Origin of the sequence: Acinetobacter uliginosus (genome assembly GCF_044130295.1) — a bacterium.
Classification (GTDB): domain Bacteria; phylum Pseudomonadota; class Gammaproteobacteria; order Pseudomonadales; family Moraxellaceae; genus Acinetobacter.
In genome coordinates this window covers 1-56122 of record NZ_JBIQOC010000007.1, presented here as the reverse complement: position 1 = coordinate 56122, position 56122 = coordinate 1, and the positions used below count along the sequence as shown (strand labels likewise).

The window sequence follows — 56122 nt, the reverse complement described above, 5'->3', positions numbered from 1 at the left end:
AGTGCTAAAGTATTTTCTTTTGCCCAACTCAATGGTCTAGATCAGACACAAACCCTAAGCCTGTTTGCTGAATACTATGCAGCGGTATTAGCGACTCCTGAAGCCACAGATCACCAGAACATTCGCCAGTTTATGCAAAATGGCTGGGATGGCATTCAGTTTGACGGTCAGGCATTAACAGCGAAATAAGTTACTTATATACGTCTTAGAATATGAAAAAGCCCGCTTTATTAAAGCGGGCTTTTTTTTACTCTATTGATCACCTGAAATTTTATTACAACAAGCTTCAGATACGCGAGTGTGGCAAGGATGCCACACGTTACCCATCACGACAGGACGTTGTGTATGGGTAACAAAGGCTTTTGCCTACTTTTGGCCTGTCAAAAGTAGGATTAAAGCCTGCAAAAAGTACTTTTAACTTTTAAAAGAAAAACGAGGCAGTGCCAACAGCAAGCTTCAAACAAATACCAAATCATTAAATCAAGAAACCCGAACCCGACAACGCCACTCATCAACCGGATTTTGTTCCCATGCACGGCTATGTTTCACGTGAATCCATGCTTCACCCGGTTGCAGCGCAGTAAATATAAACTGTTTTTGTCCACCTACACCCAGCATCGGTTGCTTGCTTTTCACTTGATCTTGCCGATAAATTTCTTCCACTTTTAAGATATTCTGCGGCTGTGCCACTTGCCAGACATATCCTGTAGTCGGATTCTCGGGCAGGGTAAGTTTCAGGATCTGCCCCACGTTCATTTCCAACAGTGCAGGACATTGCTGTTTCAAGGAATAGACATGGGTTTTGCCATCTACCGTTGGACTCATACTGCTACACCCCACCATACCGAACCCCAGTATTACAGCAAAACTGAGTGCTAAAGATTTCATAAATTTAATCTTTTCATCATCTTGTTATAAAAAAACGGTTAGCCTTTCACCCGTTCAATCCATTCAATTGAACTGACACGGAATAACTCACAGGCACCATCTCCAGTATCTGTCGGGGTCAAGGATGACGTCCAGACCAGATTTCTGTCTTTAATTTCAACCAGCTCGCCTTTTAGCCGCACCAAATCACCGCGTTTCACATGTTTAATCTGTTTGGCAATTTGAGGGTTGGCAGGAATGATGTGCATATTCGACACCATCTGCATGGCTTGCTCGGCAGGTACAGGCAGTCGATCTATCTTCCAGTTTAAAAAGCGGTCATATTGATTGACCGATATATGACGTGCAATTTCAGGCTCGGCAAACAGCCCCCAGCTCACGGCATAATCAATCGGTGAAAACTTGGCCTGTTCATCACTGGTATAAATTTTCGAACCTAGAATGCGAAAATCGCCTTTAAACGATTGCAGTTTTTTGATTGACTGGTCTTTTGCCAGCGGAGCCAAGCCCTTCGCAATATTATAATCGACAGAAGCACTGGCACTCATTTGCAACATGCTGGCAGCAAGTAAAGTACTGAATAATATTGGCCTGACCATTTTTATGCCCCTAACGTATTTCTTGATTTCTAACTTAATTTTAAATGAGTAAACTTAAAGAAATATATGGACTTGGTAACAATAGAGATATATTCAGTCACTTTTTTGTCTTATTTTCTGAGCTGAAGATTGGTTAAACTAAAATGATATAAAGAAAGAAAAATTAAGTGACAATGATTTATAAATTTTACCAGCAACACATTTTTCCGCATTTGCTCAATCAAGTGATGCAAACACCCAGTCTCATGGATCAGCGTCGCGAACTGCTACTCCCCATTGCAGGCGAAGTGCTGGAAATTGGCTTTGGTAGCGGGGTCAATCTGCCTTTTTATCAAAATGTCGATACGCTCTACGCCCTTGAACCGAATGTCGATATTTATCAACTGGCGACTAAACGCGTACATGAAAGTGCCATTCACGTGCAGCATGTTCAAGCCAGTGCAGAAAAGCTGCCTTTTGCCGATCATAGTATCGATAATATTGTCAGTATCTGGACACTCTGCAGTATTGAACATCTAGGTCAGGCTTTGGCAGAATTACATCGCGTACTCAAGCCTGGCGGAACCTTGCATCTGGTCAAACATGTACTATCTGACCGCCCGACACTGCAACATCTGCAAAACCTGCTGACACCCGTTCAAAAACGCCTTGCCGATGGCTGTCATCTCAACCGCAATATTGAACAGGCCTTGCTGGATGCAGATTTCAGCTTTAAAGAAAAATATTATCTGGATGCAGCCGGTATTCCTAAAATTGCACAGCGCATGCTGTTTGCCCGTGTTCAAAAACAGTAAGTCCTGAATTTAACGGCGTTTTATAAGCATCGCCGTTTTAATCATCAAAATCGATACGGACTGTTTCAAAACGTACCCGCCCTTCCCGAACGGCCTGGGCAATCGCCTGTTGACCTTTAGTCAGGCGTGCACTGCCGCTTTTAATATCAATCAGCACCACCTCAATATCATCGGGACTTCCTTCGCCATCACGCAGGTCGGTATAACCATCAAACACTACATAATCGACTGGATCGCCCAAAAATTTGGCATCACTGGGTAAATACTGAAACTGGGGCATAATCGGTGCCAGCTGCTCTGCCATCTTGCCTTTTAATACTGCACGGCTGGTATTGACACTGCGTTTTTGCGCATGGGCCAAAGCTTGTTGATGCTCCAGCTCCAGTTCCGCAATGTACTGTTCATACTCTGCTTTAATGCGTCCATTCCGGGTATTGCTTAAAATCATGGTGGTGAGCACCACACCTATACACGCCCCAATCAGCATTGCCATCCAAATGGACATTATTATTCCTTAATTTCAAAAATTACCGCTACTTATACCTTAAGACTTTTGTCCCGAGTCATATTCACTGCATCAAACAATGATATGCTAGGACTGAGCAGAATAAAATCATCAGGGTTATGAAAACTATCTTAATTGCCAATCAAAAAGGTGGATGCGGTAAAACCGTTACTGCAATTAATCTGGCTGCCGCTTTGGCACAAAAGGGGTATAAAGTCGCACTTGCCGATGCCGATAATCAAAAATCAGCTTTGCAATGGTTGAAACAACGACCGCAAGAGACGGCTCCTATTCAAAGTCTGGACTGGCGTCAGGAAAAATCAATTGGCGATGTGCCTAAAAATATCGAATATCTGATTATTGATGCACCAGGAGCCTTATCTGGCGAGCATGCCGAACAATTGATCAGTGAAGCACATGCCATTATCACCCCATTGCAGCCGTCTTTCTTTGATATTGATAGTACGCGCCGTTTCCTGAAACATTTACAGGATATTAAACGCATCCGCAAAGGGAAGGTACAGATTTTACTGTTGGCTAACCGCATGAAAGCAAACACTGCCAGTTCCAAAGATATACAGGATTTTTTCCAGAAAATTGAACAACAGCCGGTGGCCTGGATTTCCGAGCGTGCTGCCTATGCCCAACTTGCCATGCAGGGACTGAGTATTTTTGATAAAACACAAAAAAACTATCGGGCTATGCAAGATCAATGGCAACCGCTGTTAAATGCGATTGTTGATGATCCCAGCGCCTGGTTTTAATCGCATTAAATAGACACAGCGCAAACTTTTGCCTAGAAATGTGCAATAAATATTCATCACAACTTACCCTGCTCTCGTTCTCGGGAGCTTTTTTTTCGGTTAAGATGAACTCCGAACTTAGGAAGTAGTCAGTGAATTCAGTGCAACGTTACGCGCCCACATTACAAAAGGTTTTATTATTTGGACTGTTTTTTGTCCTGATGTATTTGAGTTTTCATGTGCTCAAGTATTTCATTGTACCTGTGGTCTGGGCGGCAATTATTGCCTATGTCACCTGGCCGCTGTATCAGTCGGTATTACGCATGTGTGGACAGCGCCCTACGCTAAGTGCCACAGTGATGATTCTTTCTGTGGTTCTGGTTCTGGGTTTACCGATTATTTTTGCCATTTTCATGTTACAGCATGAAGGGCGAAATCTGTATTACGAATTACAGAAACAGGTATTTTCCGGTCACCTGAATGTTCCTGACTTTATCCGGCAGTTACCTTTTATTGGCAAAGAAATTTCTCGAACATTAAGAGAGATTAATCAGGACCCGAACAGCATTATCCAGTCCGTCTCGATCTGGATTCAGGGTCATTTAAATTACGGGAAAGCGGTACTGAACGAAGTCAGCAAAAATCTGATCAAGCTTTGCTTTGCCGTGATGTCGTTATTTTTCTTTTACCGTGATGGTCACACCATTTTACATCAGGTGAGCAAAGCCCTGGAAATGGTGATTGGTCCGCGTATCCATCATTATATTGCCACCATTTCCGATACTACCCGTGCAGTGGTCTATGGCGTTGGATTGACTGCCATTGCCCAGTCGATACTGGCGGGCATCAGCTATTTTGTGGCCGATGTACCTAACCCGATGGTACTAACCATTATTACCTTTCTGCTAGCACTGATTCCTTTTGGACCTCCGGTTGCCTATACCTCTGTTTCACTGTGGTTATTTTCTCAGGGACATACCATAGAGGCGATTGGGGTTATGGTATGGGGCGTGTGTATTGTCAGTACCGCAGATAACGTGATCCGTCCTCTGGTGATTTCCGGTGCCACTCAAATTCCCTTCCTGCTGATCATGTTTGGTGTGCTGGGTGGTCTGGCCAGCTTTGGTATGGTGGGATTATTTGTCGGCCCGGTCATTCTGGCGGTATTACTGGCAATCTGGAGGGAATGGCTGCATGAAACCAATGAAACCGAAGGTTTAATGATGCCTAAAGCCACGCTCGCTCATGATATTGATGATGAAACGCATCACCCTGATTAAGCTGGTAGGCAGAAGTTAAGAAACTTATACATTGCACTACTTAAATCACCTGGTCTTGCATCCACGACTTTGTTTCAATGACGCCAATTATAAAAAAGTCAGGATGCTTCAAGTCATGAAAACACTATTTAAACAAGGCGCAATAACAACATTGGGTACCATATTTTTAGCCGCTTGTACCAGTACCATGCCCATACAGGAACATAAAGCGCAACGTGTCACGGTCAATGCCGTCACTGCTCAAGGTGTAGGCAATAAAATCGGGACTGTAGAATTACGCGATAGCCCGGCAGGTCTGGTCATTAATACCGATTTAAGTGATCTGCCACCCGGCCCTCACGGGTTCCATATTCATGAAAAAGGCTTCTGTGGCCCGGCAGAAAAAGATGGCAAAATGGGCGCAGCCCTTGCAGCAGGCGGTCATTTCAATCCAAACCAGGCGCCACATCACGGTACGCCACTCACTGGCCATCTAGGCGATTTACCCATCATTACAGTGGAGGCTTCAGGAAAATCCCAGGAAAAACTGCTGGCCCCACGTTTAAAACTGGCTGATGTTCAAGGCTTGGCAATTATGGTCCATGCCGGTGGCGATAACTATGCAGATGAACCTAAACCTTTGGGCGGTGGTGGAGACCGGATTGCCTGTGGTGTGATTCAATAAGTTGTCCATAAAACCATAAAATAAAAAAGCAGGCAGAGTGTCTGCTTTTTTATTATGACCTTCAAATAACAAAGAGTATGGAGCAACGCTCAGGTCGATAAATTTACAGCACTACGGAAAAAGTAGGCTATATCTACAACAATTGAACTTTAGAAAAAACCTGAATTGCCTGAAAGACCGATTTCAACACCTGATTATAAGTGTTTGATAATTTTTTAAAATATACCGAGCTTTTATTCACCCTTACGGCAATATTCGGTACACTCAGGGTTCATTCTCATAGATTTAAACATGACCATGAATATTCAAACTTTACGTGTTGTCGGTCTTTTAGAAGGTATTTCCTTTCTGTTACTTCTTTTCATCGCCATGCCAATGAAATATATGTTCGATAATCCAATCTTGGTGAAATATGTCGGTATGGGGCACGGCGTACTGTTTATCCTGTTTTTAATTGTTTTATTTATCGTGTGCGAAAAACAGAAATGGTCGATTCAGATGTTTATTCTGGGTTTAATCGCATCCATTTTACCGTTTGGCACTTTTGTTTTCGATCGTAAGTTGAAGGCTGTTGAGCAGCCGATTGCTGAACCCAAGTTATAATTTCTGATTAAAAGGCTATTTTCTTTTTCAGGAAATAATAAGGATACACCCTCATTTCCTACTGGAAGAAAATACTGATTTGAAATCAGTATATTCCCCTCCTTTCAGGAGATGAGCAGCGCTGCTGCGCAAGGGAGAGGTCTGAATATCAAAATACCCCCTGCTCCACCCGTTCTTTTAAAATTTCTTTGAGCATTGCACGAGGGAAACTAAACCACAGTGCAATTAAAATAAAACACGCCACGCTATAGGCCAAATAATGGTAGTGTTCATACATCACCCGAACCAGTTCAATAATAATAAAGAAGCTAAACATCAACAGCATCGACACTGCTGCTGCGACTGTACCTTTAGATACTTCCGATGACATCAATGCAAAGCGGTACAGCACCGAAAAACTGATGCCTTCACCAAAGCTGATGAAAGTCATGCCCGCAATTAAGCACCAGATCAGATAATTCTGCCAAATCACACCGGCAAGTAAAACCAGGGTTCCGAGCAGCATAATCGGCAAGCCCATCAGTACCGATTTCCCCAAAGCCAGTTTGTCGATAATTTTAATCAGCACGATATTCCCGACAATCAATCCACCCAAAACCGGGAACTGTGCCAAGCCGTATTGCATGCTGCTAAAATCCAGTTCTTCCACCAGCATGACCGGTGATAGTGCAATCCACAGCATCAAAGGCATACTGACCATCGGCAAGGCCAAGGTCATGGCCAGGAAACGTCTGTTTTTATAAACCTGTTTAAAGTCATCCAGAATGTAGCTGAATGGCTGTTTTGGAATGCTCAGCTTTGTATCCGGCATTTTGGCTTTCAGTCCAAACCAGCTTAAAAAGGCTAATGACGCGATGCCGATAAAGCCCCAATGCCATGACACGTGATCAATCAGGAATGCACCAACTACAGGACCCAGTAATGGCGCAAGCAATGAAATATTGGCCATTAGTGCCATGACCTTAATGGCATCGCGTTCTGCAAAAGTTTCCTGAATGGCGGCATAACCAACAGCGGAAATAACCGTGAGACCAATCCCCTGACTCATGCGCAGTGCCAAAAAGCTTTCAATAGTGTGGGTGAGTAAAATTAATAAGCAGCACAGTACAAAGAACAGTACCCCTGCCAGCAGCACTTTCTTGCGTCCCAAACGGTCGGACAATGGGCCGAGTAACCATGCCACACATGCCCCACCGAGCAGATAAAACGACATGGAAGATGGTGCCCATGAACTGCTGACGCCAAAGTCTTTGGTAATAGCGAGCATGGCAGGCTGGACCAGGTCGTTGCCGATATAGACGGAAAATTCAAACAGCACCAATGCCAATGGAAACATCAGCGTGGCACGGTTTAAAGTGACGGTTTGAACTTTTTGCATTGTTTTTCTACATATGTTTTAGGCTTGTAGAGCTACGCACTATTTTTAGGGAGAGAGGCGTCAGCCCAATACCAAGCATTGAATGTTTAAATTAAAGTTTGGGAAATACACTTAGTTATAAGTGACTTAAAACACCGTATTCACAAGGTGTTTAAATAAAAAAAATTCGTAAGAATAATTGATCTCAAACAAGTACACCTACTTGGTTGAGTAGGTGTAGTTTAGCAGATAGAAAGTTGGGTACAAAATTAGGCTTCGGCTAATTTGGGTAGCTCAACAGGTTCTATATTATTTAATTTAGCTATATCAGGATTTGGTTCAAATTTAAGCCAACTTTTTTTCATCCATTTTTCGACTTTTTCTTTACCTAAAATATGTATTAAGTTGGCTAATAAATCAAATTTAGCTTGTTCGTTAAAAAAATAAATAATAACCCGTACTAAGCAATCGTATGGTTCATTAAAGGAAAATACTTCTTTAATATAAATCTCATCAGAAATATCTAATGAATGACCCCATATATAAAAATTAAGATTTAAACTATTTTCATCTAAAACATTTTTAATTTTCTGATTAATAAATTTAACTGATCCTTGTCCATTTGATGCTCTACTAAGCCAAAACTTTTCAGTTAAATTCACTTCTTTTCTAAGATCATCCATCTGTACAAGATATTCTTCAAGGAATTGAAAGTCTGTATCAAAAAATAATTTTTGATGATATTTCGTAAACCCCCAAAAATTGTATTTTTTTAATAACTCTTCTTTTATTTCAGAAACCCCTAATATAATTTTAGGCTTGATTGTTTTTGCTTCTCCATGTAAATAGTAACAATCCACATTGATATCATAATTTTTTTTAAATGTAGAGGTATAATTAAAAGAGTATACTTTATCAATTTGTTCTTTAAACAAATTTTCAATATTTATTTTCGGATCAATTATCTGCATACTGATTAAATTTATATAATAATTAAACAATAAACTAAATTTATTCAAACTTTCAATTAGATTTTTAGTTGCTTTAGTAAATTGAAACTCATTATATCCTTTATATTTTTTTAATAAATTCTCTAAAAATTCAACATTACAACTAGTCCACTCGTTAAAATAAAATAAATTTTCAATATGTTCATTTTTTTCTTCATCATAATAACTATAATTAACTTTTAACAACTTAAGTAATTCTAATACACGAATATTTTTTTGACTTAAATTAAATCCATTTTTATTTTTCTTTAAAAATGCTAAAAAGTCCCAACCTAAAAAATTATTTGTTTTTTTATAAATATCAATCGCATCAAAAAATTGACCTGCAATTTCCAATGCATCTTTAATTTTAGTTTCAAAATCAATCCAAGTTTTAACTTCTCTTACATGTTCAGAAAAATACTGATACCAAACATTTTCTTTTAGTTTTGCTTTTAGTTCTTTAATTTGCTCTAAAGAAATTTTAATTTTATCTGGGTCATACATTGCTTTAGTATAACCAAAAAAATAAGCCCCAGTCTCATACAGCGAGCCAAATAAATCATCAAATCCCATATCTCCTTTGGCTTCATCCCAGTTCTCAATAGCATCCATCGCTACCATAAAATGATCATATTTGGTTGGCAAATAATGCGACAAATCAAAACCATTTCCGACAATCAAAATATTCATTGTTCTTATTCCCCAACCGCAAAAAAGCGCATCAATCGATACGCTTTTTATGCGGCATAATGGCCGAAATAGCAATCCTGAATTAAAAACTCATCAAGGACATTTTGCTGTCTGAAATGCTTTGCTATTTTTACTGCGTTGGCATTGATACTCGGTCTGTGTCCCCGTTTTTTTCCAATTGCCATTTATATTTTTAAAGCTATAAGTAGTACGGATTGAACGGACAGAATCATCCATTAATCCGGTTTCAGTCACTTTCACCTGTGCTGCTGTAGGTGACTCGGCGCGGTTAAAATATTGTCGCACATCGACTGTAGTCAGATTTTTATGCAGTTCCGGACGCTCTTTTAATACCTGAGCCATTGGGGTATCAGACGAACCAAGACTGACTTTAGATGCTAGTTTTTTAGTCGTGGCACAACCCGTCGTCATTAAGCCCAAACAAATGATACAGGTAGAGAGTAAACGTAACATCGGGAAATATCCCCCATAAAAAAAAGACATTGCATCTATGATGCCATGCCTTTTTTTCATACTCGATAACAGTTATGTAGTCATCGGCGCATAGAACTTACAGGTTAAATATTAAAGATCGAATAATTTACCCGGGTTCATAATACCGTTTGGATCGAATACCTGTTTCAAGGCTTTCATATAGCCAATTTCTTCTTCAGAACGGGTGTAATTGAGGTAAGGTTTTTTGGTCATACCAACACCATGTTCCGCAGAAATCGAACCGTCATATTTTTTCACGGTTTCGAATACGTATTTATTCACCACCTGACATTTGGCAAAGAATTCATCTTTAGACAGGTTCTCTGGTTTCAAGATGTTCAAGTGCAAGTTACCGTCACCAATATGACCGAACCAGCAAATTTCAAAGTCAGGGTAATTATCCGCAACAATGGCATCAATTTCTTTAATAAATGCCGGAACATGCGTAATTAATACGGAAATGTCATTTTTGTATGGTGTAAACGGTGCAATCGATTCAGAAATATCTTCACGCAAACGCCATAAGCTGTGTACCTGTTCCAGGCTTTGGCTCATTACGCCATCCAGCACCCAACCCTGTTCCATGCAATACTCAAAAATTTCCATCGCCTTGTCCATAATTGGCTCAAATGGCGCTTCAAATTCAAGCAATACATAGAATGGACATTCCGTTTCAAACGGACGTTGTACATGACCATGATCCAGTACTTTTTGCATCGCAAGTTCACCAAAGAACTCAAATGCAGTTAAGTCAATTTTCGCCTGGAATGCGTGAAGTACAGGCATCACTGCTTCAAAGTCAGGTACACCCAGTACCATCACTTGCAGGTCTTGCGGTTGACGTTCCAGCTTGATTTCAGCTTCAGTCACCAGACCTAAAGTGCCTTCACCACCAATGAACAAATGTTGTAATGCATAACCGGTCGCGTTCTTGATCATGCCTTTGTTCAGACGCAGGATATCACCCTTACCGGTCACAACGGTCAGACCCAGCACCCAGTTACGGGTCATGCCGTATTTGATCACTTTAATGCCACCGGCATTGGTGCCGATGTTACCGCCAATTTGTGACGAACCTGAAGACGCAAAATCCACCGGATAATACATGCCCTGTTCTTCAGCATAGTTTTGTAACTGTTCAGTCACCACACCCGCTTGTACACGCACCATACGGTCTGCCGGGAAGAATTCCAGAATCTGGTTCATCTTGTCCATGCTGACTACAATTTCACCATTGGCTGCTACTGCGCCGGCAGATAAACCGGTACGGCCGCCAGATGGTGTGATGGCAATATTGTGTTCATTGGCAAATTTAACAATCGCCTGCACCTGTTCCGTACTTGATGGAAAAACAATGACTGATGGATTTGGATCGAAATGCTTGGTGTAGTCTTTGCCCCAGGCATCGAGACTAGCAGCATCAGTTTTAATGCGGTTTTCACCCACAATGGCTGTCAATTGGGTTAATAACTCAGGTGTTAAAGCGACTGGAGCATTCATCGTTTGCAGACCTAGCAAGAAATATACAAGTGGTGGATGGTCTATAGAGCATTCTTTGCAAAGAGATTTACAAAAAAATAATGTCTTAGACTGGGTGTGAGCATAAAATCAACAGTATAACTGTGATCGATTTCACTACTCGACATTATAAGACATTTTTTACTAAAACCCGGTGAAAATAAGCATTTTGACAATCTAGGCTTAAAAATTACAGTTTTAGTTAGACCAAAATCTGTAGTTCCTGACATATGTATGGCAAAAATACCTATAGTCTCGGTCATAAAGGAAATGTATATAGACCCTTCTCGTATGTTATCATATCGCGACTAAATTTGGCCTTTGTAGCGGAGCCGTAATGAGCCAACATCTTTCACTGCCTAAAGATAAAATTCGTTTCTTGTTGTTAGAAGGCGTTCATCAAAACGCAATCGACACTTTAAATGCTGCTGGATACACCAACATCGACTATCGTAAAACTGCGCTTGAGGGTGAAGCGTTGAAAGAAGCGATCAAAGATGCCCACTTCATTGGTATTCGTTCACGTACTCAACTGACTGAAGAAGTATTCGAAGCAGCCAACAAGCTGATCGCTGTTGGCTGTTTTTGTATCGGTACCAACCAGGTGAACCTGGATGCAGCAATGCGTCGCGGTATTCCAGTATTTAACGCACCATATTCAAATACCCGTTCAGTAGCTGAACTGGTACTTGCTGAAGCCATTTTATTGCTTCGTGGCGTACCTGCTAAATCTGCTTCTACTCACCGTGGTGGCTGGAACAAGTCTGCAGTAGGTTCGTATGAAACTCGTGGTAAAACTTTAGGTATTGTCGGTTACGGCTCAATTGGTTCTCAACTTTCAGTGCTTGCTGAAAGCATGGGTATGAATGTCATTTATTATGATGCAGTAACCAAACTTCCTATGGGTAACGCACGCCAGGTCGGTACGATGGGCGAGTTGCTTGCAAATGCTGACGTGGTATCTCTACACGTTCCAGACGTTCCATCTACGCGTAACTTCATGGGCAAAGAACAGTTTGCTCAAATGAAAGAAGGTTCAATCTTCATCAATGCTGCACGTGGTACATGTGTAATCATTGAAGACCTTGCGGATGCCATCAAGTCTGGTCACATTGCAGGTGCTGCAGTTGACGTATTCCCTAAAGAGCCTAAAGCCAACGGTGAAGAATTCGTTTCTCCACTTCGTGGCCTGGACAACGTGATCTTGACACCTCACGTGGGCGGTTCAACCATGGAAGCGCAAGCCAACATCGGTCTTGAAGTTGCAGAGAAATTCGTTGCTTATTCAGATAAAGGTATGACCTTGTCTGCGGTGAACTTCCCTGAAATCGCGTTGCCATTGACTGAAGGTAAACACCGTTTACTGCACATTCACAAAAACATTCCAGGCGTGCTGTCTAAAATCAACAACCTGTTTGCTGAACACGGCATCAACATCTCTGGTCAGTCTTTAATGACTAAAGGTGATGTCGGTTACCTGGTGATGGACGTTGATGCAACTGCGTCTAAAGAAGCACTCGATACGCTTCACGAAGTTGAAGGCACAATCCGCGTTCGCGTATTGTTCTAATTCAATTTTATTTGAAAAACCACAGCATTCATGCTGTGGTTTTTTATTTTTCCAGATTTTTAAAATCTGGCATTTTGCCTATCTCATGCTGTGCGAACAATCAGATCGAATTAAGTGTCAGCCAATTTTCAAAATTGCCCTGCTGTACAGCCCATACTGATCATGCTAATTGCCCTGATCAGCAAGCTAGGAACCAAACTGCAAACCCATTAAAAAATGGATCATTTAAATTCAAATCGATAAAACCATCCTGCATCTACCGATTATTTTAAATTTAAAGTTTTGAATTTAAAATTATGAATTTAAATTTTTCTCCAGTAAAAACTCAAAAAATCAGCATGAACCGCTATACTGTGCGCACCCATAATATGGTTAATTAATTTGACCATCCAACTGCGTGTCTCATGCCAAATTCTCAACTTATTGCCGTAGTGTTCATGGTTCTGTCCATGATCTCCTATCAAATTAGTGCATCTTTCGCCAAACAGCTGTTCATGGTGCTCGATCCTCTGACCGTGACGATTTTGCGCTTGTGTTTTGCCGCAGTAATTGTCTGCATAATGTTTCGTTCATGGCACATCTTAAAGCGACTGTCCTTTTTGAAATGGCGTGACTTATTGTGTTATAGCGCAGCACTTGGGTTCATGAATATCCTGTTCTACATGTCCTTAGGCAAGCTGCCTCAAGGCATTGCGGTGGGTCTGGAATTCATCGGCCCTTTAGGACTGGCTTTGCTGTCGATTAAGCAGCGCAGTGATTATCTGTGGGTCGGGCTGGCCATTTTAGGCATTGCTCTGATGGTGCCTTGGGGACAGACACAGAGTGCGAATTTTTCGATTTTCGCTGCGGCTTGTGCACTCGGTGCCGGGCTATGCTGGGCATTTTATATTTATTTTGGTCAAAAGGTGGTGCAGCAGAATATTGGTATGCATGCCTTAACTATTGCCATCAGTTTGTCTGCTCTCAGCCTGTTACCGATTGGCTTATACAACAATGCTGCTGCATTGGTGGAAACCCAGTACTGGGGCAAAGCCCTGGCAATCGCAATACTGGCCACCGCTATTCCTTATGCGCTTGATCTGCAAGCGTTAAAGCATTTAAGCAAACTGAGTTATGGCACCTTATCCAGCCTTTCTCCTGCTCTAGCTGCACTCACGGGACTGCTTTTGCTTGGAGAAAAAATAGGATGGCTACAGTGGATTGCCTTGCTGTGTGTCATGCTGGCATCAGTTGGCGTGACATTTAGAGCCAGTAAAACACCAAATCCTCAAAGCTCATAATCAGAAAACCTGGTAAAAAAGACGGCTAAACGCCGTCTTTCTGTTTATATCGCTTTAAGTCAGACTGTCTTTATCTGCCTTTTTATACTTTTTATATTCAGCCAAATATTTCTTGGCTAGGCTTATCTTTTGCTGGTCTTCCAGAATTTTACCCGCCTGCTGGAAAAAACCATGCTCTTCCTCTTTTAAATGATGATGCACTTTTTCAGAAAGTTTCTTGGCTATCGCCAACCAACCATGATTGCTAAAATCGGTTTCGGTCAATTGCTCAAGTAATTCATCAATTTCATGGTGTTCCGCCAAGGCATGACGGGTAATACTCAGGCCAGAATCGGTCATCATTAAAGGAATATATAAATAACGATCCTCCGCAACTGCATGAGCAAACAGTTCATTTTTAAGCAGTTCAAACAGCTCACGACGTTCTTCACTATTCCCCGAAGTCTGGATTAATTTTTCAGAAAGTTCTCTCTGGATTTCATGGCTTGCACGTAAAGCTTCGAAAATATTCATCTACACCACCCTTTTATTTGCTACAGCCGCTACACATTCAAAAGACTGCTTATCATTATTTTGAAGACATTCTGCTCATAATCTTAAAAGCGAATGACGCACATGTGGGTGACGAGATGAAGCAATTTGTATAAAAAATTTTAATATCGGGAATGATTTACGGAAAAAAGGTCTGATATCCCAAACGAACAATCAGGATGCTGACCAAAATTAAAAACAGAATACGGATAAAACCGCTGCCGTATTTCAAGGCAGCCCGCACACCGACTATTGAACCGACTACATTGGCGGCAGCCATCATCAGCCCCAAGCCAAACAGGACATGACCCGTAGGGGCGAAAAAGCTCAGTGCAGCAAGATTGGTGGTTAAATTGGCCACCTTGGACAAGGCCGAAGCATGCAAAAAGTCCGCTTGAAGATAACGGATAAAAAAGAAGATAAAGAAACTGCCGGTGCCTGGACCAAAAATGCCGTCATAAAAACCAATCGCGAGGCTGCCTACAGCAGCCAGCAGCAAGATTTTCGGTGTAAGTTCCTGCCGTACATGTACTTGCCCAAACTGCTTTTTCATAAAGGTATAGATGGCAATCACAATCAGCATCACTAGCACAAAAGGACGCAGCACTTCTTTGGGAATCATGCTGACACAGGCCGCCCCGGCAAAGGAGCTGACAAAAGCACAGCTGGCTATAACCGCCAGCAGCTTCCAGCGCAGTTTGACCTGACGCACAAATGAATAGGCCGCCGATGCAGTACCGCAGATCGAGGACAGTTTGTTGGTGCCAAACACTGTCGCTGGCGACAGTTGCGGCATGGCATTCATAATGGCCGGAATTTGAATCAACCCACCACCTCCTACTGCTGCATCAATCGCACCGGCAAAAAATGCAAAAAACAGAAGGCTTAAGACAATTTCAATTTCCATACATTTATTTCAACAATTATTCGAGATTTAACACGCGTTTCGGAACCAGACGCTTACGGTCGGTAATTTCAGCCAGACCTAAACATTTTTCGCCATCAAACACCAGCACCTGCGCTTCCGCAGCATGCTCAATATTGCTTTCCATACCCCGGCTAAAATATTCTGCACGTCCTTCAGGTGCCTGAACTTTAGGAAAATGATCGACTGGTGCATAGGCAGGCAGCAACAAAGCCTCTCGCTGCTGTTCAGTCAGACTCTCCAGATATTCGATCGTATATTCAGGAATCAGGTCAAAATGACCGGTTTTAATCCGGTGCAGATAAGTCAGATGACCATATGTACCCAAGGCTTGGGCAATATCTTCGCCCAATACACGAATGTAGGTGCCTTTAGAACAGGTCACATCAAGGGTAATACTATTTTCAGTAAAAGAAAGTAATTCGATGGCATAAATATGAATCGGACGGGCTTCCCGTTCAATTTCTATCCCTTTACGCGCCAATTCATACAGCGGACGGCCTTCTTTTTTCAGCGCCGAATACATGGGTGGCACTTGCTGAATATCGCCAACAAATTTTTCCAGAACCTGCTTTATCTGATCTTCCGTCAATGCAGACACAGCCTGTTCCAGCAACACCTCACCTTCGACATCACCGGTGGTGGTGCTGTGCCCTAAATGAATCGTGGTCTGGTAACGCTTGGTCGAATCGAGTAAATAATGGGAAAATTTGGTGGCCTCACCCAAACAGATGGGCAGTAAGCCTGAAGCCAGTGGATCCAGCGCTCCGGTATGTCCGGCCTTTTCTGCCCGATAGAGCCAGCGCACTTTTTGCAAGGCCGCATTTGAACTGATACCTAGAGGCTTATTCAGTAAAAATACGCCGCTGATATGATGGCGCTGAATTTTAGGTGAAGTCTTTTTCATAGTGAAAATCAATCAAGTTCAAACGGCTGCTATGTTAGCAACCGCTTGTCATTTTTTACAACTTTTCTACGTTTTATTCAGTTTTTTATGGCAAATTGAGTTCAATTTTAGAACCTTAATAAACAGAAAAAGAAGGTTGCATAGGAAATGCATAAACATCATAAATTATGGATTATTTTGGTGGTAATTTTGGTATGTCTAGGCGTGCTGTTATTTTGGCTCGCCCCGTCCCAGTCCACCGCAGAACAAACTGATGCCATTCAAAACCTTAATGCACCACCTCCTACCTTAACCTCATCAATGCCTGCCCCCACAGACCAAAGTCGGGCTTTCGTCAGTCCTAGCCAGCAAGACACCGAAGTGAACTGTCAGTTACGTCTGGACAATGCCAATCGCTTGATTGTGAATGAACAGACCCGCAACTGTTTTGAATATTTCATTACTCAATATGGCGAAAAAGATCTCAAGCAAATCAAACATGATTTCAAAGCCTATATCCAGCAAAACTATAAAGAACCCGCTTTAGGGCAAATTATTGATTTGTGGAACCGCTATATCAATTACCGGGAAAAACTGGGCGAGTTGCAGCCCCCCAATATCGACAAGGAAGATCCTAAATATTACCAAAGCATTTTTGCCCATATGAAAAATCTGCGTAAACAGCTTTTCTCTGACTACGAAATTGAAGGCTTATTTGGTACTGAAGATACCTATCATGAATACACGCTCAATCGCATGACCGTTCTGGCAGACAAGAGCTTAACCGAAGCACAAAAAGCACAAAAATTAAAAGATCTTTTCAACCAGTTACCTGAAGACTGGAAAGAAAATCTCGAACAGCTCAATAAACTGGAAGACCTGCGTAAACTCACCGCGGATATTAAAGCGCGTGGCGGTTCAGCCGAAGATATTCATCAGATGCGCATGAATCTGGTGGGTCCTGGGGCGACGCAACGTCTAGAAGCCCTAGATAAGCAACGCAATGACTGGAAAGACAAGGTCAATCAGTATCTGGCTGAACGGGACAGCATCATGAAAAGCGGCATGAGTGACGAGGCCAAGCAGCAAGCCGTACAAAAATTACGGACTCAGCACTTTAATAAACCCCAAGAACAACTACGAGTAGGGACTTTTGAAACCATCCATGATCAGGGAGGAAAATTACCATATACCGAATAATCTTAATGTCGTCTGATAAGGAGATGAGATGGATCAACTTATGGATGTACTGATATGAATAAAAACAAAAGTATTAAAAGGAAAAGTTGATGAAAACTTTAAAAAGTAAAAAAGCGCTAACGCTTGCTGTAATGATGACCCTCACTTGCGGTCTTACAGCGGAAACACAGGCAGCAAAAGGAATTTTGCAGATTCAAGAAACGGTCAAATCCGACTATGCCAAGACCCGGTATCCCATTGTCATGACCCATGGCTGGTTGGGCTGGTCACGCATCGGCGATGACAGTTTCAATATTGATTACTGGTATCAAATTTTGCCTGATATGGCGCGCAATGGTTCGACTGTTTTTGCCGCACAGCTCTCCCCGGCCAATACCACCGAGTTCCGTGGTGAACAGCTGATTGCTCAAGTCGAAGAAGTGCTCGCAATTACGGGAAAGGATAAAGTGAACCTGATTGGTCACAGTCATGGCGGCCCAACCGTACAGTATGTCGCAGCCGTAGAACCGCAATATGTGGCATCAGTCACGGGCGTGGGCGGAACCTATCGCGGTTCTAAAGTCGCCGATGATATTCAGAGCAATAGCATTAGCCGCACTGCCTTCAATATTCTGGGACAATACATCATTGGTCCACTGATGACCTGGGCTCAAGCCAATCCGGACATTCCGGTAAGCTTTGATGCTTCAATGAAGTCTCTGACTGAAGTGGAATCGGCAAACTTTAATAAACGTTTCCCAACCTCTGCTTTAGCTTCTGACTGTAACAAGAGCGGTGCCAAAGTAGATAAAGGCATTTATTACTATTCTTGGGGTGGAACTGCACAAACCACCAACCTGCTGGACATTGATAGCATCTTGATGCAGCTTGGTCCGCTGTCTTATGGCAACAAAGACAATGATGGTATGGTCGCTCGCTGTAGTTCACATATTGGTCTGGTCATTCGTGATAATTACAATCTCAATCATACTGATCTGGCGAATATGATGTTTGGTTTAAAAGGAATGTTCGCCCCTGATCCAGTTACCCTGTTCAGACAACATGCCAACCGTTTAAAGTTACAAGGTTTATAATAACCAGCACATCCGGGATATTTTCCCTGATGTGCCCCTTGTTTAAAAATATTTTGTTACATCTATATATTTCACTGATCGATAACTTATCGTTATTTCATTCTGCCTTATTCAATAATTAATATGACAATCTAAATTGTCTAAAAATAAAAGCATCAAGAAAATATAAAAAATGAGGATTTTTTATGAAATATGGATTATTGCTCGCCGGTCTAGTCACCAGCACGCTATTGGGTACGGCTCAGGCATCCAACACCTCACAGGTGACAGCGAACGCGGTCTCAACCTATGCAAAAACCAAATACCCGATTGTCTTTAGTCATGGTATGGCAGGCTTCATTACCGTAGGTACAGACCAGTTTGGTCTTGATTACTGGTATCAGATTTTGCCCGACTTGGCACGAAACGGTGCCAATGTCTGGGCCACCCGCGTATCGCCATTTAATTCATCTGAAATTCGTGGCGAGCAACTGGTACAGCAAGTCGAAGAGATTATGGCATTAACCGGGGCAGAAAAAGTCAATCTGATTGGTCACTCGCATGGTGGTCCAACTATTCGCTATGTGGGCGCAGCATTGCCAGAAAACGTTGCCTCCATGACAGGTGTAGGTGCGCCACATAAAGGCTCGCCTGTGGCAGACCTGATTTTATCTGCTGAAGGCACAGCGATCGAAGGCCCACTGGTAGGGGTCATCAATTTTGTTTCCAAAGCGATTACCTGGGCACAAGGGCTTGACCCGCAAAGCTTCCCGCATGATTCACTTGCAGGCGGAACAAGCTTAACCCTTGCAGGCTCTGCACAGTTTAATGCCAAGTTCCCTATCGGCATGCCAAGCACAGCTTGTGGCGAAGGCAAGCTATTCGACCAGGGCATTTATAACTATTCCTTTACCGGTGTCGGGACAGTGACCAATTTGCTGGACCCTGATGGTGCTTTAAAAGTCACCAGTTTGCTGATTGATGGCGGCAAAGAAAATGATGGTCTGGTGTCGCGTTGCAGTGCCAAGTTTGGTAAAACCATCCGCGATAACTATAACTGGAACCATTTAGATGAAGTCAATCAGGTCCTTGGTTTGAAATCTTTATTTGCACCGGATCCGGTAGATGTCTACCGCCAGCATGCCAACCGTTTAAAACTGCAAGGCTTGTAACCACACAAATTTCAGACATAAAAAATGCGCCAACAGGCGCATTTTTTTACTCGTATAAAACTTAAAATTAAGCTTTAGTTTTACGAGCTGGCAATTTTTCACGAATACGTGCAGCTTTACCAGACAATTCGCGTAGGTAGTAAAGCTTAGCACGACGAACGTCACCACGACGTTTCACTTCGATACCAGCAACGATTGGTGAGTGAGTTTGGAATACACGCTCAACACCAACACCGCTAGAAATTTTACGTACTGTGAACGCAGAGTTCAAGCCACGGTTTTTCTTAGCAATAACAACGCCTTCGAACGCTTGTAGACGTTCACGGTCGCCTTCTTTTACTTTTACTTGGACAACTACTGTGTCACCTGGTGCAAAAGCTGGGATGTCTTGTTTAAGCTGAGCATTTTCAACAGCTTGTACTAAAGGATGCTTACCGCTCATGGGGTATCTCCAATAATGTGTGGCTCAGAAGGGTCTGAATTCCACTGGATATAGAGGCTAAAGCGCATATACCCGATTATATTTCTTTTTATGCTTGACCGCTTCAATGCATAAAAAGCCTATTAACGAATACAATTAAGTATTCAAATCTCGTAGCCATTTTTTTTGCTGGCTGGTCAGCTCAACTTTTTCCACAAGCTCTGGCCTGCGTTCCAAGGTGCGTTGATAGCGCTGCAAAAACCGCCATTTTTCAATATTGGCATGATGCCCGGATTTAAGTACTTCAGGCACCTCCAAACCTTCAAAATGGTCTGGCTTGGTATATTGTGGGCAGTCTAAAAGACCATCCACAAATGAGTCTTGCACGTGAGATTGTTCATCTGACATGGCACCCGGAAGTCTCCGGATAATACTGTCCAATAAAACCATCGCAGGCAGTTCACCACCCGACAAGACGTAATCTCCAATTGACCATTCCTGATCAACATAATGCTGGATCAAACGTTCATCGACCCCTTCATAACGTCCACACAATACAATCAACCCGTCATATTGAACGAAATCTTGTACCGCAGCTTCGTTTAAGGTTTTACCTTGGGGTGACATATACACCACAAGCACGTTCACCGCTCCTGCTTCTTGCGCAAGCTCTTTGGCATGGTTGATTGCTTTTGACAGAGGTTCTGCCATCATCACCATACCCGGACCACCACCAAATGGACGTTCATCCACTCTTTTGTAGTTGCCCTCAGCATAATCGCGTGGATTAATACAAGTGACTTGTACTATTTCACGTTTCGCCGCACGCCCGCTAATACCGTAGGCTGTAATCGCTTCAAACATTTCAGGAAAAAGCGTAATGACTGCAAAAAACATCGCAGACTCCCGTATTTCCGAAAAATTGTTAGTAGTCTACGCCCCAATTGACGTAAATACGACCAGCTTCAATATCAACGCGTTGTACCACATCTTTATGCCATGGAATCATACGCTCTTCAGCATCAACGCTATCTGGTGTTGCGTGAACCACCATCACATCATTGGCACCGGTCTCAAACAGTTCATGGATTTTACCGAGATTGACTTCCTGGTCTTCTTCATTCAGACCTAACACAGTTAAGCCTTTTAAATCTGACCAGTAATACTCGTCCACACCTGCTTTCGGAAGCTGCGCTTTTGAAATCCAGACATTGGCGCCAACCAGTTCATCCGCTGCAGTACGATCACTCACACCTTTTAGCGAAACAACCAGGCCTTTACCATGCGGTTTCCAACGTTTTACATCTACTGTTTGCCAACCTGCTTTGGTCTCAATGTACCAAGGCAGATAGTCAAAGATGTTGCTCATAGGTTCTGTATTGGAATAGACCCAGAGCCACCCATTTAATCCATAAGCTGAACGTAACTGTCCAATCTGAATACGATCTTCGGGAACATTCTGTGTTGGTGTCATGGGCAAACTACTACCTAATTTATATAAAAATTATGCAGCAGCTGCAGCTTTCTTAGCTTGAGCAGCTAAAGAAGCAACACGTTCAGAAGGTTGAGCACCTTGTGCTACCCAGTGAGCAAAACGGTCAGCATCTAAACGAAGTTTTTCTGCTTTACCTTGAGCTGTAGGGTTGAAGAAACCGATACGTTCGATGAAACGACCGTCACGCGCATTGCGGCTATCAGTTACAATGATTTGATAGAACGGACGTTTTTTAGCACCACCGCGTGCAAGACGAATAACTACCATGATACAACCTTATAGTTTTTACGGATTATCCCTGTACCGACCATCGATACATTTCAAACCCCTTTCATAGAGGGCAATATTTTACGTTATATTTGCGTTGAAAGAAAGATCAAATTTCAGGTTATCCACAGTTTGAATTTATTTCTCAGACCAAGCTAAACAAATATCCGTTGTAGATGGGATGTCTTTACCTTTATACCAACATTGAGTACCAGCATTGGTAAGAGTTAATGCACCATCATCTTTCTGAATACTTGTTGAAATCGGTGTGGCTGTTAATGTCCAAGATGAATTTGGCGTATTTGTTATGGTCAAATTATAAATGGCTGCTCCACTTCGCGGTGACACTGTTTTTCCATAAACATTTGGATTGGTAAGTGGATTTGTTGCATAACCCGAATTGGTATTACTTTTCCCATAATCTCCATTCGCTAATTTATATGACTGCAATTTTTGGGCAATTTCCATCATCGTACTTTGGGTTTCAGTACGATTTTTCCTTTTTACATAGCCTTGATAAGATGGATATGCAATTGCAGCTAAAATAGCTAACACAGCAATAACAATCATAAGTTCGATGAGAGTAAAACCTTTAAAATTTTTCATTATTATTTCCACTCCTTGCTATTGTCACCACAACTTGTGCTAGAAATAGTTAATGAATCTTTAGTCATACACTTCCCCCCCCTAGAATCCAATAATAAATATTCAGAGGCTCTAAGTGCATTCCCTTTTAATTGATTGGGAGACGCAATCATTTTCCAACCTTGCCCAATTGTTGAGTCTTCTAAAGCTTTTGTGGAATCATTAATATCAACAATTTTGATTCGATAGTCATAGTTACTTGCAGAATCATAAGGAATATTGATCTCCCCTTTTGTTGAGGTCTGATGTTCCGGAATATAACCCGCATAACTTAATTGCTTCCCTTTATAATTTTCTAAACGCTCAGCAATCTTAAGCATTTCTGATTGTGCTTTTGATTTATGTGCTCGAGCAACATAAACTTCATAACTTGGAATAGCGATTGCTGCAAAAATTGCAACAATCACCACTACAACCATCAATTCAATTAAAGTAAAGCCTGCTCTTATATTTTGATGTCCTGCCATATAGTTTATCCTCACCACTCAAACCAACGTACAGGTTTAATTTTTCGTACTTGACTATATGTAGAAAGATTTTTATCAGTTAAGCTTGTATTTGCAGTCGGGCAATTTCCTACACATGCTTCTCTTGTTTCTGCTATTGGAGCGACTAAAGAAGTCGTACGAGGATCAGAACTAGATACCACACCGAAAGCTGGACCATTAATTCCTTGGTAACTGGTTTTCACATATGCAGCACAGTCACCATAAGGCATACAAATACGATGTGTTGTAGAAATTCCAGTTACTCCACCACCACAATTACTTACTGTTCCAGATAATGTAGCTTTAGGATCATAAAGACTGACATATAAATCACCAGTGATTAACTGAGATTCCTCAAATGCTCGAGCATAGTTCCCTGAATCTACTGAACGTAATTCAAAGCTCCATCCACGCAGCATATTAGCCCCAGTCGTTAATTTTATTTTGGCAATTTCGGTATCTGCAATTTGCTTAGTAGCTGTTTTACCCAAAATACCAGTATTTGAGAGTGAAGAAGGTGTAATGACGTTAGCAGGTGTAAAAGTAGATTTTTCCAGATTAATTGCTGCCGCATCTCTATCAATTAAACCATAAATTTTATTTTTCCCGCCTCTTTCCTCTTCAAGTGGAAAGCTACGATTTCCTGACCCAGCCGTAACTAGTACGAAACGGTTTTGACCATCATCAAATACAGCTGTAGATAGACGATCATAAAAACGTGGTACAAATGGAGTAGTATCAGTTGTTCTTAATTGAGCAAGTGTTTGTACCCGAACTGCAATGTTGGTGTCTGTCGTCTTGGACATTTGGGTATTATTATTTAAATCAACACGGAAAATTTGCCCACCCAAGTCCGCAAAATAAATCATATCTGCAAGACCATCTGCATCATAATCACGAACTACAGGTTGTCCCACAACACTATATTTTAAATCTGATTGAGTTGTTTTCTTATAAGTATCAGCTATACCTGAAGTATCCGAACTACTCATCCAAATTAAAGCACCGGTTGCAGCATCTACTACATATAATGCATTTCCATAAGTTGAAGATGGCTCTGTAAAAGTAGCAGCTGGTTTTTCATAGACATCAGCATCATAACCACCACCAAAAATGAGTACTTTTTTACGCTCACCTTTCACACGTATTTCAGCAATAGTAGGCTTACTCCAAATTTGTGCCATACGCTGGAATTCGTTTGTGGCTGTAGGTTTAATATGAAATAGAAGATTCGGTGAAGCAGGATTAAGAATATCTAAACCATAAAGCCCTTTACCCCCCATACGCAAACCACCATAAATATTGATTCTATTGGCTACATACTTTGTGGTTGAAGTTCCACTAGAGGTCGTTGTCTGCACTTTAAAGGTATTATCTGCTGTCCAAGGTGCATCTACACCATAAGCAATACCTGTCAAAGTACCTATACCTTTTGAATCTTTGCTAGCTAATGTATCATATTGATTACTTAAAATTTGTTCAGGAACAAATACAGATTGTTCTTTACCTGTTAACGAATTTACAATATGTAAACCACCATCCATAGAACCATAAACTGTATATTCTTCACGCGTCCCAACCGCATTATTTGTTGAAATAGTCGATTGTTTGGTTACCATTAATGGTGTTGAATGTACAACTCCACCCAAGAATCGATATGGACTCGCTGGATTAACTGCAAGTGCTGTAATTTCACTATTGGTAAGTGTAGTTTGGGTTGCAGCGGCAGGAAAAGTAGTTGGATAACCTAAATAATTTAATAAAGCCAAACGCTGATTAATATTATATGTGCCTGTTAATGCACCGGTCCCGGTAAAATTAGTTGCAAGATTTTGCGGAGTCACCCTCTTCAGGGAACTTCCATCTAAAATATAGACTTTACGTTCACTATTAATATTACTAATTGCATCTACTGCTTCTTGTGCTGTAGAAGGCACAGGTATTTTATTCCATGCACCACCACTATTAATTAATGAATGGTCAGTACCTGTTGCCGCACTAGACCATAAGTCTTTTGCACTTGAATTAATTACTTGCTGGTTATTTTCAAGCTTATAAATAGCATTGCCACTACTGTCCTTTAACGTTCCACCGACAATATTATATTTCTTTAAATTACCTGCCCAAGTACGTAAACTGGTATCTTCCATTGGCATAACCATAGGGAAAAAGCCTTGAGTCATATATTTAGTTTGATCTAAAGGATCACGTGGAACAGAAATGGATCCTAAACTAGAGGGAGTAAATGATACTTTGATATCTTCAACGAACTTAATAATACTGTTAGCAATATCATCTGAATTAGTAGCTTGGTAGAATCCCCCTTCCCCAAAACCAGCTCCTTTTGATCCCCATTTACATGCATTTTTAGCATCTTGAGTCGCAGTAACAGTGTTGCAATCATAAGTACCATCTGATTTTCGCGTTAACCCCTCAAAAGATGCACCAAAGCCTACAACCGCAGTTTTAATTGATACCCCACCTGGATTTTTAGTTTTATCACGAAGTTTTTTAGCATATTCACCTATATACTCCCACCCCCCCGTTTCACCAGCAAACAAATCAGATTTTAAAGTAGGTGAGACCAAAATACCCGTACCTGATGGTTTTGCTGTGAATGTATAAGTAGCATTGTCATTCAAAGATTTATTCATTATGGTGCGTGCCATTACATCTTTTGTCGAATTTGGCGCACCGTCAGTTAGAAAGTAAATCCCATTACCATTACATTCACTACTTGAAGCTGCTTTAATATAAGTATTAGTGCCATCAGTTTTTTTACTATCGGAAGCGGAATATGCAAAGCCTCCAACTGTATTATCGCTAGTTCCATCTAGAGAAAAAGGACTGGTACGGTAGGATACTAGACCATTAATACTATCAGGATAACCCCATACTGTTCCAACTACGGGCTCAATATCAAGTGGCTCACTAGGAACTCTAACCCAACCATCAAACCTCCAACCAACGGGAAGTTTTTTGTAAGCATCCCATAAACTAGACATCCCTCCACCTACCGCAGTCTTGAAATCAGAATAGGAAACAGAACACCAACCAGTATTAGGAGAAGCTGCTTGAGTACATGACCCATCGTAAGGTTTATATATGCTTGTTCCCGTTACCGTCTTTTTTGCATCATCCCATTCTGGCCAGTCACTAGGACATTGTTTAACTATTGCACCTAAAGCTGAAGTGGTACCCCCACCTAATGTAGCGCAGAGTAAATAAACTTGTTCTGTGCCTTTTTGCTTAAGCATATAACCATCATAAATATACCCCATCTTTGTCGATGAGGTCGCTGTACCGCCTGTTCCAGTCCCCATCATATAAGCAGCTGCTTCTGCATATGCATGAGCAGTTGGTGTACCACTGGCTGCCTTAATAATATTTGGATAGGTTTGACTGGAAATTTTTAAATTATCATTTTTTGTACCATCTTCATCAGTTGTAGTATCAACAGATTTGATTGCTGCTAGTGCTTGCGCAATTTTAATACGTTGTTGTGATGTTAACGCTCCATTCGGCACAAGAATTCGACCTGAATGACCATCTACTAGTTTTGTCGGCACATTACCAATCGTAAGCTCCGTTCTAGCTGAAAATTGCCCCAACCCCATCACTACACTATCACTCAGCTGAGTGCCTGCTAGTAAAGGTAAAATCGCATCCTTAAGTCGTGATAGACGGTCATATTGAGTAATTCCACCCGCAGTACAACCACGTACATAATAAGGAATAACCGTATCACCTATTGTCACACTTTTATAAATGGATGTTTTATTATATGTGGGACTTGTTGTACGTGTATCTTTTAAGTTATATGCCCATTCCTTAAAATTTACAGCTGTTGAATCTTTATAGTCATTTTTATATTCTTTAACATCAACCCGATCACATAATGGATTATCCACATCTCCCGGACTACCATATTGATTATTTTTAGGTAAGACTAAAGAACTAATCCCCATACTTCCTGATGTATCTAACATCATTAAAATCGAAGCCGTTCCTGTAGTATTCCCTTTATATAAACTCAAATCACTCGCCAAAACCGCAGTACTAGTCGGCAATACCATCACTGGAATCAATGCCATCATAATTACAAGAGGTTTTAATTTCATCTTTTTTTCTCCCAACCTTCCAGTGCTTAACTTTTCGTTTCTGTTAAACGCACAACATATTCTGCAACTTGAGTGTTTAAAGGCACACCAAGCTTATTTAGACATTCATGTAAAGTTTCAACTTTTACTTGGCCTGAACTGCTTTCATCTCTATTCTTCAATAGCAGCTCATCCATTACCCGTTCACCCAAGCAGGTATTCATATCTGCAAGAGTGACCGATGGTGCCATAGCGGGTGCAAAAGAAGTTGCAACAACACGAACACGTTTAGTATCCACATCTGCCTTTAAGTCCGTATTTTTGTTGGTTAATTCAAATTTACGCATTTCCACGGCCGGATCATCAGGATTTACTACTGCAATTTGAGTCACAATAGCTTTACGGCTAATCGAAAACATTGTGGCGGGATTACACACGGCACTAATATCTCCAGAAAGTGCAGCACTAACCCCTGTCGCACTTGAAATAGATAAACGTTCAATAATTCGAAAGTCGCCCAAATTAAAGAAAATATTATTTTTTGCAGAGCTATTTTCTATTTCTGTAGGTTTAAAACAGAATTGTAATTCCTTACCTTGATTACCATCTAACAAAACTTGACCAACAGGCGTACCTGCCAAATTGGTTGCTTCATTGGTATTAAAGTTTTTTTCTAAATGATCTAGGGCTACATCAGAAGTTTGCATTAACAATGTTTGTACTTGAGCATTGGTGGCGATTTTTAAATTAAAAATACTGTTTCGTATCGCGTATAAGCCGATAATTGTTATAAGTATCAATAATATCAATACCGTAATAAGTGTTGCACCAGTTTGGTAACTAGAACGATTTATCATTGAATAATATCTCCTAATCCGCCATTACGTAGCGCAATTGTTGTGGTATACACATGCCGCATATAACCATCACTTGGTGTTGTTATTGCTTGATCCAAAACGGTAAAGTTCGTTTTCTCTGCCATACCCACTTTTTCAGTAGATCGTACCAACCATCCCAAATTCACACCGATAATGGCGGGGCGATGTGTAACTGTTGATGAAATTGGGATAGCATTGTATTCATTAATCCCTAAAGTACGAGTTGAACCATCCCCATTACGAATAATTAACTGCACCCGCATGTATTCCACATTTTTAGCAATCATTTCACCAGCATTTGTTGCATAGTTTGAAGTAAGAGTATTTACAGCTGAAATCGTCGTTGACTCATACGTTTGAGGAACAGTTTCACCCGTAGCAACAAACATAGCTGACGAACAGTTTAAATTTACTTCATCTTTGCCTGATGTTTTATTAATATAATATCTTTCAATTACATACCAACCTTTAGTGTAGGTTGTACTGGTTCTCTCTGGCCCCTTTACTTTCTTCCCATCACATGTAAAGGTATTCATTGGAGCTTGATACATAATCACTAATTGATCACTTTTTGTATAAGCACTAAATGCACTGTCATCATGCGCATTTTCAGATACCAAGTTATTACTAGACAATAATGCTGAACCTATTTTCAGACCTTTTAAATTACCATCTGCAAGAGGAGTAGAAGAACCACTAGTTTGGTTACTTAAAACTATCCCACCATATAAAGATTCATCATTCATTGCTCCAGCGTTACCATGATTTGCTAATCTAATATTTTTGGTCACGTAGTTCACACCAAAAATACCACTGTCTTGTAAAGAAGAAGCAGAGGTTTGAATACGATAATTAACCTGACCACTAATAAGTAACTGAATAGCTACAGCAACCAGAATCAAACCTAGAGTGAGAGCAATCATTAACTCTATAAGTGTAAAGCCAGATTGATTGATAATTTTCATTAATATGCCTCCAACACTAAACAGTTCGAGTCACTTACATATTTTCCATCAGTTTTAATACAGGCATTTTCAGGTTCTTCAGCTTCAGAGCTTGCTTTAGCATTTGTAATGGCGTCAGTCTCATTCCATGCTGCTATCAAACATAATCTTTGTTGACTCGTCGAGGTATTTAAACAATTAATTATCCCTACAGTAATTCCCTTGGTTTTGGCTACCTCGCTATATTGTTTTAAATCATATAAAGCTTGGTTATTTGCATTACAACCACTACTACAATCAGGCAAAGTTGAAGGAATAGCTGCCTTATAATCTCCAGTTGGATTTAATCTTATTTTCTCTGCGAGACCATTCAATAAAATGAGCGCATCCGATCTTTTCATAGACTCTTCAGTTGCAGCAGTTGCTTTAACTTGTAAAGCTGCATAACCTAAAATTGCAATTGCCAAAATGAGCATAGCAACCAGAACCTCCATAAGCCCCACACCCTTTTGACGGGAAATATTTATCATTGGCATGCAGCTCCTTGTGAAATATCTACAGTTCCCGGGATACCTACCACTAAAATATAAGACCCTACGGAAGAACAAAAAGTAATTGTTTTGGAAGCACTTAAATTTCCCCGAGCTGAAAAAACAAAACTATCATCTGAAGTGTTTTTTAAATTTATTTTTTTCTCAACATTTACAATAAGAACGCTATCTTTTTTTAGGGAAGTTGTCATGCTTGTTGAATAGTTTGTTAATACCGCACCACATTCCGCTTCCGTCACAGTAACAGACGATTTATTTATTGAAGTACAAACTACAGTTTCATTACGATTCAATATTGCTCGGCTTCTAGCTTCTTTTAATGTATCTCTCATGTTGTAAGCTGTTGTTTTAAGATTCTGCTTAATCAATAAATTATTAAAAGAAGGAGCAGCCATCGTCGCAATAATGGCTAATACCGCGATCGTTACCATCAACTCAATCAAGGTGAATCCCTGTTCTTTTCTTTGCATACTCCCCCCAGGCAACAAAACTTTACCCTATTTAAAATAATATCGAACTTAATTACAAATTAAACACACAAAAGGATAAAAGGCATAAAAAAGCAGATGACTGTTACATGCCAGTCATCTGCTTTTTTTTAAAAGAGAAATAGATTGTTATCTATTTCGCACTTTAGGCTTGAGTTACAGGAATACGTAACTCTTTCGGCAAACTAAAGGTAATGTTCTCTTCACGCCCTGCAAGTTCTTCTGGTACTTTGGCGCCCCAGTCCTGTAAACGCTGAATCACTTGTTTAATTAAAATCTCGGGTGCCGATGCACCAGCAGTTACCCCAATTTTGGTACTTTCATCAAACCAGGCCTGATCAAGCTGATCGGCATTATCCACCAAATAAGCATGTTTCCCCATACGTTCCGCCAGCTCGCGCAAACGGTTTGAATTTGATGAATTAGGAGATCCGACGACTAAAACCACATCACATTGCGTTGCCAAATCACGTACTGCATCTTGACGGTTTTGCGTGGCATAACAGATATCATCCTTACGCGGTCCCTGAATATGAGGGAATTTTGTACGTAAAGCATCAATCACTTTGGCTGTATCATCAATTGACAATGTGGTCTGAGTTACAAAAGCCACTTTTTCAGGATGATGTATTTTTAAAGCTGCTACATCCTGCTCATCTTCAACCAAATAGATTTCACCACCATTTTTCTTGTCATATTGCCCCATGGTGCCTTCCACTTCGGGGTGACCTTCATGACCAATTAAAATAGCTTCCGTCCCCTCACGCGCATATTTGGTCACTTCTATATGCACCTTGGTGACCAGCGGACAGGTGGCATCAAAGACTTTTAAACCACGACGCTCCGCCTCAACTTGTACCGCTTTCGACACACCATGTGCACTAAAGATCACGATATTGTCATCAGGAACTTCATCCAGTTCATCAACAAAAATTGCACCACGCTGACGTAAATCATCCACCACGAACTTGTTATGCACCACTTCATGACGCACATAAATAGGCGGATTAAAGCATTCTAGTGCCCGATTGACGATCGCAATTGCTCGGTCGACACCTGCACAAAAACCACGTGGATTGGCCAATACAATTTCCATAAGATCCTCAATGTTCACCCGAAGTTGAGCGGAATAATTTGAAATAAATGCCAACAAAAAGACGCTTGGCTATTTTGTTTGCGGGTCGTCTACTCTAAAATAGAGAAGATATTTTATCATATCAGGAAAAATATCATGTCGGGTCTCTTGTTTGTCGTTTCTGCTGCATCCGGAACAGGCAAAACATCCCTCGTTAAAGCCCTTCTCGACCGTGTGACCAATCTGCACGTTTCTGTCTCTCATACTACTCGTGACCAACGTCCCGGTGAGCTTGACGGTGTACATTATCATTTTTCAAAAAAAGAAGATTTTCTTGCCTTGGTTGAGCAAGGCGGTTTTATTGAATATGCAGAAGTGTTTGGCAATTATTACGGTACGGCTCAAGCGACTGTAAAACAGCAGCTTGCCAAAGGGCATGATGTTTTACTTGAAATTGACTGGCAAGGTGCAGATCAAGTCCGCAAACTTTTTCCCGAATCCAAACAAATTTTTATTTTACCGCCAAGCCAGTTCGATTTGCGCCAGCGCCTATCCAACCGTGGCACAGACTCTGTTGAAGTGATTGAGCGCCGCCTGGGCTGTGCAGTTGAAGATATGCAGCAGTATACAAACTTTGACTATGTCATTATTAATGATGACTTTAATAAGGCACTGCATGATCTGGAATGTGTGATTATTGCCAATCGTTTAGTGATTGCACAACAAGCAGCCCGTCATCAGGAATTGATTGAAAAATTAATTACTCCTGTTGAACCGTGATTAAAACTTGAGTCTGCAGGCAAAGCATTTTATACTGCCCAGTCTGTTCAAATTTAATATTCAAACGAGAATTCTTATGGCACGCGTAACCGTTGAAGATTGTTTAGACCATGTAGACAACCGCTTTGAGCTTGTACTAGTGGCAAGCAAACGCGCGCGTCAATTGGCACGTCAAGGCATTGAACCAACTGTAGAATGGGATAACGATAAACCGACCGTAGTTGCTTTACGTGAAATTGCGGTAGGTCATGTATCTAAAGATATTTTGAAACAACGTGATCAAGACTATCAAACTTCTAGCCTTGACCTTGCACTTTCTGCAAACAATTTGAATTTAGATGGCTTTTCTTTCCAATAAGAAAAAATATCTTAAAAAAGCCTAGTTTTAACTAGGCTTTTTTTATTGCACAACTTTAATATTTGATGAATAACCGTTATAACATAAAATTAAAGATACGTTATTTAGGATGTATCTTTTTGCTGTTTTTTAAATGAAAAAATTGACAAGTCATGCAATATGCTTTTCATTAAAGCTCTAGCGATTTGAATTGTAGAAACTGAAGTAATAAAGGTGTTATATGCCAGGCCCACAGGTCAGCCAAGCCAAACAACAGCTCAAAATTATTATCGACGCTTACTTAAGTGCAAGTGATGTCGAGCGCGTGCTTGTGGCCTGCGATTATGCCGATATTGCCCATGATGGCATCACCCGTAAAAGTGGTGAACCCTATATTCTGCATCCGATTGCGGTCAGCAGCATTCTTGCGCATATGCGTCTGGATGCCGAAACCCTGATGGCCGCCCTGCTGCATGACGTGATTGAAGATACTGATTTCAACAAAGAAGACATTACTGAAAAATTTGGCCGCACAGTGGCCGAGCTGGTCGATGGGGTAACCAAACTCAGCCATTCCAGCGACAAAGAATATAATAAAGCCGCCTCCTTCCGTAAAATTCTGCAAGCCACCCTGCAAGACCCGCGTGTCATTATTATTAAGCTGGCTGACCGTTATCACAACATGACCACTTTAGGTTCGTTGCGCCCAGATAAACGGGCACGTATTGCCCAGGAAACCTTTGATATTTTTGTGCCGATGGCGCGTATTGTCGGCATGAACGAGATGGCCGACAATCTGGAACATCTGTGCTATCAAAATCTTGACCTGGATATGTTTAACAATGTTCAGGATGCCCTACTACAAACCAAACCGAAACGCTGTGAATATCAAAGCATCTGGGAAAAAAACCTGACTGAACTGCTGCAACAGCACCAGATTAGTGGTCGTATTAAAAAGAAAAATAACAATATTGAATTGCTGCGCCACTTCGTCAAAAACGATATTGACCTGCAAGAACTCACCCACAGTCATGCTTTTGAAATTATTCTGCAAAGCATTGCCGACTGTGACCGTCTGGCAGAAATCCTGCGCGAAAATTTCCAGATTCTACATTATGAAGATCATATCCGCCGTCCATTGCCGGGTGGCAACCAGTCTTTAATGATGCGCTTAAAAGGCGAGAAAACCACGCTCTCTCTGACTATCCAGACCGAGCTGATGCGTAAAGCTGCCCGTTTTGGTGTGGTTTTGGGTGAAAATGCACCGCAAGCCTGCCGCTCAGCCATTCAGGCATCTATGCAGAACCTGAATGTGCTGGTGGATGGTGAATGTGCCAAAACCACCTTTAGTGATCTGTTGGATTATCTGCATCAGGAAAAAATCTGGGTGTATACTCCGCATGGCCATTTGCACGAACTTCCACAAGGGGCTACAGCCGTCGATTTTGCTTATTCAGCCAGCCTGTTTTTAGGCAACCACGCTGTCGGAGCAAAAATAAACGGTGAAACCCGCCCTCTTTCCACACCCCTGGTCAGTGGGCAAGTGATCGAGATTATTACCGATGTCCTGGCGACTCCAAATCCAGACTGGCTCAGCTTCATCAATACCCAAAAAGCGCGTCGTGCCATCCAGAATATTTTGCGTGATCAGGATATTGAAGAACAGCAACTGGTCGGCCAGCAAGCCCTGAACCGTGCGTTGAAACTGTTTAATCGCTGCATCAAAGATTTAACTGAAGCAGACTGGATCGATATATTGCAATGGCGACATATCGAATCTAAGGAACACTTATTTGAACAGATTGCCGTGGGCGACCTGTTACCACAATTAGTGGCCAACCATCTGTTTGCACAAGGACAAAGCCTGGATAACCAGTCTTCTACCCGTCTTATCCAAGGCACTGAAGGCGTAGATGTCAAATATGCCCATTGTTGCAATCCTGTGCTTGGTGATCCAATTCAGGGACATCTGTCACGTCGTGGCTTGATTGTGCATCGTGCGCGTTGTCATAACCTGTTGCATGAACAGCATCTGCATCCAGAAAATATTATGCCCTTGCACTGGACATCTGAAGATTTCGATGACATCAGTTTCACTGCCTATTTAAGCATTGATATGCTGATGAATGATGAACAGATTTCTGACCTGATTTATCAGTGCCGGAAGGAAAAAACCGGTGTAGAAATGGTTCATGTCCATGAAGGCAAAACCTATGTGCATATTGTAGTACATAACCGCAAGCAAATTGCCCAGATTATTCGTGATTTACGTATGCACTTTGGTTTTCCACGCATTACCCGTTTAGCCCAGCCCATTAACATTGCTGAAGCATCCAAAGCCAGTTAGTTCAAACATAAGTCACTCTTATTGAATAATTTAGGCTATGATGCATAGAGATGATAAAAGGAGAAATCGATGTCCCGCCAAGTAATCCATACTGAAAATGCACCTGCAGCCATTGGTACATATTCTCAGGCGATTTTAGTTGAAAATACCCTGTACCTTTCAGGTCAAATTGGTTTAGATCCTTACAGTATGGAATTGGTTGAAGGCATTGAAGCACAAATTCGCCGTGTATTTGATAACTTGAAAGCCGTCTGTGAAGCAGCCGGTGGCTCATTGGCAGATATCGCCAAACTGAATATCTTTCTGACCGATCTTTCCCACTTCCAGCTGGTCAACCAGATTATGGGTGAATATTTTGCCCAGCCTTACCCTGCACGCGCAGCATTAGGTGTCGCCAGCTTGCCTAAAGGGGCTTTGGTTGAAATGGATGGTATTATAATTATTAATCAATAATTTATAAAACTCATTAAATACCCACGTTTCAAAACTCATTTCCAAATGATCAATTCATCTTGAGCGGAAATCCAAACAGCACTCGGATTTCCGCTCAGGTGCTATTTTTTTATTCAAAAACTCAATCACAATAAATGATATTTCAAATGAATTTCATTGACAAACGATAATAATTATCAATAATATCACTTATCCCATTTCACTCTTATGTGGCCAGTTCAAATGTACGTATGCTTATGTCGTGGTATTACCGATCAAGATATTAAAGATGCCGTTGCAAATGGCGCGGAAAGCTATCGTGAAATTCGTGACCTGCTTGATTTAGGTACCTGTTGTGGCCGTTGTGCCCCTGAAGCACGCGCCATCATTAGCGAAGAACTTTCAGAAATCGCAGCCCGCATCTCCGTAGCGGCTTAAAACCCGATTACCCTAATAACAAACTGAATGATCAAAAGATCATTTTCTCCTCTCCCGCTTATGACTCTCGGCGGGTTTTTTATACACGCCCGTGTAGCATAGCGCCTATTATCGTTCTTGATTGCGATTTTCATTTGCTGTTCAATAAACTACTCGCCATTGTTTTGCTTGTTGTTTAAGATATTTGCAATAATCATTTTTTTGATTGCCTGACCCCTTGTGAAGGCAAAAAATTGTTGATGGAGAACTTACAATGAAAGGCAATCGTGACGTCATTAATCAGTTAAATCAGGTGCTTTATCACCAGTTGACTGCCATTAACCAGTATTTCCTGCACTCACGTATGTTCAATGACTGGGGAATTGAGAAGCTGGGTTCGGCAGAATACAAAGAATCGATTCAGCAAATGAAAGATGCAGATAAAATTATTGAACGCATTCTATTTCTTGAAGGCCTGCCTAACTTACAGAATTTAGGCAAGTTATACATCGGCCAGCATACTGTTGAAGTACTGAATTGCGATGTACGTAAAGTCAATGAAAACATTGAAGCCCTGCAAAAGGCGGTCAGCTTGGCCGAACAGGAAATGGATTATGTCACCCGTGATCTTGTTCAGGAAATTCTAGAAGAAGAAGAGGAATACCTGGATTGGGCCACCACCCAGCTTGATCTGGTCGAGAAAGTGGGCATCGAAAACTACATTCAAAGCCAAATTTAAGTTTAAAAACAGCCAGTCAATTGACTGGCTGTTTGAGTTGGTCGATTCACTTTTTAAAATTTTACTTTTTGGCAGCAGGCTGGGCCAATGACGCATAGTCCCAATCGACTTTACGTAATTTTTTCAACAACCAGAGCTGATGTCTGGCTTCCTGTTCATAGCCATTAAAAGCCAGGATCTTGGCATACTTGAGCAGATCATAGGAGGTCGGATAATTAAGCACCATCTCCCTAATTTCCTCAAGCTGTTGTGCACTCACCTTGCTATAGGGATTCATACGAATCCAGTCGATACGCCGGTTAAATTCTTCCAGCAAATAAACCTGATCCTGATTGGTGATTTTTTCCGGTGTTTTTTCATAGCGTAGCGTTTGATTGAGCTTAGGAACCATCACCGCATAATCTCGCACGATCAGAATCAACAGCAAGAAAAATAAACCGTAAGCAACCCGCATATAATTGGGTGAAAGGGTCAAGATTTTGGTATCTGCCTGTTGTGACTGAACCAGACCAATAATAAAACCGACCGGGAGCAGGAAATAGGCATAATATTGTGGGAATTCCAGCATGGCGTGAATCAATACTGCACCCACCATTAAAATCCCGATCACGGATTCAACAGAATTGACACGCTTATTTAGCTGATAACCCCAATAGCCAAAATAAGCCAGAAACGGCAAGCCTATAATTACGCCATTCCACAAAATAAAATCGAGAATAAAATTATGCGCGCTACGAATCCACACCGGTCCCTGGAAATGATCACTGACCAGGGTATATGCGACACTGGTCTGGTTCCAGCCATAACCAAACCATGGACGGTCAGCAATGGCATGCAGCATTTGCTGCCAAATGGCTAAACGCGACATATCCCCTGTAGCGCGTCTTGACACATCGACAGCTTTAATCTGTATATCCAATAATTGGGTTAAATAGCTCCCCATGACAGGTAATATCAGGACTAATCCTATAAAAACACCTAACCATGCCGCCAGGGAATACCATTTAATATGGATATAACCTTTAAATTGCTGATAAGCTAAATAAACCAGAATAAAAACACAGGCCACCCATGAGGTTCTGGATTGGCTTAATGCCACGCTCACTAACATAATGAATGCCGCTGGAACCAGCCATTTGGTCTGGACTTTTTTGGTTTCATATAAATATAAACAGGCCAAAAGTGACATGAGCAAAAAAGTAGCCATATTGTTTGGCTGGGCAAAATTGGCATAGGGACGAACAGCACGTTGCATATTCACCATCCCGGGGATATACGCATCGAGCGTTAACCATTGGCAAATCGCAATCACACCCGTCGCTGTTCCGGCCATGAGAAATACATAGCTGAGTCCGGTAAAAATGTTTGCCCGGCCTGCTTTCTCGCTCGACAAGTTATAGCCAACCACCATGCTCAGCCAGAAGCCAAGCACAAACAAGCTACAGATCAGGGCTTTATCAAAGAAAAATAGCTCACCTGCCCCATACTGAACCAGCGGGATAGCCGCGAGAAATAATAGCGGCAGGCTGATTACTGGCAATTTAATTTTGTCTTTTAAATAAATGGCAGCCAAAGTAAATAGCGATAAAAAAGCAAACAGTTCACCTGTGTAGGTAACCCAAGGGCGGTAATGGATAGGCAGGAGCCAAGCCAGTGAGATAAACACACTGGCTAAGAGAAGGAGGAGGAATTTCATGTGGTGTCACAGTTAAAGTGCTGTGCAATATGATAATTCAAAAGGTCATTAGAACTTATAAATAATTTTTGTGCTTTTGAATTATTTCCATGGGCGTAAATCTACAATTTTGATGATTTCAGCGGTATCTTTATTCACCAATACAGTCATATCTAAAGTATTTGCTTTTAATGGTACAAAAGCATTTGCTTTAGGGTATTTTTTTAAAACATTCACAACTTTTTGTGCATCATTATATTGTTTGAGTTCTGCTAAATTCTTCGCGCGCTGTTGTATTTGATTTTTGACTTGAGTTAATTCGACATAGCGTTCAGGTTGTTGTGCAAGAGAAACTCCACCCAATACCTCTGTAAACATATCTTTCTGACGTTGCTGTGCATTTATTGCGGACTTGACTGCAGCAAATTGTGGTTTACCCCATGACACCTGTTGGAACAGCGATTGTGCCTGATCAATATTTTCTAAAAGAAGGTCATTTTTTCTTATTAATTCAAAACGATCCACATAATAAACCAACCATGCTGGACGGCCTTGCTCAATACTATAAACACCATAACATAAAGCAGAAACCTGCAAGGCAATAATCACTGCAATATCAAATTTAAGTGATTTCTTACCTTCCTTATAGACCAATAAACCTAAGACTGGTCCAAGTATTACATCAATGGTTAATAGCATTAAAAATATATGTGTCACTCCCACCGCTTTTGCAAGAGGCATTGGATACCAAACAAAGAAGACCATTCCAACTACAAGTAAAGCAATCAGAAATGAAATCAATAAATGGCTTAAGAAAAATTTGAGGCGTTTAGACATATTTTCAGTTGAATTTATAATTTTCAGGAACTAAACAGTAGCCGCTAATTTCAGGTTGAACTTTAGGTGATAAATGAATACTGAAACTTTGCTCCACTATACATTCTTGTTTTATTTTTGAAATATCCACCACAATAATTATACCTTTTGGAGAAAGATCATTTCTAGCTGCACAAGCATAATTCAATGCCATTGAACTACTTTTAGCGAAGGAAATACTACTTAATTCACCATCAGCTTTCGGTTGAAAACCTTGTTTTTTGATATTTTCAAAATGCGCTTCTGCAGTTCCGTGAAAGAGAATATGATTATTAGTTTCAATTTCATCTGGAAATTGTTGATAACTATTTTCTTCACCCCATGCTTGAAACTCATACTCTTTAATCATGATCTTTTTTATTTGTCCAATAGTTGCTAACTTTCATCCATAAAAAAGACTGGCGTACCAGTCTTTTTAACTTACTTAAAAATTAGTAAGTACCTTGACAAGAACCCGGTAAATATTTAATAGGCATTGGTTTTGCGCCAGGACCACATTTCCAACCTTGAATAGTTGCCATGCCATCCGTTTTTGCAGCCAAAGCACGCGCAGTACCTTTATCATCAACCATTGGCGTTAGAGTAATTTCGTTTAGTGCAGATGTTACTTCGCCACCTAAATTAGTCTCATTACCTACTACTGTAATGACACCATTAGCATCAGCAGTACCACTTTTAACCATTTTTGTAGCTGCAATATTACAACTACTAGCTAAAGCTGTACCTAAATCTGCAACGGGTGAATTTTGTACCATATCTGTAATGGTACTACGACATGAAGATGCTGCTAAAATTACTTCTGAAACACGTGCCTTCACTGTGTAGTTTTGATAAGCAGGAAGTGCAACCGCAGCCAAAATACCGATAATCGCTACAACGATCATTAATCAGTAACATTCCATAAGTCACTTTATATGGACACGCTCCAAACTGTTGAATTCTATTCATTTACTCCATTTTATATTTTGTCCATATAGACATGCTTTTATAACGACAAATTTTTCAAGTTTGTCCATATCCTCAAAAATGCGTAAAGTGTTAAAAACGTGTTTTAGTCCGCCTAATTAAAAATGAGCAGTCACCAAAATATTTTTTGTATTCATACCGACCTTAAAATTTTATGTTTGTTATGCGTCATACAAAATATAAAAAATTTTATGCTCAAAAGGAGATGAATTATGACCAACAACGAGTTTATAGAAATACATCTAGATGCTGAAACAAAGCAATTGGCAGAACGAACTGCCGCTACTCTGGGTTACGCTACACTCACCGAGTTTTTTATTTTATTCAAAAATCACGCACCACAAGTTTTACAAGAACACTCTCATATTCAGTTAAGTCATGCTCAGTTCGAGCAATTTGTTGAAGTATGTCAAACTCAAAATAAGGTCCCTACCCGATTAAAACAGGCTGCCCAGCTTTTAGATAAAGAAAATTTTTAAGGAGCAAATGAAAGTGATTACATGTGCTGAGCTGCAAGACAATTTAGTGGATATACTCGATTACGTTATAGACGATCATACACCTGTACTTATTAATAGAGAAGATAAACAAGCCGTGGTGATAATAACTCTAGATGATTGTAATGCCTTTAAAGAAACAGCGTACCTACTCAAAAGTCCTGCCAATGCAAAACGGTTACGCGACTCAATCGCGCAAATTGAAGCAACTGAAACAACGTGTCATAAACTCAGTAAAGAGTGAGATTGAGATGCACTAACGATGGTAGAAATAGCACCCTACTATACCCAGAAAATTTCAAGCGATAGACTTCAACATAAAGAACGACATCACAACACCTAAAAAAGAACAATCGAATATATGTGATACGCATCACACAATGACAATATTTGTCCAAAGTATAAAATTCAACCTGACAAAACTTGCCACTTTTTAACAAAAATATACAGCAGAATTAAAAGTCTTAAATTTTTTATGTGTAAGGTGCTGTTTTTCTGTGTAAATTGTCTATAATAAAAGTTGGCACGTTAGTTGGCACGTTTAGTGCTAAGTATAAAATAGCTTACAAAGCTTATAATTAAATTAACAACATTTGTGGAGAATGTTTATGAACGCTCAAAAAGGCTTTACGCTGATCGATACTCCATAAGTGTCCATATAAAATGAACAATCCATAAGTAAGTCAATATGGACATAAAAATAATAAATTTGATATGAAGAATAAATATCATCTTTTTCTACTTTTTTCACTCTCCGTTTTTACTCATGCTCAAAAACTAGACCTAATTCAATATTCAGATATTTCATCAATTCCTCAAATTGCTTTGAATCCAAAAATCCAAACAGAACTTCAAACATTGTTAAAGCATGATTATCTAAAATTTCAATCTCATTTTGAGCATTATTCAGCCCCGTATTTACTGAAAACAGATGAGGCTCTGTATTATGAAGGTAGGTCTAGAACCAGTTTAGATGCTTCATCAGCGATTGTTTTTAAAGATGGGCGATTGTTTGCTGCAATATATTTTGCCAAAACCAAGACGTTAAAATACTTTAGCAACGATGCGAGTTGCTCAGAACAGTTACATCCTGCGATTCAGGTTTTTGCTCAGCAGCGTGAAATTCAAAGTATTGAGTATGTAACAGCTAGAGAGGATACAGCTTTAAAATATAATCTTGGTTTGCTTTCTCAATGTGAGACTTACATAGAAAAGATAAACAAGCGAAGTTCAAGAAAATAATCAAGTTTAGGGTATTTATAATTTACTTTGAATCTCATTGAGATTGTTGGTGTTACGCTACGGTATTGAAGGGCTTTAAGCATTAAGCTTGTATGATATTGTTAGATTTAGGGCTTGATCGATAAAAATATAGAGCTTGAGGTGATGCTATGACGTTATTGGAACAGCAAGCTTTACCAGAAGTTGTGTTGGGAAAATCAGTACTTAGGGCTGCTAAACAGCTCTGTCTTAGTCAGTTTCAGCTCGCAATAGTGTTGATATGGATGACGAGGCAATCACTCAATTACAAAACCAACCTGAATTAGATCCAAATTCTAAACAGGGTAAATTAGCACTGTTGCTGATTCGTCTATATCAGGCTTTGCATGCTTTGACAGGTGGTGATCAGGCGGTGATGAAGATTTTTTTAACTTCTGAAAATCGAGTCACTAGCGGTATCCCAGTTCATCAAATTGAAACGATGAGTGGCTTGATTTCTGTTCTTAATTTTGTTGAAGCGATGAGAGCGAAGCTGTGATGCAGATGGCTTTGTTGTATAAAGCTGCCCATAAGGGAATTGAAAGTATTCAAAAGACGATTCCACAAGTTATGCCATATTACAACGCATCAAAAGTTAAAAAGTCATAATTTTTTAACCATTGGACTTATAATGTTGATATCTATCCAAAAACTATATATTGCTTAATTTCAATTTTTATTGGGGGAGATACTAGCTATCTCCCCTTTGTTTGTTTTATTCCGCAAAGTTTGCAAACATAATTTTAGGAAAATTTTTCATGAAGTGGCGTCTAACATGATTGAAGTCACTGAGATCATGTTGATTTTTTTCAAAATAATTAACCCAGGCTAAAGTTGCATCTTGGTCATTTAAGTTGGGGTTAACATTCAGAAATAAAGCTAAATCAAATGTACGGTCAATATTAAACTCTTTGATTAGTGCAACAGCAGTCGAGCGGGCTTCTTCTGAAACAGAGAATTTTGGGGAAAAGTAGTTATTCATAGCTGAACTTCCTTAAAAAACTATATAATGAAATTTAGAAAGGTTAATTTGTTTTTAATAGAACAATATAACCTTCTGTAGGTTAAAATATCACTGTAAAACACAATTATCAAGTTAATTTAACCTGTAGTAGGTTAAATTTTTATTTTAAAGGTTGTTATGATTAGATGTAGGCTGTCAACTTTGATGGGTGAGCGAAAAATTTTAAAGCTAAGTGAGGTAGCTCAAGCAACTGGTATTAATCGCAATACGCTAACGAGTCTTTACTATGATCGTGCAATACGAATTGAGCTTTCGGTTGCTGATACCTTGTGTAAATATTTTAATTGTAATATGCAGGATTTATTTGAATACAGCGAAGATTCGTAAATCAGGGAACTAAGTAGTCCATAATTTATTGATAAATTTAGAAATAAATTAGAGTGGGCAAAGTTTTATGCTAGTGATAGCTTAAATTTTGATTAATATATTTTTTTGCTAAAACATGAGCATAGATTCTGCCTACTAACAAAATTAAGCAGCATAACGTTAATGTTGATAGAAAGGGAATAAGCGAGGTAATAAAAGGATTTTCTTGAAATATGAGTCCCATAAAATTTGGTAATCTTCCCGTAAAGAAATAGAATCCACTGATTATTAAGACACAGATTATCAAGCAAATTGCGATAGCATGTTTTTGATAGCGAAAATATGTCTCATTACGAAACGATGAGATACATTGATTACAATAAGGAAATCTCTGATAGTCTTCATAAGAAAGCATTCCATCACCATTTTTACATGGCAATGAGTGATTAATTGTTAGATCACCGCCACACACATTGCCTGTATTTGAATGACCGACAGAAACAAAATTATTTGCCATAAAAATCCTAATTATTTACTTTAAATTAATATTTTTTCCTGCAATATTCCCATCATTGTCATTACCAACCGTTACAACATTACCCCTAAGTGATTCTGCTGTATTTTGAGTTAATAACCCTGCCAAGATATGTCTTTGTACAGTTTCTGATGCTTGTCGAAATAATTCAATCAGCATTTTTTCTTGTGTTGTCAGACTTAAAGACTCTCTTTTTCCAGTTAAAACGTAATTAATATCAAAGCCTAAATCCGTAAGTTTAGCAAGATACTCTGCATCTGGGGAACGTTTGCCAGTTTCATAATTAGACTGGGTGGGAATTGCTACACCAACAAATTCTGCTACATCTTTTGCTTTTAAATTCAATCTATTACGTTCTTCTGTTAAAAAAATCTTATTCATTCGAATAAATCCTATTGATTTAAGTTAATCAAACGATTAATATTAATTTGTTAGCGATACTTACATAGTGTAACACGCTCGAGATTGTCATGAACTAATACGCAAGGATAAACGATATGAAAGGAAAGCCATTCTTGGTACGGCTACCGAATCCTGAAATTCGTGAGGCTTATAAACGATATTGTTCAGATCATTTAAGAAGTCTTGATGCGCAGTCATCAGTACTGATTATGAGAGAACTTAAAACCCAAGGCTATTTGAATGATTTATCAAGTATAGATCAAAAAATGCTACAAAATAGATAGATGCTGTGGGCTAAATTTAAAAAGTAAATATTTTCATTCGGCAAAAAGTATAAAAGCCCATGGTTACGACATGAGCTTTTATGAATGTCTTGATTGGCATCTAGACACTTCAATTTTGATGGATAGGGGCATTTTTGTCAATCCTACCTCAAGGTCGCTTTTTGCCTGTTTTTAATAAATAGGAGGCTCACATGAGCACTAAATTTAAAAATGGTCAGTCACGCTACCAATCAAAAGCAAAAGTTGTGAGCATCAAAAAATTTCAGTTATTGACGTTGGTTAAGGCAACCCGTTGTTTAAGTGATACAGAGTTCAAAGAATATGGTAATGCTTACCTCGAATTTCCCGTGATTATTCAGGGAGATGGAAGTCCATCAGAAGTTTTTAATCTGTATTTGCTGAAAAAACTTGAGCAAAGAATACAGTACGATTTTAAAACTTTTGCATCTATTGCGAATCAGCTTGTTGATTTTCAGCGCTTTTTGGAAGATGAACAGCTAGATTGTTTGAAATTCCATAAACTGAAACAGTTGAATGCGATTTTTAAATATCGTACTCGTCTGATTGAGCAAGCGAATGCAGGTCTAATTTCCGCTAGCTCAGCACGTAATCGAATTAATGCTGTTGTGAATTTTTATCGATTTCTTGTTACAGAAGATTTGATCGATCACCAACGTTACGGGCTTCCTTTCCAAGATGTTTACAAATATATTGCCGTCGATAATGAATTTGGTGCACGTAGAAAAATGGCAATCAAGTCGCATGATCTTGCGATTCATGTGCCTGCTAAAGCTCATAATTCTGAAGTGATTGTAGATGGTGGAGAGTTAAGTCCACTGACCGTTGAAGAACAAATAATCATATTAAAAGCATTGCTGAAGTCATCACGTGAATATCAGTTGATGTTCTATCTTGCATTATTCACTGGCGCACGTTTGCAAACTATTTGTACTTTAAGAATCTGTCATTTGCCGGATAAGAAAGTTGATAGTCATAGCTTTATCCATCTGTCAGTTGGATCGGGTACAGGTATTGATACTAAATTTCAAAAGCCGATGACTTTATTAATTCCAGGTTGGTTAGTACAAGATCTTAAAATCTATATTAATAGTGAGCAAGCACGTCAGCGTAGACAGAAGTCCAATTATGGGGATTCAGATAAAAATTATGTATTTCTCACCAAGCTTGGTACGCCTTTCTACACAAGCAAAGCAGAACAGCAAGAACTAACAGAGAAGATTAAAGCCTCTGACTCATTTGGAACTAAACTTAAACTCTATGAAGGCGAAGCGGTGCGCAGTTACTTAAAAGTCGTGCTATTACCAGAAATCCGCTTGATTGATCCACAATTTCAAAGCTTTAAATTTCATGATTTACGTGCCAGCTTTGGTATGAATTTACTGGAAAGCAAGTTACAGCATCTGCCCGAAGGACATTCGGCTATGATAGCTGTCGAATATGTGCAAGCACGCATGGGCCATTGCAACATCAGAACCACTTTACAGTACTTGAACTATAAATCACGATTGCAATGGCGTAGTAAAATTCAGCATGAGTATGAGTCAAACTTGATGCAGTATGTGATGTCTTCTGTCAATTCAGCAGGAGAATTGTCATGAATTTTAGACGCTCTCAGCTTTTTTTGCATATTGCAGATAGCAATAGACAGATTATAGAACATGAACGACTTGTTCTTGCTTGTAAAGATAAAACCGCTGCATTTAGTTTTAAAACTTTAGATATCGGAACTCTCTTTTTTCGTAAAAGAGAATTGTATGAAACTGTATCTGAAAATGAAATTTCTGCATCGTTTGATGAAAAAAGACGTTATTTTTTGCAGTGTTTAACTGACTATTTACTGCAAATGAGCGGATCCGATCTATCAAAAGGATTGTTTTATTATACAAGCAAAACTTTTTTAGACTGGATTGATAGTCAAAACAAAAATTTTGACTTATCGAATAAAGACAGTGTGATCGATGCGTATCGTCGTTATAGCAAATATTTAGTTGATCGCACTTTGCTTACGGATACAGAAGAGGAAAGTTTGGCTGCACATACAGCAAAGCAGTATCAGCGTAATGTAGCCAAATTAATAGCATATGTATTTGACTGTCACGAAATTGATATTGTTAGTCAAGCGATGCAAGTACAGTCTCAGCGTTATGATGTTCCTATATTACCGATTGCGGAGGAAGATCATCAGAAGACTTATGCTACTTTGCTTAATGTATTTCTTGAAATCCACCGTATCGTTGTTCAAGAAGGAAACTTTCCCGCACATTTTCAATCTGTGAATGAAGAAGACTTCTATTTTTACTCGGGCTTTCATCATCAAACTGAAAAACAGCATATCCAGTTTGATATACAGAGTTATTTAGCCAAATATAGCTCGATTCCGACATTGTCAAAGATGTTGGCTGATTTTGAATTAGAAGAAGATAGTGAATATCGAAAGCGTTTACGTGAGAATCGCAATCAAGCCATTCGTAACCTTGAGGAACGTAATAAAGACAAACGACACATGGAGCGAGAGCGACTTGCTTCCTATGGTCTTTGCATCGGCATGCTGTTATTTATCGCAAAAACTGGAGCCAATCTAGATACAGCACAGCAGTTGCAATTCGATACAATGGAAATCTTGCCATCAACACAAGGACGTCGTTTTTCAGGTACAAAAAGCCGCGCAGGTGGAAAGACGGTACACCCTGAATTTGGGGTGAAATTTGAGCCAATTTTTAGAAAAATTTTAGAACTTCGGGCTTGGTATATCCAAGATGAACCATGTGATTTCATCTTTCCGTTACGTAACGAAATTCAACAGTTGGGACCTGTTAGCTACGGCAGATTACAATTAATAAAAAAGTTTTTTCAGCGCATTTTCCCCAAAATGGTTTGGATTACACCGCAACAGTGGCGTAAGCATGTCAGTAGTCAATATGTACAGCTCAGCGATGGAGATTTATTGCTCGAAGCTGAAAAAATGGGACACTCACTCGATACTGCGAAGAAAAACTACAGTCGAACTTCATTTAAAGATGCGAGTCAGCAAATTTCGCAATTCTTTCATGAGTTGCGGGACGTTGCCGTAGAAAAAACTCGAACTGTTGAACGTATTGCTGTGCGAACTTTAGATGAAACTGTTGATGCTCAGATCTTACCTGTAGGTGCATGTATTACAGCAGCTCCACAGCCTGAAAAAGCTATTGGTTTTACCGCACAAGCTCCAACCCCAAACTGCCAACAATTTGAGAATTGCCTGTTCTGTCAACACTATGCAGTCCACGCTGATGAAGAAGATATACGTAAGCTTTTGTCACTAAAAAGTTTACTCGGCTATGTCAAACAAAAAGCAACGGATTTGATCAAATGGGAGTCGCAGTTCGGTGTTGTTCTACATCGTATTGATGAAGTACTGACTGAGTTGTCAAACCCTTATGAAACTTTAAGAGATCGTATTTTGTCGATTCAGGAAGAAGTTGAAAGTGGCGATTTAGACGCGTATTGGCTGAATCATTTTGAGCTTTTAATTGATTTGGGGTGGATATCATGAGTTCATTTAATTCATATTTGTATTCACTGGGTATTTCTGAACGCTTTTTACCTGATGAGTACAACTTACAGAATAATCAGCTGACTGTTCCAGCATCTTTTGTATTGTCTCGAATGAAAAATGGTGGAATTCTGTCCATTTACTCAGATAAGGTTTGGGACCTGTCACCGTATTTACCGAATTGTATTTGCCGTTTGAATTTTAATACGTGGCTTGAAAATGCGCGTGAAGATGATTTTCTATTTTGTCAAATTCGCATAGAAATGAAAAAAATTATCTTTGCTTTACTTTATATAAAATCTGGCAAGTCGATTATTAAAAGTATTGAACAGCGGCATACTGTTTTGCGCCAGTTTGCTGCAATTGCATACCGAAATGGTTGCACCTTGCAGCAATTATTTAGTGATGCTGCTTACAGACAAAAAGTCCAAGATGCTTATGTTAATGTGGGTTATCAAAAAGCAATCCATATTAAAGCATTTTTAACTGATTGTGTTGCATTGCAACAGCAATATCCATCACTCATACCAGCATTTAGTACATATAAACCGATTGAGCATTTGGCAAAGTTCGCTGCTCAATTACACTTACAATCCAACAAAGTTGGTCCACAAACCAAGCTCATTCCTTCACGTATTTACATAAACTTAATCAATAGCTTGGCAGAAAAACTGAAAGAATTTAATCAGTATGCCCCTGCACTTCTGAAATGGTTTCAGCGCAAGCAGCAGGATCCAACTTTTGCACTGATGCCGACTGAATTCAAGCGAAAGCGTACTCTACATCCGATCAGTTTTGTTGATGCTCGTGATTTGTTTGGTCTAACAGCACTTTTTGAACGTAATAATATTCAAAAACATGCAAACCTTACTCTCTATATGACAGCCATTCAAGGTATGGCAAAACTTTGGATTCATTTGTTCTCTGGTATGAGAGATGAAGAGGTGAGTCAGCTGTCTTATGACTGCTATCGAACTATTCAAAGTAATGAGCATCTTGTGCACGTCATTATGGGCTATACCTCTAAATTACATGGTGGTGGAAACAAGTCCACGTATTGGATCACTTTTGAAGATATCCAGTTTGGGGTGCGTGCAGCACAAAGCATTGGTGAAATCTACGCCCTGCTCAACCCACATTATGATATGTCTAATCCTGCTGAATACCCATTATTTCCAACCCTATACTCGCAGAAACATCGACATAAAAAGAACCGAAATATTGAAAATGAAACCGATTTTATTTCCAATTTTTCAGGCGCACCGACCCGAACACAGTCCAATTTTAACGAGTATTTGAACCATATTTCGGCATTACTTGGCGATGAGTTACGCATCTGTGAAGCTGATATAGCAGAGCTAGAAGCATTCGATGGTTTTCGTAACTGGCGTGAAGAGAAAGACTGTCAAATTGGTGAATACTGGAATATTTGTACCCATCAGTTCAGGCGTTCACTCGCAGTATATGGTGCACGTTCAGGCATTATCGGACTTGGGGCCATGTCGGTTCAATATAAACATTTAACCGAAGCGATGACTTTGTATTATCGAGATAATGCGGTGTTTGCTCCAAACATTTTAGCCAGTGATAGCCAGAAAGAATTTATTCAAGAACTAGAATATCAGCGTTTGGTACATTCTTATGCCCAGTTCGAGGACAGTGTAATTAATAGTTCTAGTCGGTTGCTCGGTGGGGCAGGAACCTATTTGCAGCTGCAAAAAGACCGTGAGCAATTACTGACAGTATTTCCAAACCGTGAGGAAACGATTAAGCGCATGAAAAAAGGGGAAATTGCCTATAAACCTAGCCTCTTTGGTGCTTGTACTAATCCTGATTCTTGCGAAAAAATTTCTTTTACTGCGATTACGAGTTGTCTAGGTTGTGCTCATGCAGTTTTTGATACTGGCAGTGCTGAGAAAATGCAAAAAGCGGTTCAGCGTATACAGCGAGTAAGAGATACACAAGTGCAAGGCAGTTTACTGTACGGACAAATGGATAGCGATATTATGGCTTTAAACAAGACTATTCATAAAATTAAAACGATCAATATTGAGGTTTAAAATATGAGTGTACTCAATGAATATTATGCCGCTTTAGAGCGCTTAAAAGCCAATAAACCAACCATTTTAGCCAAAGGCTCTGCCATTAATAATGACACCGTGGCGCTTGAAGCTGGACGTAAACGGGGTTCGATTAAGAAGAGCCGTTATGCCGCACTGGTAGAGGCGATTGAGCTGGCTGCGCAAGAAGCAGGACAAAATGCTCTTTCGCCTACACAACAGGTTGAAAAAGCTAAAAGCAAGACCAAGGCGGTGAAAACTGATTTTGAGCAGTTAAGGGACGACTATGAAAAACTGCTGGAAAAGTGCAGTTCTCTGCTGTTAGAAAATTTTGAGTTAAGGCAGAAAATTGATTCGTAATGGTATGTATACTGAGCAACATAAAGTTCAAAAGCCTAATCAAGTAGAGGATTAGGCTTTTAGGGTTAGCAGAATTTAATTTGTACACTTAATACTGGCCCGACAATAACAATCAGTCGCCAGCATTATCAGATAATTCTTGATATTTTTTATGAAAAGTATTAAGTATTTCATCTAAATACTGTTGGCAGAGTGGATTTAGTCTGATAAAAGCGGCCTTTAAACCTGAGAGCTGTTTATTTTTTTCCCAGCCTGCATAATTAGCTAGTTTGTCATCTACAGTATGAGAATGTTTGATACTATTATTTAAACATCTAAGCTCATTCATTGCCTGATAATTGGTAAAGGCTTCTATCTCGATATGTTTGTTTTTTAATTTTTTTTTCAGTTCTTTAAAATAAAACAGTTTTTTTTGATCAATATCGGGATAGATAATCTTGATCGCGCGTTTAGTTGTAATTTCTATTTTTTTGTAAAGTGCAATAATTGCTAGCTCATATGCAAGTTCTTCTACTTCTTTAAGCTCTGTGTTTTGATCAATTAGGCCTTCTTGTATAGACCATTTGTCATCCTCGCTGAGTGAGGATTCATGTTCTAAACTTTGATACTGTTGTTGAAGTTCCTTAGATTCTTTTGCATTATATGTCGTTATACTGTCAATTAGTCTATTAATTTCATCACCTGTATAGGTGGTAAGCATTTTTAATTGTAATGATTTAATATCTGACACTTTTATTCTCCTAATAAACTTATAGATTCAAGAATGACTTTAAAATAGCAGAATTATCATACATTTATAAAATAATTGATACCCATATTCTCCAAAAGAGGGAGGTTGTAGGTAATCTTTCTGATAATGCCGAACTATTAAAAAATAAATAAAGAAAAGCTATCACTTGTTGCTTTAATCCCTGCAATTGAATTAATTGCTCAAGAGGTAAGGCAAAATGTTTTTTCGCCTGCTCAGCAGCTTGAACAAGCAAAAAACAAGATAAAAGTAGTTAAAAGTGATTATGAGCAGTTAAAGGAAGATTATGAAAAATTGCTGGAAAAAGTGAATTCACTGCTGTTGGATAATTTTGAGTTAAAATAAAAAACGCATCTCTAAAGATGCGTTTTTAATGTAATAAAATAAAAAATATTTTTTATGAAGCTTCAGAAATTGTTGCACCGGCTGTACATGTTTTTGGAGCCAATTTTGTAACTACAGATGTATTGCAAACCCAAGTTCCAGCAGTGCCTGCATTTGAATCGGCAGAGCGTTTCCATTGAATTTTCAGGCCGTTAACCTGAGTGGTGCCCGCTATTGTACAAGTAATAGAAGCTGAACCTGTTGCTAAAATAGTTGCTTCAAAAGCGCTACAACGAGCAGTTGAAGCACCTGGTAAACCTAAAGCTTGTAATTTTGCTGCAGTGTTCCCTGATAAGGCTGTAGCTTCTGCAGTTGTAAGGCCTTGAGAAAGCTTTTCTTCAATATTAGTTTTAATTGGTGAAATTTCAGCTAAAGAACCTGAAACTTGAGAGCGTGCAGTATAATCCTGATAAGCAGGAATCGCAATTGCAGCTAAAATACCGATAATAGCGACAACTATCATCAGCTCGATCAATGTAAAGCCTTTTTGAGCATTCATAACATTCTCCACAAATGTTTTGTTAATTTATTTATAAGCTTTGTAAGCTAATTTATAGTTTGCACAAAGTGTGCCAAAGAATATTATCCAATTATTATGCATGAAATCAATACATTGTTTAATGGATTAAAAATCTTAAAAATTCACAAAGTAAATATATGTAATTAAGTGACAGAAATTGTCAGTTTTGTTGGTTTTATAATATGTAAAATGAAAGTTGCTTGTAGCAGAAAAAGCTAAATTATTAGCAGCTAAATAAGCAGACAACTATATTAGTTTAGTCCCTGTGTGGGGAGGAAAGCAATTTGAAATTGAAAGTGCTGTTCTATGCTAAATGTTCATATATGAGGAAATGATAGAATGAAACGGCTTAAAGACTTCAAAATAACCGAACAAATACCTCGTCCAACTGTAAAAGTTGTGTTTATACAATTTTGTGATGACGAAGCGACTCGGCGTATTGTTCTGCATAATACAAGACGTGTGATTCTTCAGCATAAAGAAGAAATACAGAAGTTGGCTTATAAATGAGTCTGGATTTTTTTATTCGGTTTTAACTTATTAAAATTTTAAAATAGCTCATGACCAGTCCGCTTTTATAAAATTCATCCTATCGCACTAAGTAAAAGCCATTTTCGAATATGGACAAAACTCAAAAATTTGTCCATTAAAAAGCATGTCCATATGGACAAAATGAATTAAGAAGTAAAACAAGATAATTCAATGGTTTAATTTATGTCCATATTGACTTACTTATGGATTGTATCGAGTTGATGATTGTTGTCGCTATTATTGGTATTTTGGCTGCAATTGCGATTCCTGCTTATCAAAGCTACACTATTCGTGCAAAAGTAACTGAAGGTTTATCTTTGGCTGCTGCTGCCAAGACAGCAGTTGCTGAAACATTGTCTTCACGCAGTTCTGGTGCTGTTGCAGCTTATGCAGGTACTGGCGCAGCAGCAGATGGCTCTTATGGCTTTGAGTTTACGGCAACAGAAAATGTAGCAAAAATTGAAATTGCTGCAGTTGCAGATGTTGCAGCTCCAGCAGTAGGCGCAGGCTTAATCACGATTACTTATGCTGGTCAAGTTGCAGGTGCCATGACTGGTGATAAGGTTTATCTACAACCAGGTAGCGGCACTATTGCCAATGGTGCATTACCAACTGCTGCAGTTTTACCAGGTCAACCAATTGTTTGGGGTTGTGCTGTAGCTGATGCTAAAGATTATAAATATGTACCATCTAACTGCCGAGTAAAAAAATAATTTAGTTTTAGTCTATAAAAACCGTGCTTTCTTCGGAAAGTACGGTTTCTCTTTGGAAAAAATAAAAATGAATATAATTATTTTATCAATCAAAAAAACGTAGTTTTCTCAAATATGTCCAAACGCCTAAATTTTTTCCTCAGCCATTTATTGCTCTCATTTTTAGTCGCTTTATTGGTGATTGGATTGGTGTTTTTTATTTGGTATCCATCGCCACTTGCCACAGCTGTTGGCGTAACGCATATCTTTTTAATGCTGTTGGTTATCGACGTAATTTTAGGACCATTACTAGGTTTATTAGTTTATAAAGAAGGCAAAAAAACACTAAAATTTGATCTTAGTGTCATTATTCTCATTCAAATCGCGGCTTTATGTTATGGGGTGTTTAGTATTGAACAAGGTCGTCCTGCATGGTTGGTTTATAATGTAGATCGTTTTGAATTGGTTAGAAAAAATGAATTAGTTGATACTAATATTCAGCATGCACAGCCACAATTTCAACAACCTTCATGGTTTAAACCGCAATATGTTGCCACTGAATTTGCTAAAGACACACAACAACGCAATGATGAAATGTTTGCAGAAGTATTTAGCGGTATTTCAATTTCACAGCGTCCAGAACGCTATGTAGAACTGACTCAAGCAAAAAACCGAATCCAACAACGTGCAGTGCCGCTTAAAGAATTAGAACAATACAACCCCAAAACAGACGTTGAAAAAACTTTAGCCAAATATCCAAAAGCAGATGCGTGGCTACCCTTAAAAGCCAATGCAATAGATATGGTAGTTTTAGTCAATAAAGAATCTGCAAGCATCATCAAAATAGTAGACTTAAGACCGTGGGAATAATTTTAACGGCATATTTTTTACTCCGTTTATTAAAAAGCCACTAAGTTCATAAACTGAGTGGCTATATCAATCAAATAGTCCGAGTACTTTGCCTCAACTCAAAATTTTCTAGCAATAAAGAATTACACTTTTCCAAAAGCTTTTCATAATCTTCTTTCAGCTGCTCATAATCACTTTTTACCGCCTTGGTCTTAGTTTTCGCTTGCTCAATCCGTTGTGCAGGCGAAAGAACATTTTGCCCTGCTGCCTGTGCAGCTTGCTCAATTGCCTCAATTAATGCAGCATGACGGCTCTTTTTAATCGAGCCTCGTTTACGTCCAGCCTCCATTGCAACCGTATCGTTATTAATGGCAGAGCCTTTGGGTAGAACCTCTGGTTTGTTGGCTTTTAATCGCTCTAAAGCAGCGTAATAATCATTAAGTGCACTCATATTTTACACCTCAATATTAATCGTTTTAATTTTTTGAATCATTTTGTTTAAAGCCAAAATCTCACTGTCCATTTGCCCGTATAGCAGACTGTTCTGTACTTGCATATCTCGCTGCCGTTGTAGTCGCTGAACCGCTTTTTGCATTTTTTCAACACTCTCAGCATCAAACACAGCATGGGCACAACTCAAACAACTGGTAATCGCAGTAAATGAAATTTTTTCGCAAGAATCAGGATTAGTACAAGCACCCAAAAGACTCGGTTTGTAAGCAATTTCCCCTTTTTTCATGCGCTTAATCGCTTCATCACGGTTTGGAAATACTGTGAGTAATTGCTCGCGGTCTTTTTGTAGCTGCAAATAGGTTCCTGCCCCACCAAGTAAACGGCTAGCACTATTAATTACACCATCTTCAAACTGAGCATAAGAATGCACCAAGCGCTGATATTCCAGTTCTTGAATAAACTCTTTTTGACTGTCACTCACTAAAATATTTGGTGCAAATACCGCATTATTACGGTAATACAACGTCATAGACTCTGTTAGATGCTTAAATTGGACTGACAAAGCGCCAAGTCCGATCATGCCTGAACGAGCGCCATAAACTGCAAGCGAACGTCTAAATTGATGGGTACAGATATTCCAGTACTCACCAACTTGGCAGTCTTTTTCTTCTCGCCAATTGCGGAAACCATCAAAAGTTTCAAGCTCGGCGATATCACTTTCTGTGATTTTCAACCCATCTCCAAGCAAGACAGAAATACGGCTTAAATACTGATTAAAATTAGACTGTGTTCGAGTCGGAGCACCCTCAAAATTAGAGATAAAATCCGTTTCATGCTCAATATTGCGGTTATTTTTATTTCGATGCTTTTGCGAGTTTAGCGTTGGGAATAATGGGTATTCAGCAGGATTAGACATATCATAATGTGGGTTGAGCAGAGCGTAGATTTCACCAATGCTTTGTGCTGCATGTACGCCTACTTGAATATCTTCAAACGTAATCCAATACGTAGACTTGTTGCCACCCCCGTGTAATTTTGATGTATAGCCCATAATGACATGCACAAGATGCTCGTTACTTTGAATAGTTTGATAGCAATCAGAAGACAGCTGATTCACTTCATTATCTCGCATCCCTGTAAAGAGATGAATCCAAAGCTTAGCCATACCTTGAATCAGCGTCATATAACGGGTGAGGTTGGCATGTTTTTGAATCTGATGATTCTCAAAAATCTGAGTTAACCCCAGCAAATCACGTGCATCGTTGAAACTTATCGCTCGTTTAGCACGTCTAAACTCAACAGGCATCAGGGCAAAATTTACATCTTGCTGAATCCGTTGAAACCATTTCAGCAAAGCAGGCGCATTTTGATTAAACTCGTTTAATAAATCTGCTAAAGCATTAATTAAGGCAATATAAATACGTGAAGGAATAAGTTTTGTTTGCGGACCGACTTTACCTGATCGCAAGCGTATTTGTGCAGCAAGTCTTGCTAAATGCTCAATCGGTTTATATGTACTAAACGCAGGAATGAGCAATGGGTACTGCTGCTGTAATGCAAAACAATCCGTTAAAAATGCTTTAATGTGAATGGCTTTTTGAGAGATGGATCCGGAAATTTGAACAACTCCTATAAGTGATATTCTGCTCCTCAAATGATGTTATAAACATCAATATATGGAGTATTTTATGGCACGTAGACCAAGAAGAAATCATTCAAATGATTTTAAAGCTAAGGTAGCACTTGCTGCGATCAAAGCAGAAAAAACACTTGCTGAATTGAGTTCTGAGTTTGATGTTCATCAAAACCAAATTATTGACTGGAAAAATCAATTGATCTCAGCTTCCTCGCAAGCTTTCGATCAATCAAAAGCTCCATCAGACCCCCCCATTGATCTTAGAACCTATCCAGAATATTTTCTATGCAAAAGTAGCCTTAAAAAGGCTAAATTAATGAACTGAAGGCTCGTATTTAGGTGCTTTTCACAGTTTTTCCAGAG

General features: G+C 39.7%; 61 protein-coding genes and 5 pseudogenes (1 of these 66 cut by a window edge). 32 read left to right on the top strand and 34 right to left on the bottom strand.

The window, feature by feature from the left end; all coding sequences use genetic code 11:
* A protein-coding gene (locus tag ACE01T_RS02995; protein ID WP_395518702.1) for a HopJ type III effector protein crosses the window boundary here: on the top strand, window positions 1–189 show its 3' portion. It extends 144 nt beyond the left edge of the window; 189 of the gene's 333 nt are visible here — the last part of the coding sequence; the start codon falls outside the window, past its left edge; its stop codon occupies window positions 187–189.
* Between the two features lie 291 nt (window positions 190–480).
* Here the strand turns inward: ACE01T_RS02995 and ACE01T_RS02990 are convergent, their stop codons facing one another.
* Window positions 481–888, bottom strand: a complete 408-nt coding sequence (locus ACE01T_RS02990; RefSeq protein WP_395518701.1) for a protease inhibitor I42 family protein — start codon at window positions 886–888, stop codon at window positions 481–483.
* A gap of 38 nt (window positions 889–926) precedes the next feature.
* The gene (locus tag ACE01T_RS02985; RefSeq protein ID WP_180042152.1) at window positions 927–1487 is read right to left on the bottom strand and encodes a hypothetical protein; all 561 of its coding nucleotides are present in this window, start codon (window positions 1485–1487) and stop codon (window positions 927–929) included.
* 173 nt (window positions 1488–1660) lie between these two features.
* Here ACE01T_RS02985 and ACE01T_RS02980 point away from each other — a divergent pair, with 173 nt between their 5' ends.
* A complete protein-coding gene (locus ACE01T_RS02980) occupies window positions 1661–2281 on the top strand; it encodes a class I SAM-dependent methyltransferase (protein ID WP_395518709.1) in 621 nt (206 codons plus the stop codon).
* 37 nt (window positions 2282–2318) lie between these two features.
* On the opposite strand, the gene ACE01T_RS02975 is transcribed toward ACE01T_RS02980, so the two are convergent.
* Complete coding sequence (locus ACE01T_RS02975) at window positions 2319–2786, bottom strand: Holliday junction resolvase-like protein (protein ID WP_395518700.1); 468 nt, start codon at window positions 2784–2786, stop codon at window positions 2319–2321.
* Between the two features lie 119 nt (window positions 2787–2905).
* Between ACE01T_RS02975 and ACE01T_RS02970 the strand changes: the two genes are divergently transcribed.
* From ACE01T_RS02970 to ACE01T_RS02955, 4 genes are all read left to right on the top strand, one after another.
* Window positions 2906–3550, top strand: a complete 645-nt coding sequence (locus ACE01T_RS02970; protein WP_166168657.1) for a ParA family protein — start codon at window positions 2906–2908, stop codon at window positions 3548–3550.
* Window positions 3551–3681: 131 nt separating this feature from the next.
* A complete protein-coding gene (locus ACE01T_RS02965) occupies window positions 3682–4809 on the top strand; it encodes an AI-2E family transporter (protein WP_349928541.1) in 1128 nt (375 codons plus the stop codon).
* Window positions 4810–4924: 115 nt separating this feature from the next.
* Complete coding sequence (gene sodC, locus ACE01T_RS02960; protein WP_395518699.1) at window positions 4925–5473, top strand: superoxide dismutase [Cu-Zn] SodC; 549 nt, start codon at window positions 4925–4927, stop codon at window positions 5471–5473.
* Between the two features lie 297 nt (window positions 5474–5770).
* Entirely contained in the window at window positions 5771–6076 is a 306-nt protein-coding gene (locus tag ACE01T_RS02955) for a DUF3817 domain-containing protein (RefSeq protein WP_180044655.1), read from the top strand.
* Window positions 6077–6224: 148 nt separating this feature from the next.
* Here the strand turns inward: ACE01T_RS02955 and craA are convergent, their stop codons facing one another.
* The 4 genes from craA to ACE01T_RS02935 form a co-directional block, all read right to left on the bottom strand.
* Window positions 6225–7454 (bottom strand): chloramphenicol efflux MFS transporter CraA, encoded by a 1230-nt coding sequence (gene craA / locus ACE01T_RS02950; RefSeq protein ID WP_395518698.1) that lies wholly within the window; start codon window positions 7452–7454, stop codon window positions 6225–6227.
* A gap of 248 nt (window positions 7455–7702) precedes the next feature.
* Window positions 7703–9115 (bottom strand): AbiH family protein, encoded by a 1413-nt coding sequence (locus ACE01T_RS02945; RefSeq protein WP_395518697.1) that lies wholly within the window; start codon window positions 9113–9115, stop codon window positions 7703–7705.
* Window positions 9116–9208: 93 nt separating this feature from the next.
* Entirely contained in the window at window positions 9209–9589 is a 381-nt protein-coding gene (locus ACE01T_RS02940; protein ID WP_395518696.1) for a hypothetical protein, read from the bottom strand.
* A 111-nt stretch (window positions 9590–9700) separates the two neighbouring features.
* Complete coding sequence (locus tag ACE01T_RS02935) at window positions 9701–11110, bottom strand: FAD-binding oxidoreductase (protein WP_395518695.1); 1410 nt, start codon at window positions 11108–11110, stop codon at window positions 9701–9703.
* Window positions 11111–11465: 355 nt separating this feature from the next.
* Between ACE01T_RS02935 and serA the strand changes: the two genes are divergently transcribed.
* Both serA and ACE01T_RS02925 read left to right on the top strand, forming a co-directional pair.
* Window positions 11466–12698: a phosphoglycerate dehydrogenase gene (gene serA / locus ACE01T_RS02930; RefSeq protein WP_180174746.1), complete on the top strand. Its 1233-nt coding sequence runs from the start codon at window positions 11466–11468 to the stop codon at window positions 12696–12698.
* A gap of 404 nt (window positions 12699–13102) precedes the next feature.
* Window positions 13103–13978 (top strand): EamA family transporter, encoded by an 876-nt coding sequence (locus ACE01T_RS02925; RefSeq protein WP_395518694.1) that lies wholly within the window; start codon window positions 13103–13105, stop codon window positions 13976–13978.
* 54 nt (window positions 13979–14032) lie between these two features.
* On the opposite strand, the gene ACE01T_RS02920 is transcribed toward ACE01T_RS02925, so the two are convergent.
* The 3 genes from ACE01T_RS02920 to truB form a co-directional block, all read right to left on the bottom strand.
* Window positions 14033–14491, bottom strand: a complete 459-nt coding sequence (locus ACE01T_RS02920) for a hemerythrin domain-containing protein (RefSeq protein ID WP_092820162.1) — start codon at window positions 14489–14491, stop codon at window positions 14033–14035.
* A 157-nt stretch (window positions 14492–14648) separates the two neighbouring features.
* Window positions 14649–15416, bottom strand: a complete 768-nt coding sequence (locus tag ACE01T_RS02915) for a sulfite exporter TauE/SafE family protein (protein WP_131273077.1) — start codon at window positions 15414–15416, stop codon at window positions 14649–14651.
* 16 nt (window positions 15417–15432) lie between these two features.
* Window positions 15433–16341, bottom strand: a complete 909-nt coding sequence (truB, locus tag ACE01T_RS02910; protein ID WP_395518693.1) for a tRNA pseudouridine(55) synthase TruB — start codon at window positions 16339–16341, stop codon at window positions 15433–15435.
* A gap of 147 nt (window positions 16342–16488) precedes the next feature.
* Here truB and ACE01T_RS02905 point away from each other — a divergent pair, with 147 nt between their 5' ends.
* The 3 genes from ACE01T_RS02905 to ACE01T_RS02895 all read left to right on the top strand — a co-directional run bounded on the left by ACE01T_RS02905 (window position 16489) and on the right by ACE01T_RS02895 (window position 19744).
* The gene (locus tag ACE01T_RS02905) at window positions 16489–17520 is read left to right on the top strand and encodes a lipase secretion chaperone (protein ID WP_395518692.1); all 1032 of its coding nucleotides are present in this window, start codon (window positions 16489–16491) and stop codon (window positions 17518–17520) included.
* An 89-nt stretch (window positions 17521–17609) separates the two neighbouring features.
* Window positions 17610–18593, top strand: a complete 984-nt coding sequence (locus tag ACE01T_RS02900; RefSeq protein WP_395518691.1) for an esterase/lipase family protein — start codon at window positions 17610–17612, stop codon at window positions 18591–18593.
* Window positions 18594–18778: 185 nt separating this feature from the next.
* On the top strand, window positions 18779–19744 hold the full coding sequence (locus ACE01T_RS02895) for a lipase family alpha/beta hydrolase (RefSeq protein ID WP_395518690.1): 966 nt from the start codon (window positions 18779–18781) through the stop codon (window positions 19742–19744).
* A gap of 67 nt (window positions 19745–19811) precedes the next feature.
* Here the strand turns inward: ACE01T_RS02895 and rplS are convergent, their stop codons facing one another.
* The 12 genes from rplS to ispH all read right to left on the bottom strand — a co-directional run bounded on the left by rplS (window position 19812) and on the right by ispH (window position 31117).
* Window positions 19812–20186 (bottom strand): 50S ribosomal protein L19, encoded by a 375-nt coding sequence (gene rplS / locus ACE01T_RS02890; RefSeq protein ID WP_086197174.1) that lies wholly within the window; start codon window positions 20184–20186, stop codon window positions 19812–19814.
* A 135-nt stretch (window positions 20187–20321) separates the two neighbouring features.
* Entirely contained in the window at window positions 20322–21062 is a 741-nt protein-coding gene (trmD, locus tag ACE01T_RS02885; RefSeq protein ID WP_395518689.1) for a tRNA (guanosine(37)-N1)-methyltransferase TrmD, read from the bottom strand.
* Between the two features lie 28 nt (window positions 21063–21090).
* Window positions 21091–21639 carry a ribosome maturation factor RimM gene (gene rimM / locus ACE01T_RS02880; protein ID WP_092820169.1) on the bottom strand — a complete coding sequence of 183 codons (549 nt, stop codon included), beginning with the start codon at window positions 21637–21639 and terminating at the stop codon, window positions 21091–21093.
* A 30-nt stretch (window positions 21640–21669) separates the two neighbouring features.
* Window positions 21670–21927: a 30S ribosomal protein S16 gene (gene rpsP, locus ACE01T_RS02875; RefSeq protein ID WP_092820170.1), complete on the bottom strand. Its 258-nt coding sequence runs from the start codon at window positions 21925–21927 to the stop codon at window positions 21670–21672.
* A 138-nt stretch (window positions 21928–22065) separates the two neighbouring features.
* Window positions 22066–22533, bottom strand: coding sequence for a type IV pilin protein (locus tag ACE01T_RS02870; protein WP_291354984.1), 468 nt, complete (start codon window positions 22531–22533; stop codon window positions 22066–22068).
* A gap of 2 nt (window positions 22534–22535) precedes the next feature.
* Complete coding sequence (locus ACE01T_RS02865) at window positions 22536–23039, bottom strand: type IV pilin protein (protein ID WP_395518688.1); 504 nt, start codon at window positions 23037–23039, stop codon at window positions 22536–22538.
* 11 nt (window positions 23040–23050) lie between these two features.
* Window positions 23051–27181 carry a pilus assembly protein gene (locus ACE01T_RS02860; RefSeq protein WP_395518687.1) on the bottom strand — a complete coding sequence of 1377 codons (4131 nt, stop codon included), beginning with the start codon at window positions 27179–27181 and terminating at the stop codon, window positions 23051–23053.
* 26 nt (window positions 27182–27207) lie between these two features.
* Window positions 27208–28017, bottom strand: a complete 810-nt coding sequence (locus tag ACE01T_RS02855; protein ID WP_395518686.1) for a hypothetical protein — start codon at window positions 28015–28017, stop codon at window positions 27208–27210.
* Window positions 28014–29003, bottom strand: a complete 990-nt coding sequence (locus ACE01T_RS02850) for a PilW family protein (protein WP_395518685.1) — start codon at window positions 29001–29003, stop codon at window positions 28014–28016. Before ACE01T_RS02850 ends, ACE01T_RS02855 begins: the two co-directional genes overlap by 4 nt.
* Window positions 29003–29518 carry a type IV pilus modification protein PilV gene (gene pilV, locus ACE01T_RS02845; RefSeq protein ID WP_395518684.1) on the bottom strand — a complete coding sequence of 172 codons (516 nt, stop codon included), beginning with the start codon at window positions 29516–29518 and terminating at the stop codon, window positions 29003–29005. The genes ACE01T_RS02850 and pilV overlap by 1 nt, the downstream gene beginning before the upstream one ends.
* A complete protein-coding gene (locus ACE01T_RS02840; RefSeq protein WP_395518683.1) occupies window positions 29509–30003 on the bottom strand; it encodes a GspH/FimT family pseudopilin in 495 nt (164 codons plus the stop codon). The genes pilV and ACE01T_RS02840 overlap by 10 nt, the downstream gene beginning before the upstream one ends.
* A gap of 163 nt (window positions 30004–30166) precedes the next feature.
* On the bottom strand, window positions 30167–31117 hold the full coding sequence (ispH, locus tag ACE01T_RS02835) for a 4-hydroxy-3-methylbut-2-enyl diphosphate reductase (protein WP_395518682.1): 951 nt from the start codon (window positions 31115–31117) through the stop codon (window positions 30167–30169).
* Window positions 31118–31252: 135 nt separating this feature from the next.
* Between ispH and gmk the strand changes: the two genes are divergently transcribed.
* From gmk to bfr, 6 genes are all read left to right on the top strand, one after another.
* Window positions 31253–31876, top strand: a complete 624-nt coding sequence (gene gmk, locus ACE01T_RS02830; RefSeq protein WP_092820179.1) for a guanylate kinase — start codon at window positions 31253–31255, stop codon at window positions 31874–31876.
* Window positions 31877–31952: 76 nt separating this feature from the next.
* Window positions 31953–32234, top strand: coding sequence for a DNA-directed RNA polymerase subunit omega (gene rpoZ / locus ACE01T_RS02825; protein WP_004896248.1), 282 nt, complete (start codon window positions 31953–31955; stop codon window positions 32232–32234).
* A 220-nt stretch (window positions 32235–32454) separates the two neighbouring features.
* The gene (locus ACE01T_RS02820; protein WP_395518681.1) at window positions 32455–34560 is read left to right on the top strand and encodes a RelA/SpoT family protein; all 2106 of its coding nucleotides are present in this window, start codon (window positions 32455–32457) and stop codon (window positions 34558–34560) included.
* Between the two features lie 69 nt (window positions 34561–34629).
* Complete coding sequence (locus ACE01T_RS02815) at window positions 34630–35013, top strand: RidA family protein (RefSeq protein WP_395518680.1); 384 nt, start codon at window positions 34630–34632, stop codon at window positions 35011–35013.
* A 222-nt stretch (window positions 35014–35235) separates the two neighbouring features.
* Window positions 35236–35430 (top strand): bacterioferritin-associated ferredoxin, encoded by a 195-nt coding sequence (locus ACE01T_RS02810; protein ID WP_086174534.1) that lies wholly within the window; start codon window positions 35236–35238, stop codon window positions 35428–35430.
* 253 nt (window positions 35431–35683) lie between these two features.
* Window positions 35684–36148, top strand: coding sequence for a heteropolymeric bacterioferritin subunit Bfr (gene bfr / locus ACE01T_RS02805; protein WP_092820182.1), 465 nt, complete (start codon window positions 35684–35686; stop codon window positions 36146–36148).
* A 61-nt stretch (window positions 36149–36209) separates the two neighbouring features.
* Here the strand turns inward: bfr and ACE01T_RS02800 are convergent, their stop codons facing one another.
* The 4 genes from ACE01T_RS02800 to ACE01T_RS02785 form a co-directional block, all read right to left on the bottom strand.
* Window positions 36210–37844 carry a PglL family O-oligosaccharyltransferase gene (locus tag ACE01T_RS02800; protein ID WP_395518679.1) on the bottom strand — a complete coding sequence of 545 codons (1635 nt, stop codon included), beginning with the start codon at window positions 37842–37844 and terminating at the stop codon, window positions 36210–36212.
* 81 nt (window positions 37845–37925) lie between these two features.
* On the bottom strand, window positions 37926–38660 hold the full coding sequence (gene tfpZ / locus ACE01T_RS02795) for a TfpX/TfpZ family type IV pilin accessory protein (RefSeq protein WP_395518678.1): 735 nt from the start codon (window positions 38658–38660) through the stop codon (window positions 37926–37928).
* A gap of 4 nt (window positions 38661–38664) precedes the next feature.
* Window positions 38665–39048, bottom strand: coding sequence for a hypothetical protein (locus ACE01T_RS02790; protein ID WP_395518677.1), 384 nt, complete (start codon window positions 39046–39048; stop codon window positions 38665–38667).
* A gap of 82 nt (window positions 39049–39130) precedes the next feature.
* Window positions 39131–39583 carry a pilin gene (locus ACE01T_RS02785; RefSeq protein ID WP_395518676.1) on the bottom strand — a complete coding sequence of 151 codons (453 nt, stop codon included), beginning with the start codon at window positions 39581–39583 and terminating at the stop codon, window positions 39131–39133.
* Window positions 39584–39877: 294 nt separating this feature from the next.
* Here ACE01T_RS02785 and ACE01T_RS02780 point away from each other — a divergent pair, with 294 nt between their 5' ends.
* The 4 genes and pseudogenes from ACE01T_RS02780 (at window position 39878) to ACE01T_RS02765 (ending at window position 41921) form a co-directional block, all read left to right on the top strand.
* On the top strand, window positions 39878–40144 hold the full coding sequence (locus ACE01T_RS02780) for a type II toxin-antitoxin system TacA family antitoxin (RefSeq protein ID WP_395518675.1): 267 nt from the start codon (window positions 39878–39880) through the stop codon (window positions 40142–40144).
* Between the two features lie 7 nt (window positions 40145–40151).
* Window positions 40152–40406 (top strand): type II toxin-antitoxin system Phd/YefM family antitoxin, encoded by a 255-nt coding sequence (locus ACE01T_RS02775; RefSeq protein WP_395518674.1) that lies wholly within the window; start codon window positions 40152–40154, stop codon window positions 40404–40406.
* Between the two features lie 470 nt (window positions 40407–40876).
* A complete protein-coding gene (locus ACE01T_RS02770; protein WP_395518673.1) occupies window positions 40877–41404 on the top strand; it encodes a hypothetical protein in 528 nt (175 codons plus the stop codon).
* 149 nt (window positions 41405–41553) lie between these two features.
* A pseudogene (locus ACE01T_RS02765) lies at window positions 41554–41921 on the top strand (antitoxin Xre/MbcA/ParS toxin-binding domain-containing protein).
* Window positions 41922–42137: 216 nt separating this feature from the next.
* On the opposite strand, the gene ACE01T_RS02760 reads toward ACE01T_RS02765, so the two are convergent.
* A complete protein-coding gene (locus ACE01T_RS02760; protein ID WP_005328315.1) occupies window positions 42138–42404 on the bottom strand; it encodes a hypothetical protein in 267 nt (88 codons plus the stop codon).
* 159 nt (window positions 42405–42563) lie between these two features.
* On the opposite strand from ACE01T_RS02760, the gene ACE01T_RS02755 reads away from it, so the two are divergent.
* The gene (locus ACE01T_RS02755) at window positions 42564–42773 is read left to right on the top strand and encodes a helix-turn-helix domain-containing protein (protein WP_005328314.1); all 210 of its coding nucleotides are present in this window, start codon (window positions 42564–42566) and stop codon (window positions 42771–42773) included.
* A gap of 70 nt (window positions 42774–42843) precedes the next feature.
* Here ACE01T_RS02755 and ACE01T_RS02750 read toward each other — a convergent pair whose 3' ends face one another.
* Together ACE01T_RS02750 and ACE01T_RS02745 are read right to left on the bottom strand one after the other, a co-directional pair.
* Window positions 42844–43269 (bottom strand): hypothetical protein, encoded by a 426-nt coding sequence (locus ACE01T_RS02750; RefSeq protein WP_005328313.1) that lies wholly within the window; start codon window positions 43267–43269, stop codon window positions 42844–42846.
* A 15-nt stretch (window positions 43270–43284) separates the two neighbouring features.
* Window positions 43285–43668 carry a helix-turn-helix domain-containing protein gene (locus ACE01T_RS02745; protein WP_005328312.1) on the bottom strand — a complete coding sequence of 128 codons (384 nt, stop codon included), beginning with the start codon at window positions 43666–43668 and terminating at the stop codon, window positions 43285–43287.
* A gap of 116 nt (window positions 43669–43784) precedes the next feature.
* On the opposite strand from ACE01T_RS02745, the gene ACE01T_RS02740 reads away from it, so the two are divergent.
* The 5 genes from ACE01T_RS02740 (at window position 43785) to ACE01T_RS02720 (ending at window position 49946) form a co-directional block, all read left to right on the top strand.
* On the top strand, window positions 43785–43973 hold the full coding sequence (locus tag ACE01T_RS02740) for a hypothetical protein (protein WP_005328311.1): 189 nt from the start codon (window positions 43785–43787) through the stop codon (window positions 43971–43973).
* A gap of 191 nt (window positions 43974–44164) precedes the next feature.
* Entirely contained in the window at window positions 44165–45592 is a 1428-nt protein-coding gene (locus tag ACE01T_RS02735) for a tyrosine-type recombinase/integrase (RefSeq protein WP_395518672.1), read from the top strand.
* On the top strand, window positions 45589–47526 hold the full coding sequence (locus tag ACE01T_RS02730; RefSeq protein WP_136143658.1) for a hypothetical protein: 1938 nt from the start codon (window positions 45589–45591) through the stop codon (window positions 47524–47526). The genes ACE01T_RS02735 and ACE01T_RS02730 overlap by 4 nt, the downstream gene beginning before the upstream one ends.
* The gene (locus tag ACE01T_RS02725; protein WP_395518671.1) at window positions 47523–49586 is read left to right on the top strand and encodes a hypothetical protein; all 2064 of its coding nucleotides are present in this window, start codon (window positions 47523–47525) and stop codon (window positions 49584–49586) included. Before ACE01T_RS02730 ends, ACE01T_RS02725 begins: the two co-directional genes overlap by 4 nt.
* A 3-nt stretch (window positions 49587–49589) precedes the next feature.
* Window positions 49590–49946, top strand: a complete 357-nt coding sequence (locus ACE01T_RS02720) for a hypothetical protein (RefSeq protein WP_395518670.1) — start codon at window positions 49590–49592, stop codon at window positions 49944–49946.
* A gap of 112 nt (window positions 49947–50058) precedes the next feature.
* Here ACE01T_RS02720 and ACE01T_RS02715 read toward each other — a convergent pair whose 3' ends face one another.
* The gene (locus ACE01T_RS02715) at window positions 50059–50676 is read right to left on the bottom strand and encodes a hypothetical protein (protein WP_395518669.1); all 618 of its coding nucleotides are present in this window, start codon (window positions 50674–50676) and stop codon (window positions 50059–50061) included.
* 148 nt (window positions 50677–50824) lie between these two features.
* Between ACE01T_RS02715 and ACE01T_RS02710 the strand changes: the two are divergent.
* Window positions 50825–51039 (top strand): annotated as a pseudogene (locus ACE01T_RS02710) (hypothetical protein); the annotation flags it as partial.
* A 52-nt stretch (window positions 51040–51091) separates the two neighbouring features.
* On the opposite strand, the gene ACE01T_RS02705 reads toward ACE01T_RS02710, so the two are convergent.
* Window positions 51092–51577: a pilin gene (locus ACE01T_RS02705; protein ID WP_395518668.1), complete on the bottom strand. Its 486-nt coding sequence runs from the start codon at window positions 51575–51577 to the stop codon at window positions 51092–51094.
* 360 nt (window positions 51578–51937) lie between these two features.
* Here ACE01T_RS02705 and ACE01T_RS02700 point away from each other — a divergent pair, with 360 nt between their 5' ends.
* The 3 genes from ACE01T_RS02700 to tfpZ (ACE01T_RS02690) all read left to right on the top strand — a co-directional run bounded on the left by ACE01T_RS02700 (window position 51938) and on the right by tfpZ (ACE01T_RS02690) (window position 53691).
* Window positions 51938–52108, top strand: a complete 171-nt coding sequence (locus ACE01T_RS02700) for a hypothetical protein (RefSeq protein ID WP_395518667.1) — start codon at window positions 51938–51940, stop codon at window positions 52106–52108.
* 224 nt (window positions 52109–52332) lie between these two features.
* Complete coding sequence (locus ACE01T_RS02695; RefSeq protein WP_395518666.1) at window positions 52333–52842, top strand: pilin; 510 nt, start codon at window positions 52333–52335, stop codon at window positions 52840–52842.
* Between the two features lie 114 nt (window positions 52843–52956).
* Window positions 52957–53691, top strand: a complete 735-nt coding sequence (gene tfpZ, locus ACE01T_RS02690; RefSeq protein ID WP_395518665.1) for a TfpX/TfpZ family type IV pilin accessory protein — start codon at window positions 52957–52959, stop codon at window positions 53689–53691.
* A gap of 70 nt (window positions 53692–53761) precedes the next feature.
* Here tfpZ (ACE01T_RS02690) and ACE01T_RS02685 read toward each other — a convergent pair whose 3' ends face one another.
* Window positions 53762–54121 (bottom strand): hypothetical protein, encoded by a 360-nt coding sequence (locus tag ACE01T_RS02685; RefSeq protein ID WP_395518664.1) that lies wholly within the window; start codon window positions 54119–54121, stop codon window positions 53762–53764.
* Window positions 54122–54124: 3 nt separating this feature from the next.
* Window positions 54125–55723, bottom strand: a pseudogene (locus tag ACE01T_RS02680) (hypothetical protein); the annotation flags it as partial.
* Window positions 55724–55799: 76 nt separating this feature from the next.
* On the opposite strand from ACE01T_RS02680, the pseudogene ACE01T_RS02675 reads away from it, so the two are divergent.
* Window positions 55800–56024: pseudogene (locus ACE01T_RS02675) on the top strand (transposase); the annotation flags it as partial.
* 2 nt (window positions 56025–56026) lie between these two features.
* Here the strand turns inward: ACE01T_RS02675 and ACE01T_RS02670 are convergent.
* Window positions 56027–56122 (bottom strand): annotated as a pseudogene (locus ACE01T_RS02670) (IS5/IS1182 family transposase); the annotation flags it as partial.

Excerpts from the sequence above, each read along its gene's own strand:
- ACE01T_RS02940 (WP_395518696.1), bottom strand. The coding sequence starts at position 9,589 with ATGTTACGTTTACTCTCTACCTGTATCATTTGTTTGGGCTTAATGACG.
- rimM (WP_092820169.1), bottom strand. The coding sequence starts at position 21,639 with ATGACACCAACACAGAATGTTCCCGAAGATCGTATTCAGATTGGACAG.
- ACE01T_RS02920 (WP_092820162.1), bottom strand. The coding sequence starts at position 14,491 with ATGAATATTTTCGAAGCTTTACGTGCAAGCCATGAAATCCAGAGAGAA.
- ACE01T_RS02810 (WP_086174534.1), top strand. The coding sequence starts at position 35,236 with ATGTACGTATGCTTATGTCGTGGTATTACCGATCAAGATATTAAAGAT.
- ACE01T_RS02720 (WP_395518670.1), top strand. The coding sequence starts at position 49,590 with ATGAGTGTACTCAATGAATATTATGCCGCTTTAGAGCGCTTAAAAGCC.
- ACE01T_RS02915 (WP_131273077.1), bottom strand. The coding sequence starts at position 15,416 with ATGGAAATTGAAATTGTCTTAAGCCTTCTGTTTTTTGCATTTTTTGCC.
- ACE01T_RS02905 (WP_395518692.1), top strand. The coding sequence starts at position 16,489 with ATGCATAAACATCATAAATTATGGATTATTTTGGTGGTAATTTTGGTA.
- ACE01T_RS02970 (WP_166168657.1), top strand. The coding sequence starts at position 2,906 with ATGAAAACTATCTTAATTGCCAATCAAAAAGGTGGATGCGGTAAAACC.
- ACE01T_RS02985 (WP_180042152.1), bottom strand. The coding sequence starts at position 1,487 with ATGGTCAGGCCAATATTATTCAGTACTTTACTTGCTGCCAGCATGTTG.
- ACE01T_RS02700 (WP_395518667.1), top strand. The coding sequence starts at position 51,938 with ATGAAACGGCTTAAAGACTTCAAAATAACCGAACAAATACCTCGTCCA.
- serA (WP_180174746.1), top strand. The coding sequence starts at position 11,466 with ATGAGCCAACATCTTTCACTGCCTAAAGATAAAATTCGTTTCTTGTTG.
- bfr (WP_092820182.1), top strand. The coding sequence starts at position 35,684 with ATGAAAGGCAATCGTGACGTCATTAATCAGTTAAATCAGGTGCTTTAT.
- rpsP (WP_092820170.1), bottom strand. The coding sequence starts at position 21,927 with ATGGTAGTTATTCGTCTTGCACGCGGTGGTGCTAAAAAACGTCCGTTC.
- ACE01T_RS02745 (WP_005328312.1), bottom strand. The coding sequence starts at position 43,668 with ATGAATAAGATTTTTTTAACAGAAGAACGTAATAGATTGAATTTAAAA.
- gmk (WP_092820179.1), top strand. The coding sequence starts at position 31,253 with ATGTCGGGTCTCTTGTTTGTCGTTTCTGCTGCATCCGGAACAGGCAAA.
- ACE01T_RS02750 (WP_005328313.1), bottom strand. The coding sequence starts at position 43,269 with ATGGCAAATAATTTTGTTTCTGTCGGTCATTCAAATACAGGCAATGTG.
- ACE01T_RS02780 (WP_395518675.1), top strand. The coding sequence starts at position 39,878 with ATGACCAACAACGAGTTTATAGAAATACATCTAGATGCTGAAACAAAG.
- ACE01T_RS02770 (WP_395518673.1), top strand. The coding sequence starts at position 40,877 with ATGAAGAATAAATATCATCTTTTTCTACTTTTTTCACTCTCCGTTTTT.
- ACE01T_RS02840 (WP_395518683.1), bottom strand. The coding sequence starts at position 30,003 with ATGCAAAGAAAAGAACAGGGATTCACCTTGATTGAGTTGATGGTAACG.
- ACE01T_RS02775 (WP_395518674.1), top strand. The coding sequence starts at position 40,152 with ATGAAAGTGATTACATGTGCTGAGCTGCAAGACAATTTAGTGGATATA.
- ACE01T_RS02900 (WP_395518691.1), top strand. The coding sequence starts at position 17,610 with ATGAAAACTTTAAAAAGTAAAAAAGCGCTAACGCTTGCTGTAATGATG.
- ACE01T_RS02760 (WP_005328315.1), bottom strand. The coding sequence starts at position 42,404 with ATGAATAACTACTTTTCCCCAAAATTCTCTGTTTCAGAAGAAGCCCGC.
- ACE01T_RS02870 (WP_291354984.1), bottom strand. The coding sequence starts at position 22,533 with ATGAAAAATTTTAAAGGTTTTACTCTCATCGAACTTATGATTGTTATT.
- pilV (WP_395518684.1), bottom strand. The coding sequence starts at position 29,518 with ATGCCAATGATAAATATTTCCCGTCAAAAGGGTGTGGGGCTTATGGAG.
- ACE01T_RS02865 (WP_395518688.1), bottom strand. The coding sequence starts at position 23,039 with ATGGCAGGACATCAAAATATAAGAGCAGGCTTTACTTTAATTGAATTG.
- ACE01T_RS02895 (WP_395518690.1), top strand. The coding sequence starts at position 18,779 with ATGAAATATGGATTATTGCTCGCCGGTCTAGTCACCAGCACGCTATTG.
- ACE01T_RS02785 (WP_395518676.1), bottom strand. The coding sequence starts at position 39,583 with ATGATCGTTGTAGCGATTATCGGTATTTTGGCTGCGGTTGCACTTCCT.
- ACE01T_RS02980 (WP_395518709.1), top strand. The coding sequence starts at position 1,661 with ATGATTTATAAATTTTACCAGCAACACATTTTTCCGCATTTGCTCAAT.
- sodC (WP_395518699.1), top strand. The coding sequence starts at position 4,925 with ATGAAAACACTATTTAAACAAGGCGCAATAACAACATTGGGTACCATA.
- ACE01T_RS02975 (WP_395518700.1), bottom strand. The coding sequence starts at position 2,786 with ATGTCCATTTGGATGGCAATGCTGATTGGGGCGTGTATAGGTGTGGTG.
- ACE01T_RS02855 (WP_395518686.1), bottom strand. The coding sequence starts at position 28,017 with ATGATAAATCGTTCTAGTTACCAAACTGGTGCAACACTTATTACGGTA.
- ACE01T_RS02955 (WP_180044655.1), top strand. The coding sequence starts at position 5,771 with ATGAATATTCAAACTTTACGTGTTGTCGGTCTTTTAGAAGGTATTTCC.
- ispH (WP_395518682.1), bottom strand. The coding sequence starts at position 31,117 with ATGGAAATTGTATTGGCCAATCCACGTGGTTTTTGTGCAGGTGTCGAC.
- ACE01T_RS02990 (WP_395518701.1), bottom strand. The coding sequence starts at position 888 with ATGAAATCTTTAGCACTCAGTTTTGCTGTAATACTGGGGTTCGGTATG.
- ACE01T_RS02925 (WP_395518694.1), top strand. The coding sequence starts at position 13,103 with ATGCCAAATTCTCAACTTATTGCCGTAGTGTTCATGGTTCTGTCCATG.
- ACE01T_RS02735 (WP_395518672.1), top strand. The coding sequence starts at position 44,165 with ATGAGCACTAAATTTAAAAATGGTCAGTCACGCTACCAATCAAAAGCA.
- ACE01T_RS02740 (WP_005328311.1), top strand. The coding sequence starts at position 43,785 with ATGAAAGGAAAGCCATTCTTGGTACGGCTACCGAATCCTGAAATTCGT.
- ACE01T_RS02935 (WP_395518695.1), bottom strand. The coding sequence starts at position 11,110 with ATGAATGCTCCAGTCGCTTTAACACCTGAGTTATTAACCCAATTGACA.
- ACE01T_RS02815 (WP_395518680.1), top strand. The coding sequence starts at position 34,630 with ATGTCCCGCCAAGTAATCCATACTGAAAATGCACCTGCAGCCATTGGT.
- ACE01T_RS02705 (WP_395518668.1), bottom strand. The coding sequence starts at position 51,577 with ATGAATGCTCAAAAAGGCTTTACATTGATCGAGCTGATGATAGTTGTC.
- ACE01T_RS02820 (WP_395518681.1), top strand. The coding sequence starts at position 32,455 with ATGCCAGGCCCACAGGTCAGCCAAGCCAAACAACAGCTCAAAATTATT.
- trmD (WP_395518689.1), bottom strand. The coding sequence starts at position 21,062 with ATGTTTTTTGCAGTCATTACGCTTTTTCCTGAAATGTTTGAAGCGATT.
- tfpZ (WP_395518678.1), bottom strand. The coding sequence starts at position 38,660 with ATGTCTAAACGCCTCAAATTTTTCTTAAGCCATTTATTGATTTCATTT.
- ACE01T_RS02755 (WP_005328314.1), top strand. The coding sequence starts at position 42,564 with ATGATTAGATGTAGGCTGTCAACTTTGATGGGTGAGCGAAAAATTTTA.
- craA (WP_395518698.1), bottom strand. The coding sequence starts at position 7,454 with ATGCAAAAAGTTCAAACCGTCACTTTAAACCGTGCCACGCTGATGTTT.
- truB (WP_395518693.1), bottom strand. The coding sequence starts at position 16,341 with ATGAAAAAGACTTCACCTAAAATTCAGCGCCATCATATCAGCGGCGTA.
- ACE01T_RS02850 (WP_395518685.1), bottom strand. The coding sequence starts at position 29,003 with ATGAAAATTATCAATCAATCTGGCTTTACACTTATAGAGTTAATGATT.
- rpoZ (WP_004896248.1), top strand. The coding sequence starts at position 31,953 with ATGGCACGCGTAACCGTTGAAGATTGTTTAGACCATGTAGACAACCGC.
- ACE01T_RS02790 (WP_395518677.1), bottom strand. The coding sequence starts at position 39,048 with ATGATTAAAGAGTATGAGTTTCAAGCATGGGGTGAAGAAAATAGTTAT.
- ACE01T_RS02685 (WP_395518664.1), bottom strand. The coding sequence starts at position 54,121 with ATGAGTGCACTTAATGATTATTACGCTGCTTTAGAGCGATTAAAAGCC.
- ACE01T_RS02725 (WP_395518671.1), top strand. The coding sequence starts at position 47,523 with ATGAGTTCATTTAATTCATATTTGTATTCACTGGGTATTTCTGAACGC.
- ACE01T_RS02800 (WP_395518679.1), bottom strand. The coding sequence starts at position 37,844 with ATGAAATTCCTCCTCCTTCTCTTAGCCAGTGTGTTTATCTCACTGGCT.
- rplS (WP_086197174.1), bottom strand. The coding sequence starts at position 20,186 with ATGAGCGGTAAGCATCCTTTAGTACAAGCTGTTGAAAATGCTCAGCTT.
- ACE01T_RS02945 (WP_395518697.1), bottom strand. The coding sequence starts at position 9,115 with ATGAATATTTTGATTGTCGGAAATGGTTTTGATTTGTCGCATTATTTG.
- ACE01T_RS02730 (WP_136143658.1), top strand. The coding sequence starts at position 45,589 with ATGAATTTTAGACGCTCTCAGCTTTTTTTGCATATTGCAGATAGCAAT.
- ACE01T_RS02695 (WP_395518666.1), top strand. The coding sequence starts at position 52,333 with ATGGATTGTATCGAGTTGATGATTGTTGTCGCTATTATTGGTATTTTG.
- tfpZ (WP_395518665.1), top strand. The coding sequence starts at position 52,957 with ATGTCCAAACGCCTAAATTTTTTCCTCAGCCATTTATTGCTCTCATTT.
- ACE01T_RS02860 (WP_395518687.1), bottom strand. The coding sequence starts at position 27,181 with ATGAAATTAAAACCTCTTGTAATTATGATGGCATTGATTCCAGTGATG.